The organism is Bordetella sp. (assembly GCF_051960075.1).
Taxonomy (GTDB): domain Bacteria; phylum Pseudomonadota; class Gammaproteobacteria; order Burkholderiales; family Burkholderiaceae_B; genus Bordetella.
In genome coordinates this window covers 1-55306 of record NZ_JBQCER010000073.1, presented here as the reverse complement: position 1 = coordinate 55306, position 55306 = coordinate 1, and the positions used below count along the sequence as shown (strand labels likewise).

Sequence of the window (55306 nt, the reverse complement as noted above, 5' to 3'; positions counted from 1 at the left end):
GGCCCCATCATCATCGGGCAGGCCTGCGAATTCGACTATTCCGGCGCACAGGCGTGCAAGGCGCTCAAGGCCGAGGGTTACCGCACCATTCTGGTCAACAGCAACCCCGCCACGATCATGACCGATCCGGAAACGGCCGACGTCACCTACATCGAGCCCATCACCTGGCAGGCGGTCGAAAAGATCATCGAGCGCGAAAAGCCCGACGCGCTCTTGCCCACCATGGGGGGCCAGACGGCGTTGAACTGCGCGCTCGATCTGGCCCGCCACGGCGTGCTGGCCAAGCACAAGGTCGAGCTCATCGGCGCCAACGAGCATGCCATCGAAAAGGCCGAAGACCGCCAGAAGTTCAAGCCGGCCATGACCGACATCGGTCTGGAGTCGGCCAAGTCGGGCGTCGCTCACAGCATGGACGAAGCCTGGGAAGTGCAAAAGCGCATCGCCTTGGAGACCGGCACGTCCGGTTTTCCCGCCGTGATCCGTCCCAGCTTCACCATGGGCGGCACGGGCGGCGGCATCGCCTACAACCCCGAAGAATTCGAGACCATCTGCCGCCGCGGCCTGGAAGCCTCGCCCACCAGCGAACTGCTCATCGAAGAGTCGCTGCTGGGCTGGAAAGAATTCGAAATGGAAGTGGTCCGCGACCGCGCGGACAACTGCATCATCGTCTGCTCGATCGAGAACCTCGATCCCATGGGCGTGCATACCGGCGACTCCATCACCGTCGCGCCGGCACAAACCCTGACGGACAAGGAATACCAGATCATGCGCGACGCATCCATCGCGGTGCTGCGCGAGATCGGCGTGGATACGGGCGGCTCGAACGTGCAGTTCGCGGTCAATCCCGACAACGGCCGCATGATCGTCATCGAAATGAATCCGCGCGTGTCGCGTTCGTCGGCGCTGGCTTCCAAGGCCACGGGCTTTCCCATCGCCAAGGTCGCGGCGCGCCTGGCCGTGGGCTACACGCTCGACGAGCTGCGCAACGAAATCACCGGCGGCGCCACGCCCGCCTCGTTCGAACCCACCATCGATTACGTGGTCACCAAGGTGCCGCGTTTCGCCTTCGAGAAATTCCCGCAGGCCGATGCGCGCCTGACCACCCAGATGAAGTCGGTGGGCGAAGTCATGGCCATCGGCCGCACCTTCCAGGAGTCCTTCCAGAAAGCCCTGCGCGGCCTGGAAGTGGGCGTGGACGGCCTCAATCAAAAAACCACCGATCGCGAGAAGCTGCAGCTCGAGCTGGGAGAGCCCGGTCCCGAACGCATCTGGTATGTGGGCGACGCCTTCGCCCAGGGCTTCACGCTCGACGAGGTGTTCTCGCTCACCAAGATCGACCCCTGGTTCTTGGCGCAGATCAAGGAAATCGTCGACATCGAGCTCGCGCTCGAACAAAAGACATTGGCCGATCTGGACCAGCCCACGGTCTGGGAACTCAAGCGCCGCGGTTTCTCCGACCGGCGCCTGGCCTACCTGCTCGATTCGTCCGAAGCCGAGGTGCGCAAACTGCGCCACCAATTCAACGTGCGTCCGGTCTACAAGCGCGTGGACACCTGCGCGGCCGAGTTCGCCACGCGCACGGCCTATATGTACTCGACCTACGAGGAAGAGTGCGAGTCCGCGCCCACCGACCGCAAGAAGATCATCGTGCTGGGCGGCGGTCCCAACCGCATCGGCCAGGGCATCGAGTTTGACTATTGCTGCGTGCACGCCGCGCTGGCCCTGCGCGAAGACGGTTTCGAGACCATCATGGTCAACTGCAATCCCGAAACCGTCTCCACCGACTACGACACCTCCGACCGACTCTACTTCGAGCCGCTTACGCTCGAAGACGTGCTCGAGATCGTGCACAAGGAAAAGCCGGTCGGCATGATCGTGCAATACGGCGGCCAGACGCCGCTCAAGCTCGCACGCGCGCTCGAAGCCAACGGCGTTCCCATCATCGGCACCAGCCCCGAGTCCATCGACGTGGCCGAAGACCGCGAGCGTTTCCAGAAGCTGCTTAACAAGCTCGGCCTGCGCCAGCCGCCCAACCGCACGGCGCGCACCGAGAGCGAGGCCTTGGCCCACGCCGCCGACATCGGCTACCCGCTGGTGGTGCGTCCCAGCTACGTGCTGGGCGGCCGCGCCATGGAGATCGTGCACGAGCAACAGGATCTCGAACGCTATATGCGCGAGGCCGTGAAGGTCAGCAACGATTCCCCGGTGCTGCTGGACCGCTTCCTGAACGACGCCATCGAGGTCGACGTCGACTGCCTGGCCGACGGCCAGACCGTCTTCATCGGCGGTGTCATGGAGCACATCGAACAGGCCGGCGTGCACTCGGGCGACTCGGCCTGCAGCCTGCCGCCGTATTCGCTCTCGGCCGAGACCATCGCCGAGATCAAGCGCCAGACGGCCGTCATGGCCCGCGCGCTGAACGTGAGCGGCCTCATGAACGTGCAGTTCGCCATTCAGAGCGGCGACGTCTATGTGCTCGAGGTCAATCCGCGCGCGTCGCGCACCGTACCCTACGTCTCCAAGGCCACCGGCCTGCAGTTGGCCAAGATCGCCGCGCGCGCCATGGCCGGCCGCACGTTGGCCGAGCAGGGCGTCACCGCCGAGGTCGTGCCCGCTTACTTCTCGGTGAAAGAAGCGGTGTTCCCTTTCGTCAAGTTCCCGGGCGTGGACACCATTCTCGGCCCCGAGATGAAGTCCACCGGCGAGGTCATGGGCGTGGGCCAGAGCTTCGGCGAGGCTTTCGTCAAATCGCAGCTGGCTGCCGGCGTGCGCCTGCCTGAATCCGGCACCGCGTTCATCAGCGTGAAAAACCAGGACAAAGCCAAGGCCGTCGACGTGGCCCGCGGCCTGCATCAACTGGGCTTCAAGCTGACCGCCACGCGCGGCACCGCGGCCCAGATCGAGGCGGCCGGCATCCCCGTGCTGGTGGTGAACAAGGTGGCAGAGGGCCGGCCCAATATCGTCGACATGGTCAAGAACGGCGAAGTCGCGCTGGTCATCAACACCGTCGAAGAACGCCGCAACGCCATTGCCGACTCGCGCGCCATCCGCACCCAGTCGCTGATGAATCGCGTCACGCTGTTCACCACGATCGCCGGCGCCCGCGCTGCGGTCGAGGGCATGCAATATCTGCGTCAAGGTCACGGCCTGCAGGTCTACTCCCTGCAGGAACTGCACGCCTAGCATCGAAGGTTATCGAGTCATGATCAAGTGGTTCATCCTTGCCCTCTTCGTCGTCACAGCCGCGTATGTGCACTATCGCGGCCGTGTGCGGCACAAGTTCTTCCGGCAGGCTCTGGATCATTCCACCTTTTTCGCGCCGCTCAACACGTTCATGTATGCGTTTTCGGCCGTGCCGAACACGCCCTACATCGATCTGGCACAGTTTCCCCAGCTGCAGGTGCTGCAAGACCGCTGGCAGGAAATCCGCGCGGAAGCCGTCGCACTGTTCGGCGACGGCAAGATCAAGCCCTCGGCGCAATACAACGACGCAGGCTTCAACTCGTTCTTCAAGACGGGCTGGGGGCGTTTCTATCTGAAGTGGTACGACGAGCCGCAGCCTTCGGCGCTCGAATTTTGCCCCTACACCACGCAGCTGGTGAAAGACATTCCCGGCGTGAAGGCCGTCATGTTCGCCTCGCTGCCGCCCGGCGCGCGGTTGCCGCGCCATCGCGATCCCTACAGCGGATCGCTGCGGTTCCATATGGGCCTGATCACGCCCAACGACCCGGCCTGCTTCATCGACGTGGACGGCGAGCGCTATCACTGGCGCGACGGCGAAGCGGTGATGTTCGACGAAACTTTCATTCATTACGCCGAAAACGCCACTGAAGAAAATCGCATCATTCTGTTTGCCGACATCGAGCGCCCCATGAAGTACCGCTGGGCGCAAGCGGTCAACCGATTCTTCGGTACGCTGCTGCTGCGCTCGGCCGCCTCTCCCAACGAGGCGGGCGACCGCACCGGGGGCATCAATCGCATCTTCGGCGCGGTTTACGCCGTGCGCAAGATCGGCAAGCGGCTCAAGCAATACAACAAGACCCTCTATTACATCGTCAAGTGGGCCATCGTCGCGGCTATCCTGGCCTGGATCTTCCTGTAAGCCGGCTTCTGGCCGGTACACGGCCGGCCCCCCGGCTTTCTCTAAGCGGCTTGTTTTCATGAAGCGTGTGTTTATCACCGGCGCCAGCAGCGGTCTCGGTCTGGCCTTGGCCAGGCGTTACGCGGCCGACGGCGCAAGCCTGGGGCTGGTCGGGCGCCGCGGTCACGTGCTGCGCGAACTGGCCGATGCGCTTCCCGGGCAACATCGCTGCTACGCGCTGGATGTGCGCGACCGGGAAATCCTGCACGCGGCTGCGCACGACTTCATTGCGCGCAGCGAGGGCCGGGTCGACGCGGTGATCGCCAGCGCCGGCATCAGCGTCGGCACCGTGACCGGCGAAGCCGGCGACTATGCAGTGTTTCAGTCCGTCGTCGAAACCAATCTGCTGGCCACGGTCGCCACCTTCGAACCTTTCATCGAGCCTATGCGCTCGGCGGGGGCCGGGCGGCTGGTGGGGCTGGCCAGCGTGGCCGGCGTGCGCGGCCTGCCGGGTGCAGGGGCCTACAGCGCTTCCAAGGCCGCAGTGGCGGTCTATTGCGAAAGCCTGCGACTGGAGCTCGCGCAAAGCGGCGTGCGCGTGGTGACGATCGCGCCGGGTTATATCGATACGCCGATGACGCAGCACAATCCTTATCGCATGCCTTTTCTGATGCCGGTCGATGCGTTCGCCGACAAGGCTCATTCGGCGATCGAGCGCGGCGTGTCATACACGGTGATTCCCTGGCAGATGGGGCTGGTGGCCAAGATCATGCGGCTGCTGCCCGATGCCCTCTACGACCGTCTGGCGCGCAATGCACCGCGCAAGCCTCGGAGCTTCCGCGGCCCTGGCGACGCTGCTTGAAGACCCCAAAACCTAGACGACGTCGTCGCGCGCAGGTTCCGCAATGTGGCGGTCGTCGCTCCAGTCCAGCAGGTGCCAGCCCTGGTCGTCGATGCGCACGCGGTTGATGGCGGCGTTGAGCATTTTGGTGTGACGCGGCTCGCTCAGCGCGATGCCGTTGGCTCGACGCCAGATAAGATCCAGCACGCCGCCGTGAGTCACCACCAGCACGCGATGCGCGGTATGGCGGCGGGCCAGTTCTTCGACGGTGTACAGAACGCGGGCATTGAATCCGCCCAGCGTTTCGCCGCCTTTCAACGGACGATCGGGATCGCGGCTGCGCCAGGCGGCGGCCGCTTCGGGGGCGGTCTCGTCCAGCGTGTCGTATTGCAGGCCTTCGAGCACGCCGAAATTGCGCTCGCGTATGCCGTGCTCGATATGCACGGGCAGGCCGGTGGCGGCGCCTACGGCCTGCGCCGTGGCGTGCGCGCGTCGCAGATCGCTGCTGTAGAGCGCGGCGAAAGGCACGTGGGCCGCGTCGTCGCGCAGCCGCTGGGCCAGGCGGGCGGCCTGAACCAGACCCGTGTCGTTCAAGGGGATGTCCCGCCAGCCCTGCAGGCGTCGCGCGAGATTCCAGTCGGTTTCGCCGTGGCGGATGAACCAGAACTCAGACATCGACGATACAGGCGGAACGAGCGGTCATCAGGCGGTTGCGGAACCCGTGCCCGATTGCGATTGCAGCGTCTGGATCTGGGATTCGAGCCCGGTCTCCTGGGAGGAGAGCGCCGCGACCTGGCCGGCCGTGGAACTGCTGCTGGTGGTCGACGTGCTGCTGTTCGATTGCAGGGCCTGGATCTGGGCCATGATGGCCTGCAGCTCGGCCTCGAGCTGCTGCAGTTCGGAACCGGCGCCGCTCGAAGAGCCGCTACCGTCGCCGTTCTTGCCGGTCTTGGTGGTGCTGCCGCCGCTGGACGCGCTATCTGTGGCGCCGGACACCGCATTGGCGCTCGATGCGCCGTTGGCTAGCGCGTCGCTGCTCAGCTGGATGCCTTGTTGCACGGGCACCGCAGTCGCCGTGTTGGTCTGTCCGGCCGATTCGAGCGCGCCGACTTTCTTTTGCGTGTGGTCGAACATGCCGGCAACGCTGGAGAGCACGGACATTGCGGCGGAGATCGGCGAGAGGGACATGGACATGATGAAGGCTCCGTGGGCGCAAGTGCCCCTGCGTCTGGACGCCAAATGCGGTCAGACGCGCAATGGCTGTATTGTTGCCCCGGTTTTAGCCCACGTCTACACTTGAAATAACTATTTCACATGAGTGAGTCGTATGTCGAATCGTGCCACGTATTTCCCCGCCTGGCGCCGCGTCGAGGCAGTCGCCTCGAACGCCGTTGTTGCGCCTGACGAGAAGCTGTCCGGCGGCCGCACCCTGGTCATGGGCGCCCAGCATGTGGTCGCCATGTTCGGCTCCACGGTGCTGGCGCCGCTCCTCATGGGATTCGACCCCAGTCTGTGCATCCTCATGTCGGGCGTGGGCACGCTGATCTTCTTTCTCTTTGTCGGCGGACGAGTGCCCAGCTACCTGGGATCGAGCTTCGGTTTCATCGGCGGAGTCATCGTCGTCACAGGCTACACGGGCAGCGGGCCCAATCCCAACATCGGCGTGGCGCTCGGGGGCATCATGGCCTGCGGGCTGGCGTACGTGCTCATCGGCTTGATCGTCTGGGCCGCCGACGCGCGCTCGAACAACGGTTCAGGCTGGATCGAGGCCCTGATGCCGCCCGTGGTAACCGGGGCCGTGGTGGCGGTGATCGGCCTGAATCTCGCGCCGCTGGCGGCCAGGAACGCCATGGGGCACGGCGGCTTCGACACGGCCATGGCGCTGGTCACCATACTCTGCGTGGGCGGGGTGGCGGTGTTCACCCGCGGCATGGCCCAGCGCCTGCTGATCCTGCTCGGTCTTATCGTGGCGTGCGTCATCTATGTGGTGTGCGCCAACGTCATGGGGCTGGGCAAGCCCATGGACTTCTCCCATCTGGCCAGCGCGGCCTGGTTCGGCCTGCCTGTATTCGCCAGGCCGGTGTTCCATGCCGGCGCCATGGGCCTGATCGTTCCGGTGGTGGTCATTCTGGTGGCGGAAAACCTCGGCCATGTGAAAGCGGTCAGCGCCATGACCGGGCAAAACCTCGACCCCTACCTGGGCCGGGCCTTCGTGGGAGACGGCGTGGCCACCATCGTATCGGCCGCGATGGGCGGCACGGGCGTCACCACGTATGCCGAGAACATCGGCGTCATGGCGGCCACCCGCGTCTATTCCACCCTGATATTCGTGGTGGCGGCGCTGATCGCCGTGGTGCTGGGTTTTTCGCCCAAATTCGGCGCCCTGATCCAGGCCATACCCGGCCCGGTGCTCGGCGGCATGTCGGTCGTGGTGTTCGGGCTGATCGCCGTCACGGGCGCGCGCATCTGGGTGGTCAATCGCGTCGACTTTTCCGATAACCGCAATCTCATGGTGGCTGCGGTCACGCTGGTGTTCGGCGCGGGCGATTTCACCGTCAAGCTGGGCAGCTTCGTGCTGGGCGGCATCGGCACGGCAACGTTCGGCGCCATTCTGCTGCATGCCTTTCTGCGCCTGCGCAAAAAAGCCTAAGTCCTTGCAATTCCCGGCGTTTTTGAACACAATACGCCTAATGAAAGCCCCGGCTCATGCCCGAGCCGGGGTTTTATTTTTGCCCGCGCTTTTGCCGCGCCCTTGAGCGTATGCATGCGCACACCCATTATTTTGATTATCGAAAGTCCGGAACCATCATCATGGCTGCCATTCCTTTGACCTCGCGTGGCGTCGAGCGCCTGAACCAAGAATTGCATAGACTCAAGACCGTCGAACGCCCCTCGGTCATCAACGCCATCGCCGAAGCGCGCGCTCAGGGCGACCTGTCGGAAAACGCCGAATACGAAGCCGCTCGCGAACGGCAGGGTTTTATCGAGGGCCGCATTGCCGAACTCGAGGGTACGCTGTCCAATGCCCAGGTCATCGACCCCACCGCGCTCAATACCGACGGCCGCGTCGTCTTCGGCGCCACGGTCGAGATCGAGGACCTCGAATCGGGCGACCGTCTTGCCTACCAGATCGTGGGCGACGCCGAGTCCGACATCAAATCCAATCTGATCTCGGTTTCCAGCCCCGTCGCTCGCGCGCTCATCGGCAAGTCCGAAGGCGACGTGGTCGAAGTTCGGGCGCCCTCCGGCGTACGCGAATACGAAGTCATCGGCGTTCGCTACATATAAAAAAGCGAGGGCAGGGCCCTCGCTCAGGTTTTGCGAAAAGCGCGCCGATCAACGGCGCGCTTTATCGATTCGGGTGCAAACCCATCAAGATTTCTTGAAAGCCCGCACCGTCTTCTGGCCGGCGGACGAGCCGCGGCGAGTGCCGGCGCGCAGGCTCAGCGCGCTGCCCGAACGGCGCGGAACGCCATGCGCGGTGGAAGACGCCGTCTTGCGTGTGCTGGGCCGCTGCGGCTTGTCGGCTTGCTGCAAGGCGCGGGAAGACCGTGCGGGCTCTTGCGCCTCGGGTTCGGCGGGCTTGCGGCGCGGCGCCTTGGAGAGCTTCTTGCCCTCGGCGGCCATCTTTTTGGGCGTGTGCGGTTCCGATGCCTTGCGCTTGGCGGGCTTGGCGGCTTGATCCGCGTGCTCCGTGGGCGAGGGCTTGTTTGCCGAAGGGCGGTAAAGAATGAACAGTTTGCCCAGATGATGCACCGGAGCGCAGGACAGCGCTTCGCAGATGTCGGTCAGCAGGGTTTCGCGGGTTTCGCGGTCTTCGCCGCCGGCGCGCACCTTGATCAGGCCGTGGGCGGTGAGCGCCAGGTCGATTTCCTTGAGCACGGCGCTCGACAGCCCCTTGTCGCCGATCAGCACGACGGGTTTGAGGGGGTGCGCCGCCGAACGCAGGTCGCTGCGTTCGCGAGAGGTGAGTTCTAATATAGGCATTGCCGAATTGTACGCATAATGGCCAAGAATAAATTCTCCAAAGAGTGGATCCAGCAGCACATCAACGACCCCTACGTGAAGATGGCCCAGCAAAAGGGCTATCGGGCGCGGGCGGCCTTCAAGCTGATCGAGATCCTCGACGTCGAAAAACTGATGCGCCGCGGCGACCTGGTGGTCGATCTGGGCTCGGCGCCCGGCAGCTGGTCTCAGGTGGCGCGTGAACGTCTGGCCGGGCCGGGCGGCGTGGTGGACGGCCGCATCATCGCCCTGGATCTTCTGCCCATGGAACCCGTGGCGGGCGTCGAATTCATTCAGGGCGACTTCCGCGACGACGATGTGCTGCGTCAGCTCGAAGAAAAAGTCGGCTCGCAAGCGGTAGACCTTGTAATTTCCGACATGGCCCCCAACCTGTCAGGTGTGGGGGTGGCCGATTCCGCCCGGATACAGCATGTCTGTGATCTGGCCCTGGAATTTTCCTGCGCCCACTTGAAGCCCGAAGGCGCCCTGATCGTCAAGGCCTTCCACGGCAGCGGGTTCTCGCAGATCGTCGAGTCCTTCAAGCAGCGTTTTCGCCGGGTGGTGGAACGCAAGCCCAAGGCCTCGCGCGACCGGTCTGCGGAAACCTTTCTCGTGGGCAGGACCTTGAAGTAACAGGCGGCAATCCGGGTATGCGGCAGTGAAAAACGCGATCCGTTCCGACAGAGTAGAATGGGTCGTTTCGATACATCATTTAAGTCGTTGTTAAGCTCATCGGCGCAACGACCGATCGGTACAACGATAATACGCTGGGCTCGCGTCGCATCCGGGGCGGGCCGCGCAGGAGATAGGCCTTGAACAATTCGTTTTCCAAAGTCGCGATCTGGATGGTGATCGCCCTGGTTCTGTTCACGGTGTTCAAGCAGTTCGACGGCCATGCACAGACGCAGAGCAGCGTCACCTACACCCAGTTCATGGACGACGCCAAGGCCGGCCGCATCCGCAAGGTCGACGTGCAGGGCGATGTGCTCTACGTCTCGCCCGACGGGGGCCGTCCTTACACGATCACCTCGCCCGGCGACCTCTGGATGGTCTCCGACCTGCTCAAGTACGGCGTGCAGGTGTCGGGCAAGGCGCGTGAAGAGCCTTCGCTGCTGATGAGCATCTTCGTGTCGTGGTTTCCCATGCTGCTGCTGATCGGCGTGTGGGTCTTCTTCATGCGACAGATGCAGGGCGGCGGGCGCGGCGGCGCGTTCAGCTTCGGCAAGTCGCGCGCGCGCATGCTCGACGAAAACACCAATCAGGTCACCTTCGTCGACGTCGCCGGCTGCGACGAGGCCAAGGAAGACGTGCAGGAACTGGTCGATTTCCTGCGCGACCCCAGCAAGTTCCAGAAACTGGGCGGACGCATTCCGCGCGGCGTGCTCATGGTGGGTTCGCCCGGCACCGGCAAGACGCTGCTGGCCAAGGCCATCGCCGGCGAAGCCAAGGTGCCGTTCTTCAGCATCTCGGGCTCCGACTTCGTCGAAATGTTCGTGGGCGTGGGCGCGGCCCGCGTGCGCGACATGTTCGAGAACGCCAAGAAGCATGCGCCCTGCATCATCTTCATCGACGAAATCGACGCGGTCGGCCGCCAGCGCGGCGCCGGCCTGGGCGGCGGCAACGACGAACGCGAGCAGACCCTCAACCAGATGCTGGTCGAAATGGACGGCTTCGAATCCGGCCAGGGCGTGATCGTCATCGCCGCCACCAACCGCCCCGACGTGCTCGATCCGGCACTGCTGCGTCCGGGCCGCTTCGACCGTCAGGTCGTGGTGCCGCTGCCCGACATCCGCGGCCGCGAGCAGATCCTCAAGGTGCACATGCGCAAGGTGCCGCTGGCCACCAACGTCGACGCCTCCATCCTGGCGCGCGGCACGCCCGGCTTCTCGGGCGCCGACCTGGCCAACCTGGTCAACGAAGCGGCGCTCTTCGCGGCGCGCCGCAACGGCCGCACCGTAGACATGTCCGACTTCGAGAAAGCCAAGGACAAGATCATCATGGGCGCCGAGCGCCGCTCCATCGTCATGCCCGAGGAAGAGCGCAAGAACACGGCCTACCATGAGTCCGGCCACGCCATCGTGGCGCGCATGCTGCCCAAGACCGACCCGGTGCACAAGGTCACCATCATCCCGCGCGGCCGCGCGCTGGGCGTGACCATGCAGCTGCCCGAGACCGACCGCTACAGCATGGACAAGACGCGCCTGCTGTCCACCATCGCGGTGCTGTTCGGTGGCCGCATCGCCGAAGAGCTCTTCATGGATCAGATGACCACAGGCGCCTCGAACGACTTCGAACGCGTCACGGCCATCGCTCGCGACATCGTCACGCGTTACGGCATGACCGATTCGCTCGGCCCCATGGTCTATGCCGAGAACGAAGGCGAGGTCTTCCTGGGGCGCAGCGTCACCAAGACTACGCACATGTCCGAAGCGACCATGCAAAAGGTCGATGCCGAAATTCGCAGCATCATCGACGAACAGTACGGCGTCGCGCGCAAGATCCTCGAAGACAATCGCGACAAGGTCGAGGCCATGACGGCCGCGCTGCTCGAATGGGAAACCATCGACTCCGACCAGATCAACGACATCATCGATGGCCGTCCGCCCCGTCCGCCCAAGACGCCGCAAGGTCCGGCCGATTCTTCCGACGCTTCGACCTCGTCGGGCCTGACCGCGGGCGGTACCACCGCCGTCGCCTGATTGGCTGCATATTCGTCCTTGCTTTGCGGGCGCTTCGAGCTGATGCTCGAGCGCCCGCTTGTCATGGGCATCGTCAACCTCACGCCGGATTCTTTTTCCGACGGCGGAGCGCATGACGCGCCGGACGCGGCAATTGCCCACGCGCGCCGACTGCTGTCCGAGGGAGCCGACATTCTCGATCTGGGCGGCGAATCCACGCGTCCCGGTTCGCGGGCCGTGGATGCCGATGAAGAACTGCGCCGCCTGCTTCCGGTGATCGAGGCGCTGCGCGATTGCGGCGCTCCCTTGTCCGTCGACACCTGCAAGGCCGAGGTCATGCAGGCCGTGCTCGACGCCGGCGCCGACATGATCAACGACATCTACGGCTTTACTCAGCCGCAAGCCATCGAGGCCGTGGTCGGATCGAACTGCGGGCTTTGCGCGATGCATATGCAGGGCGAACCGCGCACCATGCAGGATGCGCCGCATTACGATGATCTGCTGGGCGAGGTGGGGGGCTTTCTGGGCAGGCAGGCCCGGCGCCTGCGCGAGGCGGGCGTGGACGCGCGGCGCATCGTGCTCGATCCGGGCTTCGGTTTCGGCAAGACGCAAAACCAGAATTACGAACTATTGCGCAGGCTGCACGAACTGGACGCCCATGGGTATCCTCTGCTCGTCGGCCTGTCGCGCAAGTCCATGATAGGCGCGGCCACGGGCCGGCCGGTGCATGAACGTCTGGCGGGCAGCCTGGCGGGTGCGCTGGCCTGCGCGGCGCGCGGCGCCGCCATCGTGCGGGTGCACGATGTGGCGGCAACGGTAGACGCGCTCAAGGTATGGCGCGCAGTAGAAAAAGGATTATCCGCATGAGTCAGCAACGCAAATATTTCGGCACCGACGGGGTGCGCGGCGAGGTCGGGGGCCCTGTGATCAACGCCGGCTTTGCGCTGCGCCTGGGCTATGCCGCCGGCCGCGTGCTGGCCGTTGCACACGGCAATCGCTCGGGGCGCGCAAAGGTGCTCATCGGCAAGGACACGCGCATCTCCGGCTACATGATCGAGTCGGCGCTGGAAGCGGGCCTGGCCGCCGCGGGCGTGGACATCGTGCTGGCCGGCCCCATTCCTACGCCGGCTGTGGCCTATCTGACCCGCGCGCTGCGACTGACGGCAGGCATCGTCATCAGCGCCTCGCACAACCCCTACCACGACAACGGCATCAAAGTCTTCTCGTCCGAAGGCATGAAACTGCCGGACGAGGTCGAGCTGCGCATCGAAGCCGAGCTCGACAACCCGCTGGGCTGCGTGAGCTCCGGCGAGCTGGGGCGCGCGCGCCGGCTGGACGACGCCCAGGGCCGCTACATCGAATTTTGCAAGAGCACGTTTCCCAATGACCTGGACCTGTCCGGTATGCGCCTGGTGGTCGACGCGGCCCACGGCGCAGCCTACAACACGGCACCCCACGTGTTCCGGGAATTGGGCGCCGAAGTGCACGTCATCGGCGCCTCGCCCGACGGGTTCAACATCAACAAAGACGTGGGCGCGATGCACCCGCAGGCCTTGGTGCAAGAGGTTGTCAGGCAGCGCGCCGACCTGGGCATCGCCCTGGACGGCGATGCCGACCGTCTGGTGATGGTCGACGGCGCGGGGCGTGTTTACGACGGCGACGAACTGCTCTACGCCATCGTGCGCTCGCGCATGGCGGCGGGTCCGGTGGCCGGCGTGGCCGGCACCCTGATGACCAACTACGGCCTGGAGCTGCGCCTGAAAGAGCTGGGCGTTCCTTTTGCGCGCGCCAAGGTGGGCGATCGCTACGTGCTCGAAATGCTGAACGAGCGCGGCTGGCTCTACGGCGGCGAAAACTCGGGTCATCTGCTCTGCCTGGACCAGCACACCACGGGCGACGGCACCATCGCTGCGCTGCAGGTGCTGACAGCCTTGCGCCGCGGCGGCATGCCGCTGGCTCAATGGGTGGGCGATCTGCGCATGTTCCCGCAGGTCATGATCAACGTGCCGCTCAAGCCCGGCCAGGATTGGCAATCGCATGCCGGGCTGGCCGCCGCCCGCGACGCGGTCGAGGCCGAGCTGGCCGGCAGGGGGCGGGTGCTGATCCGGGCTTCAGGCACCGAGCCCAAGCTGCGCCTCATGGTCGAGGCGCAGGACGAGGCCTTGGCCCAATCCAGCGCGCGCCGTTTGGCTGACGCCTTGTCCGCTTAAAGCAAAGCAAAACCCCGAGTATTGAACGCAGAATTCACTGCCTTGTAATGAATCAGTCAGATGACTGACATGACGCGCTTGCAAACTGGCGTCCATGAGAGGAGTTCTGCCCAATGCTCGAGTTTGCTCGCATCGATACCCCGGCCGAAGGCAATCAAGCCTGGGCCAACGCCAATACGCGCGGTCTGGCGGTAGGCCTGGCGCTTACGCAGGAAGAAGTCGAACAGATTCAGCGCCTGCGCTACAGCGTGTTCACCGAGGACATGGGCGCGGTCTTCCCGGGTTCGGAAGACGGCCTGGACCAGGATCGCTTCGATCCATGGTGCGAGCACCTGATGGTGCGCGAGCTGGACACCAAGCGCGTGGTCGGCACTTACCGCATCCTCACCCCCGAAAACGCGCGCAAAGCGGGCGGTTATTACTCGGAATCGGAATTCGATCTTTCCGCGCTGGGCGGTTTGCGCAGGCAACTGGTCGAAGTGGGGCGCTCATGCACACACGCCGACTACCGCGGCGGGGCGGCCATCATGCTGCTGTGGTCGGGCCTGGCCGAGTTTCTGCGCCGCGGCGGCTATCGCCACCTGCTGGGTTGCGCCAGCGTCAGCTTGCGCGACGGCGGCGTGACCGCGGCCGAGGTCTGGCGCACGGTATCCGGGCACCTGCGGGATCCGGGCGTGCCTCGCGTCCAGCCGCTGCATCGTTATCCCGTCGAACATCTGGACAGCATGCTGCCTGCGCGCGTGCCGCCGCTCATCAAGGGCTATCTCAAGCTGGGGGCGAGAGTATGCGGCGAACCGGCCTGGGACCCCGACTTCAACGCGGCGGATTTTCCTGTGCTGTTGTCCACCGACCGCATGGACAGCCGTTATCGCCGCCACTTCGGCCTGGAACGCGCGTAGGCGCTGCACGGCCTGCCTGCGGCGCGGCGGGCCGGCCGCGCCGATCAGTTTTCGATCAGGTCGAACGCAAAGCCGACCTTGCGCCATTCCGAGTCTTCTGCGCGCAAGGTGAAGTCGCTCAGCGGATGGCCGGCCAGCCACCTGGCTTGCACCTTTACCACGATGGACGCGCCCTTGACCGATACCGAGAGCGGCAATTGCGGCATGTCCTGTCGTCGGCGCAGCAGCAGCACGGCCAGGCGCAGGCTGAGTATGGCCAGCCATTGCGCGCGGCCGCGCACCAGTCCCTCGACCTTGCCCAGCTTGCCCTGGTGCGCAAGAGCGAGCAGGGCGATCAGCTGCTGATCCGCGCGCGAGAAACCGGGCATGTCGGCGTTCTGCAGCACATAGGCCGTGTGGCGGTGATAGCCGTTGTGGGTGATGGTCAGGCCGACCTCGTGCAGATCGGCCGCCCAGCCCAGTGCGCGGCGCAAATCGGCGTTCTCTTCCTTGTCGCCGGGCAGGACGGAGTCGAAGAAGGCCAGCGCCGTTTCACGTACGCGGCGTGCCTGGCGCGCGTCGACGTGATAGCGCTTCATGAACTGCTGCACCGTTTCGTCGCGCTTGTCGTGCCGGTCGTGGCGGCCCAGCAGGTCGTAGAGCACGCCCAGCCGCAGGGCGCCGTCGCCTGTCTGCATGACGTCGATGTTCAGTTCGTCGAAGAGCGCGATCATGATGGCCAGGCCGCCGGGCAGCACGTCGGAGCGGTCCGGCTTGATGCCGGGCAGTTCTTCGGGAATCACGCGGCCTGCGCGGATGATGCGCTCTTTGAGCTTGTTCATGCCGGTGCGGGTGATGCCGCCCGAAGAAAATGCGCACTCGCCGAGAATGGCGTAAAGCGCCTTGGCCGTGCCGGAGGAGCCATAGGCAGCCTTCCAGCCCATCTTGCGGTACTGTTTGGAGATCACTTCGATCTCGCGGCGCGCCGCCATCTCGGCCTGCTTCATGCGGTGGGCGTCCACCAGCCCGTCGCCGAAGAATTGCCGGCTATAGCTCACGCAGCCCATGTAGAGCGAGTTCAGCAAGCTGGGCTCGAAGCCGCGGCCGATGATGACCTCGGTGGAGCCGCCGCCGATATCGATTACCAGCCGGCGATCGTCCGACGGCGGCAGGGTGTGCATCACGCCCAGGTAGATGAGGCGGGCCTCTTCGCGGCCGGCGATCACGTCGACGGGAAAGCCCAGGGCCGCTTCGGCATCGGGCAGGAAGTCGGCGGTGTTGCGCGCCACGCGGAAGGTATTGGTGGCCACGGCCCGCACCCGGTCGGGCGCGAAACTGCGCAGCCGCTCGCCGAAACGCTCGAGCACGGCGATGGCGCGTTCGATGGCGGGGCCGTCGAGCTGCTTGTCCGGCCGCAGGCCCGCGGCCAGGCGCACGGTCTCCTTGAGTCGGTCGATCTGGTAGATCTGTTCGACGCCGTTTTGCTGGACGACGCGTCCGATAGAGAGGCGAAAGCTGTTGGACCCCAGGTCCACGGCAGCCAGAAGATGATCCATGTGGCGTATCGGCAATGATGAGTGTCGGACGCGATTATAGAGAGCCGGCTCCGACTGGCGGCTTGGTGTGTGCTTGGTTATCCTCATAAATCATGAAACAACGCGAACTCGAAAAAACCATGCAGGAATCGGCAACCATGGCACGAGCCGGGGTCGAACCCCGGTTGTTCAACCGCGAACTGTCGTTGCTCAAGTTCAACGAGCGGGTCCTGTCCATGGCCGAGCACCCCGAGGTGCCGCTTCTGGAACGCCTGCGCTATGTCTGCATCGTCAGCGCCAATCTGGACGAATTCTTCGAGATTCGCATCTCCAGCCTCAAAGAGCAGCAGCGCCTGACGCCGGGCGCGGTCGGCCCGGACGGCATGACGCCCGACGAAGCCTTCGACCGAGTGCAGGCCAAGGCCCATGCTCTGGTCGAACATCAGTACCGCGTCCTCAACGAGCAGATTCTGCCGGGCCTGCAGGCCGAAGGCATCGTTCTGCACCATGCCTCCGAATGGAACGAGGCGCAGCAGCAGTGGGCGCACGAGGTGTTCACGCGTGAAGTCATGCCGCTGCTCACGCCCATCGGGCTCGATCCGGCGCATCCGTTTCCGCGCGTCTACAACAAAAGCCTGAACTTCATCGTGTCTTTGTCGGGAGCCGATGCGTTCGGGCGGGCGGCCTCGATCGCCGTGGTGCAGGCGCCGCGCGCGTTGCCGCGGCTGATCCGCATGCCGCCCGAGCTGTCGGGCCACCCCGAAGGCTACATTCTGCTCACCTCGTTCCTGCGGGCTTTCGTGGGCGATCTTTTTCCCGGCCTGACGATCCACGGCTGCTATCAATGGCGCGTGACGCGCAACAGCGACCTGTTCGTCGACGAGGAAGAAGTCACCAATTTGCGGCTGGCCCTGCAGGGGGAGCTGTCGCAGCGCAATTTCGGTTCGGCCGTGAGGCTGGAGCTGGACTGGGTCATGCCGGCCGAACTCGAGCAGTACCTGCAGCGCGAGTTTTCGCTGACGCAGGCCGACACCTATCACATGCCGGGCCCGGTAAACCTGTCGCGCCTGATGCAGCTGTGCAACACCAACACGCGGCCCGACCTGTTGTTCCCGACTTATCACGCGCCGGTGCCCCCGCCTTTCGACAAGACGCAGGGCAAGCCGGCCGAGCTTTTCGCCGCCATCGCCGAACGCGACCGCCTGTTGCATCACCCCTATCAGTCCTTCCAGCCGGTCATCGACTTTCTCACGGCGGCGGCGGTCGACCCCGACGTCATGGCCATCAAGCAGACCATCTACCGCACCGGCGAGGATTCCGAGCTGATGCAGATCCTGCTGGCCGCAGCCCGCGCCGGCAAAGAGGTGACGGTGGTGGTGGAGCTGATGGCGCGCTTTGACGAACAAACCAATATGAACTGGGCGGCGCGCCTGGAAGAAGTGGGGGCGCACGTGGTCTACGGCGTGGTTGCGCACAAGACCCATGCCAAGATGGCCCTGGTGCTGCGCCGCGAAGACGGGCGGCTGCGCCGCTACGCGCACCTGGGCACCGGCAACTACCACCCCCGCACGGCGCGTCTTTACACCGATTTCGGTCTGCTGACGGCCGATCCGCGCCTGTGCGAAGACATGGACAAGGTGTTCGCGCAGCTTACCGGCCTGGGCGCGCGGCGCGAGCTCAAGTCTTTGCTGCAGTCGCCGTTCACGCTGCATGCCGGCATGATCGAGCTGATCCGCGCCGAAGCGCAGGCTGCGCGGGCCGGCCGCAAGGCCCATATCATGGCCAAGATGAACTCTCTGCTCGAAGAGCAGATTATCGAAGAGCTCTATCTGGCCAGCCAGGCGGGCGTGACGGTCGACCTCATCGTGCGCGGCGTGTGTGCGCTGCGCGCGGGGGTCAAGGGTCTGTCCGAGAACATCAGGGTCCGCTCCATCGTCGGGCGCTTTCTGGAGCACTCGCGGGTCTTCTACTTTCACGCCGACGGCGAGGAAACGGTCTATTTGTCCTCGGCCGACTGGATGGACCGCAATTTCTTCCGCCGGGTCGAGGTGGCCTTTCCCGTGTACGACAAGACGCTCAAGCGACGGGTCATCGCCGAAGCCTTCACCTACGCCCTGCGAGACAACCAGCGCGCCTGGCGGCTGCAGCCGGACGGCGCCTACGTTCGCGCCGTCAACCAGCGCCAACCTTTCGGCTTACATGACTGCCTGATTGAAAAACTAGGGCAAGGCAAGGCTTAAATATTTCTTAAATTTCAATGGGTTAAAGAGAGATTCCCGGGTGTTTTCCCCGGGTTTTTTCTTTTGTGACTGTCATATTCTTGTCACTCGGGGCTTCTAAGATGCCTAGGCTTTCAGCGGAATCGAACTGCCCGCATCCTTCCAACTTATAAGGAATCCACGATGTTCACGCGTGTTTTCAAGCAAGTCACCCTCGGCGTTGCCCTGAGCGCCGCCGTTTTCTCGGCCCAGGCTACCGACATCACCGGCGCCGGCTCCTCCTTTGCCTACCCCGTTTACGCCAAGTGGGCTGTCGGCTTCAAGGCCGCTACCGGCTCCGCCGTGAACTATCAATCGATCGGTTCGGGCGCCGGCATCAAGCAGATCGAATCCAAGACCGTGGATTTCGGTGCGTCGGACATGGCCCTGAGCGGTGCCGAACTCGACAAGAACAACCTGATCCAGTTCCCCGGCGTGGTCGGCGGCATTGTGCCCGTCGTCAACCTGCCCGGCATCAAGCCGGCTGAACTGAAGTTCACCGGCGCCGTGCTTGCCGACATCTACATGGGCAAGATCACCTCGTGGGACGACAAGGCGATTGCCGCGCTGAACCCCGGCGTCAAGCTGCCCCACCAGGACATTCTGCCCATCTACCGTTCCGACGCTTCGGGCACCTCGTTCAACTACACGAGCTACCTGTCCGACGTTTCGGCCGACTGGAAGAGCAAGATCGGCTTCGGCACCGACGTGAAGTGGCCCGTGGGTCAGGGCGGCAAGGGCAATGAAGGCGTGTCCAACCTGGTCAAGCAGTTCCAGGGCGCCATCGGCTATGTCGAAATCGCCTACTCCACCACCAACCACCTGACCTACGGTCTGGTCGCGAACAAGGCCGGCAAGTATGTCCAGCCGACGCTGGAGACCTTCACGGCCGCCGCTGCGAACGCCAACTGGGATGCCGAGCCGGGCATGGGCGTGGTGCTGGTTGACGAGCCGGGCGACAACTCCTGGCCCCTGACCGTGGCCACCTACGTGCTGGTGCAGAAGGTGCAGGACAAGCCCGCCAATGGCGCCGAAGTCCTGAAGTTCTTCGACTACGGCTACACCAAGGGCAAGAAGGACGCCGAGTCCCTCATCTACGTGCCGCTGCCCGACAGCGTGGTCGCCAAGATCCACAAGTCGTGGGAACAGATCAAGGACACCTCGGGCAAACCCGTCTACACCGCCAAGTAATTGCGGATCGTGGAATGTCTTGAGTAAACGGCGCGGGGGCGGGCCATCGGTCCGCCCTTGTGCCGTCTAGCGAAAGGGAAGCTGATGAGTGCGGTACTTGATAATATGCCGGGCGGAACGCGGGTAAATCTTCCCGCGGATGTCACCGTCGGGAAATCTCCCCCCATGAAAAAGCCCAAGTATGCGTTCGCAGATACGCTGTTTCGCAACGCGACGCGCTTCTTTGCCTTCGCCGTGTTCTGCCTGCTGCTGGCGATCCTGATCTCGCTGGCTCTCGGCAGCACGACCACTCTGCACAAATACGGCCTGTCTTTTCTCTGGACCAACGACTGGGATCCGGTGAACAGCCAGTTCGGCGCCCTGGTGCCCATCTACGGCACGCTGGCCACCTCCATCGTCGCGCTCGTCATCGCCGTGCCCGTCTCGTTCGGCATCGCCATGTTCCTCACCGAACTGTCGCCGACCTGGCTGCGCCGCCCGCTGGGCATTGCGATCGAGATGCTGGCCGCCATTCCCTCCATCATTTACGGCATGTGGGGCCTGTTCATTTTCGCCCCGCTGTTCCAGCGCTACGTCGAGCCCTATCTCATCCATGCGCTGAGCCCCATTCCCGGCATCGGCTTCATGTTCAAGGGGCCGGCCTTCGGCATCGGCGTGTTCACGGCAGGCGGCATTCTTTCGGTGATGATCATTCCCTTCATCACCGCCGTCATGCGCGACGTGTTCGAACTCGTGCCCTCCCTGCTGAAAGAGTCCGCCTACGGGCTGGGCGGAACGACCTGGGAGGTCATGTACAAGGTGGTGCTGCCCTACACGCGCATCGGCGTGATCGGCGGCATCATGCTGGGCCTGGGCCGCGCGCTGGGCGAAACCATGGCGGTCACTTTCGTCATCGGCAACGCCTTCCGGCTCGGTTCCCTGTTCCAGCCCGGCAACTCGATCGCCTCGGCACTGGCCAACCAGTTCGCCGAAGCCAGCAATGCCACGCACCGGTCGGCGCTGATCGAGCTCGGCCTGATCCTGTTCCTCATCACCACCATCGTCCTGGCCCTGTCCAAGCTGCTGTTGCTGCGCCTGGCCAAGGGTGAAGGCACGCGGAGCTGAGCATGTCCACTCTCGGCATGAATAACCCCATCTACCGGCGCCGCAGGCGGGTCAACAAGGTCATGCTGACCCTGTCGTTCCTGGCGGTTCTGTTCGGCCTGTTCTGGCTGTTCTGGATCATTGCCACGCTGCTGTACAAGGGCGGCGGCCAGCTCTCCTACACGCTGTTCACGCAAGTGACCCCGCCGCCGGGCTCGCCGGGCGGTCTGATCAACGCGATCGTGGGCAGCGGCTTGATGGCGGGAGTGGGCACGCTCATCGGCACGCCCGTGGGCATCATGGCCGGCACCTACCTGGCGGAATACGGCCGGCGCGGCTGGCTCGCTCCCGCCACGCGTTTCATCAACGACGTGCTGCTGTCGGCGCCGTCCATTGTCGTGGGCCTGTTCATCTACACCGTCTACGTGGCCCAGGCCAAGCACTTCTCCGGCTGGGCCGGAGCGGTGGTTCTGTCGGTGCTGGTGGTTCCGGTGGTGGTGCGCACCACCGACGACATGCTCAAGCTCGTGCCCAACAGCCTGCGCGAAGCCTGCGCGGCCCTGGGCTGCCCCGAGTGGAAGATGATCACCTTGGTGTGCTATCGAGCGGCCCGCTCGGGCATCGTGACCGGCGTGCTCCTGGCCATCGCCCGCATCGTCGGCGAAACCGCGCCGCTGGTGTTCACTGCGCTCAATAGCCAGTTCATGACCTGGAACATGAACGCGCCCATGGCCAACCTACCCATGACCATCTATCAATACGCCATGAGTCCGTACGACGATTGGCAGCGCCTGGCCTGGGCCGGCGCCTTGTTGATCACGCTGCTGGTGCTGGTGGTCAACATTGTGGCCCGCGCCCTGTTCAGCAGACCGAACGTCTGAGGCATCCGGCCCCCGTCGCCCGTTGCTCCTCTTTTCCGGAATCGAAATGGAACATCCCAGTTCAAGCCAAGCCCCCTCCAAGCTGGAAGTCAAGAATCTGAACTTCTACTACGGCAATTTCCACGCGATCCGCAATGTGAACATGTCGATACGCGAGAACAAGGTCACGGCCTTTATCGGCCCGTCGGGCTGCGGAAAATCGACGCTGTTGCGCACCTTCAACCGCATGTTCGAGCTCTATCCCGGTCAGCGCGCCGAGGGCGAAATCATGCTCGACGGCGAGAACCTGCTCACCACCAGCACCGATATCGCGCTGATCCGCGCCAAGGTCGGCATGGTGTTCCAGAAGCCCACGCCGTTTCCCATGAGCATCTACGACAACATCGCATTCGGCGTGCGCCTGTTCGAGAAGCTCAGCAAGGGCGAGATGGAAGAGCGCGTCGAATGGGCGCTGACCAAAGCCGCGCTGTGGAACGAAGTGAAGGACAAGCTGCATCAAAGCGGCAGCGGCCTGTCGGGCGGCCAGCAGCAGCGTCTGTGCATCGCGCGCGGCGTGGCGATCAAGCCCGAAGTGCTGCTTCTGGACGAACCCTGCTCGGCGCTGGATCCGATCTCCACCGCCAAGATCGAGGAGCTCATCGCCGAGCTCAAGGGCGAGTACACCGTGGTTATCGTGACTCACAACATGCAGCAGGCCGCGCGCTGCTCGGACTACACGGCCTATATGTACATGGGCGAGCTGATGGAGTTCGGCGCCACTGACCAGATCTTCGTCAAGCCCAAGCGCAAGGAAACCGAAGACTACATCACGGGTCGTTTCGGGTGATTTGTTTTTTGTTGCGCCGGTTGTTTTTTTGAGTACTTAAAACGCCGGCGACAGGACTGCGGGAATTCCGATGCTCGCCCGGTGGGCGGCCAACCGCGGCCGCGCAAGCGGCGAGCATCGGATTTGCGCAGGGCAGCCTCGGCGGCTTAAGAACCCGAACCAGCAGCGTCGCCGGCTTGAGCCGCGGTAGAAGAGGCGACCGTCATCTCAGCCGCCTCAGGAGCCTGGGCCGAAGAATCCGCGACGGGTGCGGCGGCGTCAGTCGTTGCGGCATCTTGCGGCACAGCCGGCGTTTCCGCTTTCGCCGCAGCCTGCGCCTTCTTGCGCTGCTGGCGCGCCAGGAAGCTGGCATGGCCGGCCTCGGCGGCCGTCACGGTGCCGGCAGGCTCGCCGTTCAGGTCGACCCGCACCGCGTCCTTGCTCAGCGCGGCCCAGTAGCGGCCCACGCTGCACCAGGTGGCGATGGCGGCCTTGATCTCTTCTTCGCTCAGGTGCAGCTTGGCTGCGTGGGCGTAGAGATCTTCCACGATGCCCAGTTTGAGCGCCACGCGCGGAGCCGGTTTCTTGGGGAAGGCCTTGGGGAAGGCGTGCTGCAGGCGGCCGATGGCCACCAGCAAAGGATCGCGCGGCGTTTCCGGCTGCTGCGGCTTGCCTTGCGGCGCAGGGCGCTTGTGACCTTGCGGCTTCTTGCGCGCCTCGTCCTGCGCGCGTCGCGGCTTGCCTTCGGACCGGTCGTCCTTGCGGGCTTGAGCCGGTTTGTCGGCGCGTGGTTTGTCGGCGTCGTTCTTGCCGGTCTTGGCCGGCCTGTCTTGCGTATTCTTGCCGTGGCCATCGCGCGCGGCGCGCTCGGCCGCAAGCTGATCGCGCAGGGCGGCGAGTTGTTCGAATCCCATGAGTGTTTCGCTTCGGTGGAAAATGCCGCCCGGCAGGCGGCCGGGTCGTTCTTGTAGAAGTGCGCCTATTGTATGCGCGTCGGCGCCTGCTCGGATCGATAGCCCAGCCGAGCCGAGACGGCGGCGCCGGCGCGCTTGAGCATTTCGATGTAGAGCGTTCTGGTGTCCGCGCCGCATCGTATGGAAGGGAACGAGATCGACAGTCCCGCGGCGACGAAGCCCAGGCGGTCGAAAATAGGTACGGCCAGGCAGCGCAGGCCTTCTTCCTGCTCCTCGTCGTCTTCGCCGTAACCCTGCTGGCGCACGCTGGGCAGAATGCTAAGCACCGCGTCGGCCGAGGTCAGCGTTCTTGCGGTCAGTTTCTTGAATTCGACGTGCGAGAGAATGTCGCGCGCCTGCTCGGGGCTGCGCCAGGCCAGCAGCACCTTGCCGATCGCCGTGCTGTAGAGCGGATTGCGCCGGCCTATGCGCGACTGCATGCGCAGGCCGTAATCGGCGTCGATCTTGTGGATGTAGATGATGCTGTCTTCGTCGAAGGCGCCCAGGTGCACGGTTTCGCGGGTCTGCTGTGCGATCTGGCGCATGTCTTTGTCCGCTTCGCGCACCAGGTCGACGTTTTCCAGGGCCTGCGCGCCGAGCTCGAACAGCCTGATGGTCAGGCGATAGCGTTCGGTGTCACTTTCCTGCTCCACGTAGCCCAGTCCCCGCAGTGTCTGCAGCAGCCGGTGCACTGTGGTCTTGGACATGTTCAGCCGCTGCGCCAGATCGCTGATGCCGACTGGGCCGCTCTGGCCTATTGCGTCCAGAATGGCGAAAGTCTTGCCGACCGACGCCACGGAATCTGCACCCGTGCCGGCCTGATCTGAATGTTTGGAAGGCGTACCCATGGTGCGCATTGTAGGGTCATGTTCAGCGGGCCAGCCAGCCGCCGTCCACTGCCAGCGTGTGGCCGTGCAAATAATCGGACGCGGCCGAAGCCAGGAACACGGCAGGCCCCGCGAGATCGCCCGGCACGCCCCAGCGGCCTGCCGGAATGCGTTCGAGTATGTCCCGGTTGCGGCGCGCGTCCTCGCGCAGCGCGGCGGTGTTGTTCGTCTCGATATAGCCCGGCGCAATGGCATTGACATTGATGCCGCGCGCGGCCCACTCGTTGGCCAGCAGGCGCGTCAGGCCCAGCACGCCGCTTTTGGCGGCGGTATAAGAGGGCACCCGGATGCCGCCCTGGAACGACAGCATCGAGGCGATGTTGATGATCTTGCCGGGGCCGTCCTGCGCGATGAACTGTCGCGCCACGGCCTGCGAAAGAAAGAACACGCTCTTGAGGTTGACGTCCAGCACCGCGTCCCAGTCCTCTTCGGTGAAGTCCAGGGCGTCGTTGCGGCGGATGATGCCGGCGTTGTTGACCAGAATGTCGATGCGTCCGTATGCCTGCACCGTGTCGCGCACGATGCCGGGAATGGGCGCCGTGCTCGAGAGGTCGGCGCGCAGGTCGAGATAGCGTCGCCCGGCGGCCCGCACCTGCGCGCCTGTCTTGTCCGGCGCGCTGCGGTTGACGCCGGCGACGTCGCAGCCGGCCCGCGCCAGCGCCAGGGCAATGGCCGCGCCCAGGCCGGTATTGCAGCCGGTGACCACCGCGACCTTGCCGTTCAGATCGAATAGGCTTGCGTTCATGGTGTCTGCTCGGCGCCTCGTCAGCGCAGGTCCGCGGTCGCGATGTGGTCCATGTCGCTGTATGTCTGGTTTTCGCCGACCATGCCCCAGATGAAGGTGTAGGCGTGGGTGCCCACGCCGGAGTGGATGGACCAGCTCGGCGTGATCACCGCCTGTTCATTGTGGACCAGGATGTGCCGCGTTTCGGTGGGTTCGCCGACCATATGGAAGACGGCGGCATCGGCGGGCAGATTGAAATAGAAATACACCTCCATGCGGCGCTCGTGCGTATGGCAGGGCATGGTGTTCCACAGATTGCCGGGCTCGAGCCGCGTCATGCCCATGGAGAGCTGGCAGGTGGGCAGCACTTCGGGGACAAAGAATTTGTGGATCGTGCGGCGGTTGCTGTGGGCAGCGGCGCCCAGCGTGTCGGAGACGGCCTGCTCCAGCGTGACGACGCGGGTCGGATAGGCGGTGTGCGCCGGCGCGCAGTTCAGGTAGAACTTGGCGGGGCGCGACGGGTCTGCGCTGCCGAAGGTCACCGAGCGGGCGCCCTGGCCGATATAGATGGCCTGCTCGCTGCCCACGGCGTGGCGGGCGCCGTCCACCTCGACCCACCCCGGGCCGCCGATATTGATCGCGCCCAGTTCGCGGCGTTCGAGCAAATATCCGACGCCGATTTCCTTGCCCAGCGCCGGCGGGATTTCCACGGGCTGCGTTTGCGGCCATGCGCCGCCGACCATGATGCGGTCGATGTGGCTGTACGTAAAGCGCAAGCCGTCGCGGTCGAAAACCTGCTCGACCAGGAACTGCTTGCGCATGCCGGCGGTGTCGAGCGTTTTTGCGTGATCGGGATGGATATTCTGGCGGACGTCCATGCGTCTCTCCTGGTGGGGGGCGCCGATGCGCGCCGGCGTCGGGCGTTGCGTTGCGGCGATTAAATCATGTATCGCTTTTTTTCGGAACAATAGTCCGAATTCATATGTCTGCAATGTGTCGATTCGCACCATATCGGTATTTCTTGCGCTGCAGCAATGAGAAAATGAATAATCAGCCCGTATATTTTATTGGAACGATGTTCCGTAATCATGATAAATTGCCCGGCACAAGCACGCGGCAAAGACGTGCGCCACCGACATACCGGGACCTTCGCAGTCCCCCGAGGAGACAGATTCATGAACATCAAAAAGGCCGTGGACCGCATACCCGGAGGGCTGATGCTGGTCCCGCTGCTGCTGGGCGCCGTCGTGCATACCTTCGCGCCCAAGGCAGGCGCGTATTTCGGCTCTTTCACCAACGGACTGATCACGGGCACCGTGCCCATCCTGTCGGTCTGGTTCTTCTGCATGGGCGCCACCATCGATTTGCGCGCGACGGGCACGGTGTTGCGCAAGTCGGGCACCATCGTGGCCACCAAGGCGCTGGTTGCCTGGCTGGTCACGCTGGTCTGCACGTATTTCATTCCTGACGAAGGCATCAAGACGGGGCTGTTCGCCGGCATGTCCATCCTGGCCATCACTGCGGCCATGGACATGACCAACGGCGGCCTCTATGCCGCCGTGATGCAGCAATACGGCACGAAGGAAGAAGCCGGCGCCTTCGTGCTCACGTCGATCGAATCCGGGCCGCTCATCAGCATGCTCATTCTGGGCGCCACTGGCGTGGCCAGCTTCGACGGCCGTCTGTTCATCGGCGCGGTGCTGCCTTTCGTCATCGGCTTCGTGCTCGGCAACCTGGACAAGCAGCTGCGCGAGTTGTTCGGCAGCTGCGTGGTCGCCCTGATCCCCTTCTTCGGCTTCGCGCTGGGCTGCGGCATCGATCTGGCCGTGGTGTTCAAGAGCGGCCTGCCCGGTGTGTTCCTGGGCCTGGCGGTGATCGTCGTCACCGGCATCCCGCTCATCCTGGCCGACAAGTGGATCGGCGGCGGCAATGGCGCGGCGGGCCTGGCGGCCTCGTCCACGGCCGGCGCGGCGGTCGCCAACCCGGCGATCATCGGCGAGATGATTCCCAAGTTCAAACCTCTGGTGCCTGCCGCCACGGCCCTGGTCGCCACGTCCTGCCTGATCACCGCGATCCTCGTGCCCATTCTTACCGCCATGTGGGCGCGCCGTTTCGGCGGCTACCGTTCGCCGCAGCAAGACATGGCCACGACCACGCCCGCGGTCGTGCATCACTGAGGTCCGTACCCGCCTTCGATTCAACGCTACACAGGAAGCAAGCATCATGTCGCAACGATTGGCCGGCAAGACGGCCGTGATCACCGCGGCGGGCCAAGGCATCGGCCGGGCCTGCGCCGAGCGGTTCGCCAGCGAGGGCGCCCGCGTCATCGCCACAGACCTGCGCATCGACGCGCTCGCCGGCCTGCCGGTCCAGGCGCGCACGCTGGACGTGCGCGACGCCGCCGCCATCGCGGCGCTGGCCGCGGAGCTGGGGCCGGTCGACGTGCTGTTCAATTGCGCCGGATTCGTGCATGCCGGCTCCGTTCTGCAAGCCAGCGACGAAGACTGGGACTTCGCCTTCGACCTGAACGTCAAGGCCATGTACCGCACCATCCGCGCCTTTCTGCCGGGCATGCTGGCCAAGGGCGGCGGCTCCATCATCAACATGTCCTCGGCGGCATCGAGCATCAAGGGCGTGCCCAACCGGTTCGTGTACAGTGCCTCCAAGGCCGCCGTGATCGGCCTGACTAAGTCGGTCGCGGCCGATTTCGTCGCGCAAAAGGTGCGCTGCAACGCCATCTGCCCGGGCACGGTCGCCTCGCCCTCGCTGGAGCAGCGCATCGTCGAGCAGGCCGCTGCGCAGGGCACCAGCGTCGAAGCCGCCCGCGCCGCGTTCGTCGCCCGCCAGCCCAGGGGCCGGCTGGGCGAGCCGCACGAGATCGCCGCGCTGGCCCTGTACCTGGCCAGCGACGAATCCGCGTTCACGACCGGCCAGACGCACGTCATCGACGGCGGCTGGGCCAACTGATTTCGAGCCGCGCGCGCTGCGCGTTCGCAACTCATAGTCTGCAAGAAGGAAAAGCAAAGATGAAATTGATGCGCTACGGGCCCAAAGGCCAAGAAAAACCCGGCCTGCTCGATGCTCAAGGCCGTATCCGTGACCTGTCCGGCGTGGTGGCCGATATCGACGGGGCCGTGCTGGACGCCGCGAGCCTGGCCCGCCTGCGTGCGCTCGATACGGCTTCGCTGCCGCTGGTCCAGGGCAATCCGCGCATCGGTCCCTGCGTGGGCAGCATCGGCAAATTCATCTGCATCGGCCTGAACTACGCCGACCATGCGGCCGAATCGAATCTGCCCGTGCCTGCCGAACCGGTCGTGTTCAACAAATGGAACAGCGCCATCAGCGGCCCCAACGACAACATCGAGATCCCGCGCGGCTCGCAAAAAACCGACTGGGAAGTCGAGTTGGGCGTGGTGATCGGCAAGCCGGCCAAATACATCACCGAAGCCCAGGCGCTGGATCACGTCGCCGGCTATTGCGTCATCAACGACGTATCCGAGCGCGAATGGCAGATCGAGCGCGGCGGCACCTGGGACAAGGGCAAGGGCTTCGACACCTTCGGCCCCATCGGTCCCTGGCTGGTCACCGTCGACGACGTGCCCGATCCGCAGAACCTGGGCCTGTGGCTCGAAGTCGACGGCCATCGCTACCAGAACGGCAATACCCGCACCATGGTGTTCACCGTCGCCAAGCTGGTGTCCTACCTGTCGCAGTGCATGAGCCTGCAGCCGGGCGATGTCATTTCAACCGGCACGCCGCCGGGGGTGGGCATGGGCGTCAAACCCAGTCCGGTGTACCTCAAGCCGGGTCAGACGGTGCGCCTGGGCATCGACGGGCTGGGCGAGCAGACGCAGAAGACGGTTGCGGCGTGATGCATCGGCGCAGGCGACATGCCTGCGCCGGCCTTAGCGCAAGCGCGCCAGAGGCAAGCCCGGGGCGGGCGCTTCGGCCTTCAGGATCGAACCCGAGACCGACTCGGTGCAGTACAAGGTGCGCCTGCCCTCGCCGCCGTAAGCAATGTTCGTCGTGGACGTGCCCTTGGGGCTGCGCCACACCACGATGGGTTCGGCGCGCGCATTGAGCAGCCACACATAGCCCAGGCCGGGATTGGCGACGACGACGTTGCCTTGCGCGTCCACGGCCAGTCCGTCCGGACCGCTGGGGCCATAAGACGTGAAAAACTGGCCGACCTTGCTGACGCTGCCATCCGGCAGCAGCGGCACGCGCCACACGCAATTGCCGCGCGTGACGGCCAGGTAGAGCACCCGTTCGTCGGGCGACAGGGCGACGCCGTTGGGGCTGGGCACGTTGTCGAGCAGCAAGTCGAGCTGCCCGTTCTTGCGCAAGCGATAGAGGCGTCCGCTGGGATCGTGCAGTCCGCTCTGGCCTTGATCCGTGAAGTACAGATTGCCCGCGCTGTCGAAGACCAGATCGTTGACGCCCTTGAAGCGTTCGCTGTTGCGGCGCTCCAGATAGGGCTCCACGCGTCCGGTAGCCACGTCCAGCAGCATCAACCCGTTCTTGTAGTCGGCGATGAGCAGCCGGCCGGCTTCCAGGAATTTCATGCCGTTCGGTTCGCCGTCGTATTCGGCCACCAGCGTCCACGCGCCGGCGGCGTCGATGCGGAATATGCGCCCCCACGGAATGTCCGTCACGTACAGATTGCCGGCATCGTCGAACACCGGTCCTTCCAGGAACGAGTCCGCCGCGATGCCGCCGCGGTTGGCGTCGGCCCAGGCGCTGCGCTGCGGCCGGCGGAAAGACTCCGGCATTTCGGAGAACACCGAGAACGCCTGGATCTGAGGCGCATTGAGCAGGAACATGAAGCGTCTCCGGTCAGCGTTTTTCGAAGCCGATCGCCTGGGCCACCTTGGACCACATGGCGCCGCTGTCGCTCAGTCTATGCGCAAAGGCCTTGGAATCGACGTAGCGGGGATCTGCGCCCATCTTCTGCGCGAACGCATGCATGTCGGGGGCGGCCATGGCCTTGGCGATCTCGCTTTGCAGGCGCTGCATGACTGCGGGCGGCGTGCCTTTGGGCGCCCAGAGCCCCGTCCAGTTGACGACGCCGTTGAAGTTTTTCACGCCTGCCTGCGCAAAGGTCGGCACCTTGGGCAGTACGGCCAGGCGCGTGTCGCCGCTGACCGCCAGGAGGCGCAGATTGCCGCCTTGCACCGGGCCCATGATGCCGGTGGTCGAAGCGAACTGAAAGTCGATGACATGGCCTAGCAGCGCCTGCGTGGCCTCGGCGGCGCCCTTGAAAGGGATGTGCATGAATTTCACGTTGGCGGCGAGCGCCAGCGCTTCGGCGGCAAAGTGGGGCGTGGTGCCGGGGCCGCCCGAGCCGAACTTCAGGGTGCCCGGCGCGGATTTGGCCTTGGCCAGCAGATCGCCCAGCGTTTTATAGGGGCTGTCGGCGTTGACCGCGAGGGCCATGGGTGCAAAGAGAAAGGCCGCCACGGGCTGCAGATCGCGGTGGGGATCGAAAGGCAGCTTCTTGAAGATATAAGGCAGCAGCGAATAGGTCGTGTCGTTGGCCACTAGCGTGTAGCCGTCAGGTTCGGACCGTGCCACCTGGCTTACGCCGATGGTGCCGGTGGCGCCGGGCTTGTTCTCGACGATGAAGCTCTGGCCGGTCTGTTCGGTCAGTTTCTGCGCGATCTTGCGCGTGGCTACATCGACCGCGCCGCCGGGTCCATAAGGAACGATGATGCGCACGGGGTGCGCAGGCCATTGCGCCTGAGCATGAGCCATGCAGGCGCTCAAGGACAGGGCCGCGGCGCCGAGCAGCGTGGCCAGTTGCTTGACAGGGTTTGCAACGATAGGGGATTTCATTGATTTGTCTCCATCAGATTATTAGACAGGTTGATCGCCGGCGCGGCTATTCGACATGCAGATTCAGATCGTGCGCCAGGCTTTTGTATTCATCGATCTCGTGGGCCAGCCGTGCCTGGAACTGATCGCCGCACGTATGCTGCGGCTGTAGTCCGAGCCGGTTGAGCGTGTCTGCCGTCTTGGGGTCCTGCGCAAAGTCGGTGGCCGCGCGGATCAAGGCCTGGCGCGCCGCGTCCGGAATGCCGGCCGGTCCTAGCACGCCGTACCAGGCTTCGGCGGTATAGCCCTGCACGCCTGCCTCGGCGAAAGTCGGCACCTGCGGCAACTGCGGCAGGCGCTGAGCCGTTGCCGCGGCCAGCGCCGTGAGCTTGCCCGATTGCAACTGGGGCAATACCGAGCCCAAGGTCGCTATCGAGCTGTCGACCTGTCCGCCCATGAGGTCGGAGATGGCCTGGGACGCGCCTTTATAGGGGATGTGCGTCATCGACGTGCCCGTCAGCCGCAGGAAGCGCTCGGTGTCGAAATGGCCGGAACTGCCGATGCCGGGTGTCGCGAACGTATGCGCACCCGGCCGTGCCTTGAGCTGCGCGATGAAATCGCCCAGGGTCTTGACTGGCATGGAAGGGCCGACCACCAGGACGGACGGGCTGCTGGCCACCGAACACAGCGGCGTAAAGGAGCGCAAGGCGTCGAACTTGATCCGGCCGCTGTAGAGCGCCGGAAGCATGGCGTGATTGGTCGCGCCGAACAGCAAGGTATAGCCGTCTGCCGGAGATTGAGCGACGAATTGGGCCGCCACGATGGTGTTGGCGCCTGGCATGTCTTCGACGATGAAGGCCTGGCCGAGCTCGTGCGAGGCATGGGCCGCGAAGGCGCGCGCCACGATGTCGGTGGGGCCGCCCGCCGAGAAGCCGACGATGATGCGCACCGGCTTCTCGGGATAGGCGGCCGTGGCGGTCTGGGCAGATAAGGCCAGGATCGCGCCTGCTAAAGCAGCGAGTATTTTCACGATGTCTCCTTTCTTTGTAGGTTTGCTTGCTGGGAATCAAACGGTGGCAATGGGGGTGGTGGGCGATCCTGCCGCGCCCGGCAGGCGCAGTGGCGGGGCAGTGAGCAGGAAGCGGTTGCGGCCGTGCGCGCGCAGCCAGCGCGCCAGCGGGGTCAGCCACCACAGCTCGCCCAGGTGAATGCCGTTCTTGAACAGGCAATGTTCATGCAGAGGCAAACGGGGGCCGCGCATGGGCTGTCCTTGTGTGCCGAACTTGACGGCCTGGAGCAGTTCGACGGCGGGGTTGTCGCTGATCAGGCAGGCCAGTCGTACGTCGACGATCCAGTCCAGCAGGCGCGCGTCGCTGCCGTCCAGACCGCTGCCGGTGGCATGCAGTCGTGCGACGTCCGGCTGCCGGTTCATGGCCATCAAGGTATCGCCGAACCCGGTATGCAGGCACACCATGTCTCCGGGCTCGACGGAGATGGCATCCGCATCGAGGATGCGCATGAGCTCGTCGTAGCCCACCGCGTGCCGTTTGCGTCCGACGTGGTGTTCCAGGTCGATCAGCACGCCGCAACCCTGTACGCCATGTTCGGCGAGGTTCTCGATACCCAGGGCGCCGGCATTCGGCCCCGGAAAGCGGGCCCAATCGGCGACGGCATCGGGGTCTTCCGCCGCGGCCCGCACGTGCTCGTCCGCGCGAAAGCCGTTGTAGAACACGGCTTCGGGTGCGCCGTCGCCGTCGGCGTCGAAGCGGCTGCCCATATGAGCCAGGCTGTCCCACTGCGTGGAGTACTGCGTGTTCATCAGCAGCACGTCGTCGCAGACCACGTCGGTCAGTGCTTCGTCCTCGCTCGCATACGACCAGCAAAAGCCTTGCGCGCCGGCGCTTTTGCCGTCGCGCAGCGTGGAAAACCGTTGCGCGGGAATCCGTCGCGGATTGAGCTGCATGCCGCCCGGCACGTCCAGCGGCAGCGACAGGCAGAACGTCAGTCCTTCGCGTACCTGGGCAACGCCTTGCAGAACCTTGCTGCGATCGACGAGATTCATGCGCCCGCGCTGATCGTCGGGGCCGAACTCCCCCCAATGGCTTTTGGGAGGCGCCTGCTTCCATCGTCGACCCGTGTTCGCCGTCATGGCCGTCTCCGCTCAACCTTGCTTGGCTGTCGACAGCACGGCCAGCGCATTCTTGGCCGCTGCGACGCCCATGTTGACGTAGGCTTCCTGCGTGACGCCACCGATGTGCGGGCTGAGGAGAATGCCGGGTTCGTTCTGGAACGGATGCCCGGCCGTCATTGGTTCGACGGCGAAGCTGTCCAGCCCCGCGGTTTTCACCTGCCCGGACCGGATCGCGTCCAGAAGCGCTGCCTCGTCGATAAGACCGCCGCGAGCGGTATTGACGATGATCACGCCGCGTTTGCATTGCGCCAGCGTTCGCGCGTCGAGCAGATTGCGATTGGCCTCGGTAAGAGGGCAGTGCAGCGAAATGGCGTCGGCTTCGCGCCAGACAGTGTCCAGATCGACCTGGCTTATATAGCTCGGAAGATCGGTCGCATAAGGGTCGTAGCCGATGACGCGCATATCTATGCCGTCGGCCATGCGCGCCATCTTGCGGCCGATGGCGCCCAGCCCGACGAGGCCTAGCGTCTTGCCGGCCAATTCGGTGCTCTTGTGCGTGGCCTTGTCCCAATGGCCGCCGTGCATGCGGGCATTGAGCGTCACGATCGACTTGGCGCAGGCCAGCAGCAGCGCCACGGCCTGTTCGGCCACGGCGGCGGCATTGGCGCCGGCCGCCGCCACGACCTCGATACCGCGTGCTGCAGCGGCGGCTTTGTCTATCGTGTCGGTGCCGCTGCCGTGCTTGGAAATGACTTTCAGCGACGGCGCCGCGTCCATGGCGGCGGCGCCCACCTTGCTGTAGCGCACGATGATCCCAACCGGGTCGTGCGTTTTGCAAAGCGAGACGATGTCCTGCTCGCTGGGAGTCTTGCCGGCATAGACGACGTCGTAATCGCTTAGCAACTGCAGCGCCTGCGGCGCCAGATCGGCGGCGGTGACAAGAATGGCGGGCTTGCCGGCGCCGGCATGCGGCGATGCGCTCACAGCGTCTCCCCCTCTTTGAGCACGCCGGCGGCGCGCAGCGCCGATCCCAGCCATTTGGCCGCAGTGTCTCCGTTCTTGATGGCGGCGATGCGCGCGGCTTCGTCCTTGACCTTCTTGTCGGCCAGGGGCAGCAGCCCGGCGATCTTCTCGCGCTCGACCACCACCACGCCGTCGTTGTCGCCGACGATGAAGTCGCCGGCATGGACGGTGACGCCGCCGACGGTCACCGCATGGCCGATGCGCCCGCCGATGTTCTTGGTGGGTCCGTTGGGATTGGTCCCGGCGGCGAACACCGGGTAGTCCATCTCGATGATTTCCAGGCTGTCGCGCGCCGCGCCGTCGATCACCACGCCGGCCAGGCCCAGCTGCTTGCACGCGGTCATCATGATGGTGCCCATCAGCGCCGAGCTGAGGTCGCCCTTGCCGTCGATGACCAGCACGTCACCGGGCTTGGCCAGCGAGATCGCGGCGTGGATCATCAGGTTGTCGCCCGGCCGCACCTCCACGGTCAATGCCGTGCCCGCCAGTTTCATGGAGGGGTGCAGCGGCCGGATGCGGCCGTGCAGCGCGCCGCGCCGGCCCGCGACATCGGCCAGAATGGCGGGCTGAAATTGCGCGGCCTGCGCGACGATGTCGGCGGGAACCCGCGCGAAGTTTTTAATAATGTCTGAGTTGCTCATATCGAATCCTGATTCGCAAATAAAAGCTGGAAGGTAAGCGTCGGAAAAATCTCGCCGACTAGGTCTTGATCCCCGCGTCGCGGATGAGCCTGCCCCATTTCTCGTAATCGGCACGGCGCAAGGCGTCGAGCGCTTGCGGCGTACCGCCCATCAACGTGATGCCGAGCTTGCCGGCCAGGTCGACGACGCTGGGAGACTTCAAGGCCTGATTGATGGCCGTGTTCAATGTCTCGATGACGGGCGCCGGCGTGGCCGCGGGCGCGAACACCGCTTGCCACTGCACCACGACGAAATCCTTGAAGCCTTCTTCGGTCATGGTGGGCGTGTCGGGCAGCTCGGGCAGCCGCTTGGCCGAGGTCACGGCCAGCGCGCGCAGCGCGCCGCTTTGCACGTGAGGCAGGGCGGCTGCGGCGGGGGCGAACATGAACTGCACCTGCTCGCTCAAGGTGTCTTGAAGCGCGGGCGTGTCGCCCTTGTAGGGCACATGGATGAAGCGGGCCCCGGTCTGCTTCTGCAGCAGCTCGCCCTGCATGTGCAGAATCGTGCCTGTGCCGCCGGATGCGAAGGCGATTCTGCCCGGCGCAGCCTTTGCCGCTGAGACCAAGTCCTTGACCGACTTGTAGGGCTGCTTCGCGCCCACGACCAGAATGTGCGGAATGGTCCCGATGGTGACGATCGGCGCGAACGATTCGACGGGGTCGTAGTTCAGCTTGCCCATCAAGTGGGGCGCGATCGCCTGCGGGCCGATGGACGTTCCCAGCAAGGTCAGGCCGTCGGGCGCGGATCGCGCGACGAACGAAGCGCCGATGGTGCCGGTGGCGCCCGGCCTGTTCTCGACGATCACCTGCATGGACGACAGCAGGCCCAGTTGCTGGGCAATGCTGCGGCCCAGCACATCGGTGCTGCCGCCGGCGGGGTAGGGAACGATCCAGGTGATGGGTTTGCCGCCGGGCCAAGCGCTCGCGGCCCGGGCGGCCATGGGCAAGGCTGCGGCGCTGATCAGGAAGCGTCGGCGTGTGAGACGAGGGAGCGAGATGCCCATGGACTTTCCTTGGAATGAGTGGACTCGGCCGTAAAGCCGTAGAGAACGTCGGGATTGGCGACCAGAATGCGTCGGAAGGCGGCGCCGTCGCCGGCCCAGTGGCGCAGCCGATCGAGCTGCAGCGCATCGTCGGGCATGGGATGCGTGCCCGCAGACGCCGTGGCGTGAGGCCAGTCGCTGCCCCACACCACGCGATCGGGGGCCGCGTCGATATAGCTGCGTGCCAGGTCGTCCAGATGCGGGTCGTCGGGCCGGCCGCTCTCGCTCAGGAGATAGCCGCCGGAGAGCTTGACCCATGCCCGGCCGTCGCGCAGCAGCGCCAGCACCGCGGCATGCGCCGGCTGGCGAAACAGCGGTTGACGAAACGCGGGATGCCGCAATGCCTGATCCGGTTTGATGCGCCCCATATGGTCGAACACCAGCGGCACGGGCAGGCGGCGCAGTCTGTCGGCGATTTGCGCGAGCAGGCTGGGAGGCATCAGCAGCTGCATGTGCCAGCCCAGGCCCTTGATGCGCCGGGTCAGGGGCTCGAGATCGTCCGGCGTGTTGATCACGCCCAACGACAGATTCACGCGAATGCCGCGTACACCCGCCTCATGCAGGGCCAGCAGTTGCGCATCGCTTTCCGTGCCGTCGATCACTGCCACGCCGCGCGCGGCCGGCCCCATTAGGGCCAGGCCTTGCAGCATGGCGCGATTGTCGTTGCCGTAGGTCGATGGCGTGACCAGCACCGCGCGCTGCAAGCCCAGACATTGCTGCAGGGCCTGATACTGCGCCGCCGATGCGTCGGGCGGCAGCAGTCTGGCGGTCGGCGCCGCCGGAAAGCGGCTGTCATAGACGTGGATATGGCAGTCGCAGGCCAGCGGCGGAACGACGGTGCGCGGAGCCGCTCGCGCGCAGGTAAAGGCTAGGGTGACCATGGCATGCGCGACTTAATCGATGTGCGCGCCGGTTTCCTTGACGAGCTGACCCCAGCGGATGCGGTCTTTGTGGATCAAGGTCGCGAACTCCTGCGGGCTGCTGATGTCCACCATGGCGCCCTGGGACGTGAATTGCTTTTCGATCTGCAGCGACTTCAACGCCTTGACCAACGCATCGTTCAGGGTCTTGACCACGCCGGCCGGCAGATTCGCCGGGCCGAGCGGGCCGAACCAGGTAATCCCCTCGAAGCCCGGATAGCCCGACTCGGCGAGCGTGGGTACGTCTGGAATGTTGTCGGAGCGCTTCAGCGACGTCACGGCCAGCGCATGCACCATGCCGCTGCGGATCGGGCCGATCAAGGTCGGCACCGACGACATATACATATCGACGCGGCCGCTGATGACGTCGGTCAGGCCCTGCTCGGCGCCCTTGTAGGGAACGTGCGTGACCTTGATGCCGGCGTTCTTCTGCAGTTCCACGGTCGTCAGATGGGCCACCGTGCCGACGCCGGAGGTCGCCACGGTGAGCGAGCCCGGCTTGGCCTTGGCCGCCTTGACCATGTCGGCCAGTGTCTTGATGGGAGACTTGGCGCCGGTGACCAGAACCAGCGGCGCCTGGGCCACCAGGCCGATCGGCGTCAGGCTCTTCTCGGGGTCGTAAGGCAGGTGGGTGTACAGCGTGGCATTGATGGCCAGGTTGCTGGTCTGACCCAGAACGATGGTGTAGCCGTCCGGGGTGGCCTGGGCGGCCATGTTGACGCCGATGTTGCCGCCGGCGCCCGGGTGGTTCTCGACCACGAAGCTCCACCCGGTATCGGCGCCGATCTTGGTGGCGACTTCACGCGCCAACGCATCGGTGCCGCCGCCGGGCGGGAAGGGCACGATCAGACGGATGGGCTTGTCGGGGTAAGCGGCCTGAGCGCTCAAAGGCAAGACAGCGCAGGCCAGCGCAGCGGCGGCCAGGATATGACGGAAGAATTTCAAGGTTGTCTCCGAGTTTTTTTGAATGTGCGGGCATTGTGTCTGTATGTTCTGCACAATACAATGACGTTTCATAAGACGAGACATGTTCTATCAGATGAAAGAAAAAGACGACTCAAACGACGCAGAACTGGCGCCCGAAGACGGCGTGGTCGCGGTGCGGCGCGCCATGCGCGTGCTGGAAGCATTCGGCGGAGAAAACGCCTATCTGTCGCTGGCGGAATTGAGCCGTCGCACGGGCTACCACCGTTCAACCGTGCTGCGTCTTGCGCGCACCCTGGCGCTGGACGACTACCTGGCCCAGCAGCCTGACGGCACCTGGCGGCTCGCGCACGCTGCAGGCTGGCTCGGCGCGTGCTATCAGGCCACGTTCAACGTGCACGACGTGGTCGAGCCCGTGCTGCGGGATCTGTCCACCGCCACCGGCGAAAGCGCGACGTTCTACGTGCGCGAAGGCAATCACCGCATCTGCGTGGCGCGCATCGAGGGCTCGAAATCCATCCGCCATCATGTCCGTGTGGGCCTGACTCTGCCGCTCGAGCTCGGCAGCCCCGGGCGCGTGCTGCTGGCGTTTTCCGGCGAGCCCGGCGAACCGTACGAATCGATACGCCGCGCGGGCTATGCGACGTCCCTGGGGGAACGGGATCCCGAGGTATCGAGCATCTCGGCTCCCGTGTACGGCATTCAATGGAAACTGGTGGGGGCGATCGGCATTTCAGGGCCGATGTCGCGCCTGACTAGCCAGGTGCTGGCGCGGCACAAAGAGGCCGTCCTGTCCGCAGCCAGCGGCATGTCGCGGGCAATGATGGGGATGAGGCAGGGTGAGCATCATCGCAGGCCCGGCAAATCGTGATCCGGCGCGTTCGAGCGCCGCCTGAGATACCTTGCCGCGGGGGCAGATGGTTTCTCGAGTACAATCGCGCCGCTTTAAACAGCACATCGGGGCGTAGCGCAGCCTGGTAGCGCATCTGCTTTGGGAGCAGAGGGTCGCGAGTTCGAATCCCGCCGCCCCGACCAATAAATGAGAGCCTACAGTTTTTCAGCTGTAGGCTCTTTTCTTTTTTCAGAATTTTGCCGGGTTCGATGAGATGACTGAATCGATCAGATTTTCCCCAGTCATTTCCAGATCAGGCCGAAAGCAGGCGCCCATTGCAAAGATCCTTCACGGTCCTGAAGGTCAATATACCCAGCGCGACGGTCAGGAAGGCCAGCAGCAACATGGACAACAACCGCAAGGGCAAGGTCGGATAGGCCGCTGCATACCTCAAGGCCGCGTTGACCAGCGCCGCTACCGGAAACCCGATCGCCCACCATGTGGCCCCGAAGCGAACGCCGGGGCGAAGTATCTTCGGGGTGACTACGAGGAACATGAAAAGGCCGAAATAAAACAGCAGCGCAGCGAATCGATCGACAGTTCCGACCACATTCACGTAAGCCAGAAACCCTACCTCGAACGGTGCGATCAGGATCATTAGCGAAGGCGTCATCGACGGCCCCAGAGGTTGATGCTGGATCATCCGCGTGCCGATTAATGTAAACATGACCAGGGCCAGCACCGCGCCGATCGCGGTTGCGAACAGGACGAACTGGCCGGCCCAGGCCATGGGCATGTGGCTACCGGTCACCGCGATGTCCAGCGTCGACACGCCCGGGATAAGCCAGGCCGGTACCGCGTGCTTGGCGTCCACACCGCCGCGCAGCAATTTGCCGAAGGCAACATAGCCGAGCGAAACCGTCACCACGCATCCCGCGACCCACACAGCCTTGCCCAGATCCGCGCTGTAAGGATCGACGACGGCCGACAGCATGAGCAGCGATATGGAGACTGTTCCAAAAAACGCTCCGACGATGGGGTGGTCAAACTCCGCCTTTACCGCAGCGGGATGGCGGACGGCCTTGGCAAGGTACCCCAGCGCCATGACCAGGAAAGCGCCGATTGCAAGCCAACTGGCGATGGCCGCGGGCAAGTTTCCGACCCCGAATTGCGTCTGCACGGTGCGCCATGCGAGCGCAAGGCCCGACAGGCCCATTACCGAGGCGAACAAATTGACGGGAAGACGTTCCAGGGGCCTGGCGGTCGACAGGCTCCGGACAGGCATGGTGGCGGTTTGCGACATGGCGGGCTCCTTGGCAGGATTTATCTTGTCAGTTATTTTCAGCCAGAATAGAATTGGCTTCAATTGTATTGTTCAGGCGTTTTCAGCCAATTTGCAACGAGATTCAGCCATGCTTGTCGCCTTGCTTGCCAGCCCTCGCGTCCAACTACTCGACGTCACGGGGCCGGCGGATGTCTTCGCCGAAGCGTCGCGCCAGCTCGGCGATCCCCAGGCCTATCGAGTACGGGTGATCAGCACGGGGGAACGGGTGATCACCAGCAGCTGCGGGCTGCGGCTCATGGCCGATGCAACCGTCGTGTCGCATCGGGGCGCCATCGACACGCTGCTCGTGGCGGGTAGTCCCGACGTCGATGCAATCGTCGGCGACACACGGACCGAGGAGTGGCTGCGCAAGCAGGCCGGCCGGGTGCGTCGCATGGGCTCGGTCTGCAGCGGCGCATTCATGCTGGCCGCTGCCGGATTGCTCGACGGCAAATGCGTGACGACGCATTGGAACTTCGCGGCCCGGTTGAGCGCGCAGTTTCCGCAACTTCAGGTTCAAGCCGACGCGATCCATCTGCGCGATGGCAAGCTCTACACCTCGGCCGGCGTCACTGCGGGCATGGACCTCGCGCTGGCGCTGGTCGAGGAGGATCACGGCCGCGATCTAGCGTTGCGGGTGGCCCGCGAACTGGTGATGTTCCTCAAGCGGCCAGGCGGGCAGTCGCAGTACAGCGTCCACCTTGCCGCGCAGATGGCCGAGCGCACATCCATCCGGAACGTGCAGGAGGGCATCCTTGGCCGCCTGAACGCCGACTTGAGCGTCCCAGCTCTGGCCGCCTCCGTTGGGATGAGCGAGCGCAATTTTGCCCGCGTCTTTCGTGCGCAGGCCGGTGTCACGCCGGCCGAGTTCGTCGAAGCGGCGCGCATCGATGCTGCGCGCCGCCTGCTCGAGGAGACGGACGATGCGCTCAAACGCATCGCCGAAGCGGTGGGCTATGCCAATGTCGACGGCTTTCGTCGAGCCTTTCAGCGGTGTATCGGGGTGCCTCCCGCGGAATATCGCCGCCGTTTTCCCCGATAGGTTCCGCTTTGGGTTTTCATGCGTAGGCGCTCATGCATTGATATGATTCGGCCCCCGGTCTGGCTGGGCACGTGGCGCTGCCTGGTTCCAGTAAGCCTGGTCGCTCCAATCGAAGCGCTTTAAACCGACTTCATCGCCTGCAGCAAACGCCGCACCGCCCCCCGTGCCGCCTCCGCGCTGCCTAAATTGGCAAAGCCCAACAGCAAGCCCTGGTCGGCTTGCCCCTTCATCTTCCACGTGCTCAAGGCATGTATCGCCAGCCCTTGCGCATGAGCCGCTTGCGCCGCGGCGCGATCGCTCTGCTCGCCCTTCCAATAGCCCAGCACATGCAGCCCGCCGGCTCTATCGGGTATCTGCAGTGCATCCCCCAAGGCCTGCTTCAACGCCGCGACGAGATAGCCGCGGCGCTCGCCATACAGCGCCCGCATCTTCTTGAGGTGCCGCGAGAAGTGCCCCTGCTCCATGAAATCGGCCACCGTGGCCTGCTGCAGGGCTGGGCTGTCCATGCGCAGCAGCGAGGCCGTGGCTTCGAATTTGGGCACGCAATCGTCGGGCACGACGAGATAGGCGAGCCGCAAGCCGGGATACAGGACCTTGCTGAAGGTGCCCGCGTAGAGCACGCTGCCGTATCGGTCCAGGCTCTTGAGCGGCGGAAGCGGGCGGCCGTGATAGCGAAATTCGCTGTCGTAGTCGTCCTCGACGATCCAGGACCGGTTCTCCCTGGCCCATTCCAGCAGGGCCAGGCGCCGCGGCAGGGAAAGCGCCACCCCCAGCGGGCTTTGATGGGTCGGCGTCACCACGGCAAAGCGCACATTCGTCGATGCCCGTCGCCCCGCCTGAACGCGCAGGCCCTCGTCGTCGACGGGCATGTAGACGAGCCGCATGCCCGCCTGCTCCAGAAATCGCCGGGCGTAGGGATAGCCGGGGTCTTCGAACCATCCCTTGTCCCCGGCGGACAGCACCGTATGGCGTATTAGATTCAAGCTGTCCAGATATCCCGTCGTGACGAAGACTTGCTCCGGCGCGCAGGCGATGCCGCGCGAGACGCCTAGGTAGGCGGCGATGGCCCTACGCAAGGGCAGGTAGCCGCCCGGGGCCTGGTAGTCCATGTCCGCGTCGCCCATACCGCGCAGCCTGCGGCCGGCCAGGCGCACCCAGGTTTTGCGCGGAAAGGCGTCCAGGGCGGGCAGGCCCAGCTGAAACGGCCGCGGCGCCGCTTTCGCGACGCCGGCCGGGCGCGGCGTACTGGCCGGCATGCGCGTGGCGTCGAGCCCATGGCGCCCGTCCAGTTGCGGCGACACCACCGTTCCGGCGGGGCCGCGGGCGACGAGATAACCCTCGCTGATCAGTATCTGGTAGGCCGATTCCACCGTTCCCCGCGCCAGGTTCAATTCGCTGGCCAGGCTCCTGACGGCAGGCACACGGTCGCCGGCAGACAGCCGGCCGTCGGCAATGGCGTCGCGAAATCGCAGATACAGCTGCAGATAGATCGGGGTCGTCGACCGCCGTTGCGGTTTCAGGGTGCGGATGTCCATGTCATGTCCTACTCATTTTTGCAATTCTTGCACCTATTGCCTGTTCCATCCATTCGATACATTGGCAGTCAGGCATAGCAAATCAAGGAAACGGCGATGGAGCCCATTCGTTTACAGCGCGTCGAAAGCGCTCAGGCCTGCTCGGCGTGTTTCGACCTGATGCGCGAGCTGCGCCCGCATCTGCAAAGCGCGCAGGCGTTTCATGAGCAGCTCGGACGCCAGGCGGCTCAGGCCTACCGCTTGTTGGCAGCGTGGGATGGCGAGCAGGCCGTGGCGTTGGCCGGCTACCGCCCCCAAGAGAACTTGATATACGGGCGCTTCGTCTATATCGACGACCTGGTGGTGGCGTCCCGGGCTCGCAGCCGCGGTTTGGGCAAGCAGATGATCGATGCGGTGCGCGAGGAGGCCCGGCAGCTCGGGTGCGCGTACCTGATCCTGGATACGGGCCTGGCCAATTCGCTCGCGCAGCGCTTTTATTTTCGCCAGGGAATGCTGTCCAAGGGACTGCACTTTTCCCAGGCGCTGTAGAAACTCACGAAACTCATAAGGAGCAATGACATGAAGACACTCAGACTCGAATACTCGACACTCTCGCCCGAGGCTTATGCGGGCTTTATCGCGACCAAGAAGGCGCTGGACAAGAGCAGCCTGGGCAAGCAGCTCATCGAGCTGGTCAATCTGCGTATTTCACAGATCAACGGCTGCGCCTTTTGCCTGGAGATGCATGCCCGGTCGTCTCGGGAAGGCGGCGTTTCCCATGCCAAGCTCGATAGCGTGGCCGGCTGGCGCGTCAGCGCGCACTTCACCGAACGCGAGCGCGCCGCGCTGCATTGGGCCGAGTCACTCGTGCACGTGGACCAGACGCATGCGCCGGACGACGCCTACGAGCCCTTGAAAGCGCACTTCAGCGATGCCGAGATCTCGGATCTGACGTTTGCCGTCGCGTTGATGAGCGCGTTCAATCGTATGGCCATCGGCATGCGCCAATGAGGTACTGTCTCGATATTGCATCGAGACAGTCATGAGCACGCCCACCTTCCGCACCGCCACCCCGGCAGACGTTTCCCGCTGCTTCCAGATCGAGACCTCGGCCTATGAAGGCGAAGAAGCGGCAACCCGCGAAAAGATCGCGCTGCGCATCGATCAGTACCCGCAAGGCTTCCTGATCTTGGAGCTGGATGGCGAAATCCTCGGTTTTATCAACGGCGGCTGCGCGCACGAGGTGGTCATGTCCGACGAGGCGTTCAAAGAACTGATCGGTCACGATCCTCTGGCGCCCAATGTGGTCATCATGTCCGTGGTGATCGACCCGGCGCATCAGGGCAAGGGCTATGCCTCGCTGATGATGCGCGCTTTCGTCGAGCGCATGCGGGCCATGGGCAAGCGCACCATACATCTCATGTGCAAAGCCCGCCACGTGCCGCTGTATGCCCGCATGGGCTACCGCTATGTCAAACCGTCGGCGTCCGATCACGGCGGCATGGCATGGCACGAGATGATCATGGACGATTTGCAGGGCGCCGTTCGCACCGCTTGATGCAGATCAAGCTTGCCGGCCGCGCAGGCGCCGAACGGCGTATCTGGCCGGATATCATGACCGATATTTCCAGCGGATAGCTGAAGGGGTTCGGCCCACGAGCCCCCATCCCGCTCATGTGTATCTTCGGCAGAGCCACCTATGCGCCTCAATCTTCCCGTCACCCAGAACGTCTACCGCTTCCCGGCCGACCAGACGCTGATCTCCATCACCGATCTGAAAGGCCGCATCACCTATTGCAATGCCAATTTCATCGCAGTCAGCGGCTACGCGAAGGACGAACTGCTGGGCCAGCCCCACAATCTGATCCGCCACCCCGACATGCCCGCCGAGGCATACCGCGATCTGTGGGACACCGTTCAGACGGGGCTGCCCTGGACTGCCCTGGTCAAGAACCGGCGCAAGAACGGCGACTACTACTGGGTGCGCGCCAACGCCACCCCCATGCGCCATGGCGGCAAGATCGTCGGCTATCTGTCAGTTCGCACTCATGTCTCGGATGACGACGTCGCCGCGGCCGAGAAACTCTATGCCGTCATGCGCCGCGAAGCCGACGACGGCAAACGCGTTCATGCGCTGCACCGCGGAGAGCTGATCACCAACACGCTGCTTGGCCGGACCCGGCGCGCGCTGGCCATCGGCCCGCGCGGCAAGCTTTGCCTGGCGACCCTGATCGCGACGGCCGTCCCGACCGTCATGGCCTGGAAAGCGTTCCCCGCGTGGGCTTATGCCGGAGCGGGACTTTTCGCCGCGCTGGCCATGTCCGCAGCGCAGGTGCGCATGATCGCGCGCCCCCTGCGCAGCATTCTCGATACGGCCAATCAACTGGCCGCCGGCGATCTGTCCAATCGCATCGAGGTCGATGCAACGGGTTCCTTTGCCCGGATCCAGCTTGCGCTCGCGCAGATGGCATTGTCCATACGCACCGCCGTGCGTGACGTCCAGGACGAAGTGGAGAACCTGCACCAAGGCACGCGGGAGATAGCCGCCGGTAATCAAGACATGTCCTCACGCACGGAGGCGCAGGCCAGCAGCCTGGAAGAAACCGCCGCCGCCATGGACCAGATCAACGGCACGGTGCAGAACACGGCCGCTCTGGCCGAAGAGGGCGCCAGCCTGGCGCGCGAAACCAACGTGGTGGTGGGGCGCGGCAACGAGGCCGTGGAAAACGTCGTGCAGACCATGAAGCGCATCAACGATGCCTCTCATCGTATCGGCGACATCATCCAGGTGATCGAAGGCGTGGCGTTCCAGACCAATATTCTGGCCTTGAACGCGGCGGTGGAGGCCGCGCGCGCGGGCGAACAGGGCAAGGGGTTTGCCGTGGTCGCCAGCGAAGTGCGCGCCCTGGCGCAGCGCACCACGCAGGCTGCCAAAGAAATCAAGGCATTGATCGAAGAATCCGCCCAGTGGGTGGCGACCGGCGATCAGCGCACCGAAGAAGCCCGGCAACGCATGAGCGAAGTCACGGAGTCGGTCGAACAAGTCATGAGCCTGCTCGACCAGATCAATTCGGCATGCAAGGAGCAGTCCACGGGCGTTGCGCAGGTCAACATCGCCGTGACGCAGCTCGACAGCATCACGCAACAGAACGCCGCCATGGTCGAGCAATTGGCCGCCGCGGCCAGCTCTCTGGACGGTCAGGCAAACCAGGTGCACAGCGCCATCCGCGTCTTCCATCTGAGCGATCAGGAAACCGGCCTGGCGCAATTGGATGCGGTGCAACTGCGCCGCGATGCAAAACGCAATATTCCCCTGTTGACGGCATGAGTCCTGCGCGCCCGCACTTTCATTTGAACCGGAAAATTCGCGAAGCGCACATCCAGACCGTCAAATGTCTCAGCGCGGCCGCCGGATACAAAGACGACGAGCCGGACCTGCACGCCACCCGAACGGGCCACTATGCCCGCGCCCTGGCGCTTGCCGCCGGGGACGGCGCGGCGGCGGCCGACGATCTTTTTCTGATCGCGCCGCTGCACGATCTGGGCAAGATAGGTATTTCCGACGCGATCCTGCGCAAGCCCGGATCCCTCACCTCGTCGGAGCGCGTCGCCATGCAGCGGCATACCGTCATCGGGGCCCATATCATCGGCGAACATGCCGACGGTCTGCTGCGCATGGCCTCGACCATCGCGCTGAGCCATCACGAGAAATGGGATGGAACCGGCTATCCGCAGGGCCTGTCCGGCCATGCAATACCCCGCGAAGCCCGACTCGTCGCAGTGGTCGATGTGTTCGATGCGCTGACCAACGCGCGTCCCTACAAGCACGCCTGGCCGGCCGAAGACGCCATCGCCTTCATCGAAGGGGCAGGCGGCACCCATTTCGATCCCGAACTGGTCGCGGCCTTCATGGACTGCGTGCCGCAGGTCCTGCGCCTGTTTTCCGAGTTCGCGCAGCCTGATTTTCAGGGCGTGAATCGGCCGCGCCCTTGCTCGACTCATGGCGAATCGGGTACAACACGGAGCGATCAAAACAAACGAGGAGCCGCGCTATGAAGTTTTCCAAGATCCTGCTTGCAGGCGTGTTGTCGATGTCCGCCTTGAGCCTGACCGCCACGGCGGCCCATGCCGAAGATCTGCTGGATTCGGTGAAACAGGCCGGCGTGCTCAAGATCGGCCTGGAGGGCACCTATCCCCCGTTCGACTCGAAAGACAGCAAGGGCGAACTCGTGGGCTTCGACGTGGACGTCGCCAAGGCGCTGTGCGCCAAGCTGGGTGTCAAGCCCCAATTCATTCCTACGGAATGGAGCGGCATCATCGCCGGCCTGCAAGCCGGTAAATTCGACGTGATCATCAACCAGGTCACCATCACGCCGCAGCGCCAACAGGCGCTGGACTTCAGCCAACCCTACACGTATTCGGCCGCCCAGCTCATTCAGCGCGCCGACGACAAGCGCGACATCAAATCGCTGAACGAGTTCAAGGGCAAGCTCAAGTTGGGCGTGACGCTCGGCACCAACTACGATCAGATGGCCAAGGCAGTTCCCGGCATCAACGTGCAAACCTACGCCGGCGCGCCTGAAAAGCTGGCCGACCTGATGGCGCACCGCATCGACGCCACGATCGACGACAGGCTCATGCTGCCCTACATCATCAAGACGTCCAACCTGCCGCTGCGTCCGGGCGAAATCCTGCCGGGCGCCAACCAGGAAATGGGCATTCCCTTCCGCAAGGGCAATCCCAAGTTCGAGAAGGCCATCAACGACGCGCTGACCGCCATGAAAAAAGACGGCACGCTCAAGAAGATCTCGATGCACTGGTTCAATACCGACGTGACCCAACCCATCTCGCACTGATTCCTCGTTTCATCGCGCGCCGCGCCGCCGTAGCAACGGCCGGCGCGGCGCGGTTTTTCCGGATTGCCGCACATGGCGCATCTCGATCTCGTTTGGCAGTCCTTGCCCGTGTTGTTTCTCGGCGCGGCAATCACCTTGAAATTCGCGCTGGCTTCGGCGGTGCTGGGCTTATGCGTCGGCGCCGTCGTGGCGGTCATGGGTATCGGCCACAACCGGTTTTTTCAGCGCATCGCGCGGGGCTATGTCAGCCTGATGCGCGGCACGCCTCTGCTGGTGCAGATTTTCGTCGTGTATTACGGGTTGCCGGACGTCGGCATTACGCTGGATCCGACGTCGGCGGGCATCCTGGCCCTGACCGCCAACGCGGGCGCCTATCTGTCCGAGAGCATGCGCGGCGCGATCCTGGGCGTCGGCCACGGGCAGTGGGACGCCGCCCGCAGCCTGGGTCTGGGCTATATGCAGATACTGCGCTACGTCATAGGCCCGCAGGCGCTGCGGCTTGCGGTTCCCAGCCTGGGCAATACGCTGATCAGCCTCATCAAAGACACCTCGCTCGTCTCGGTGATCACCGTGACCGAACTGCTGCGTTCGGCCCAGGAAGTCATCGCGGCGACCTTCCAGCCCTTGCCGCTGTATCTGGCCGCCGCTGCGATCTATTGGCTGCTGAGCACCGGCATGTCGGCGGTGCAGCGCTACGTCGAAGCCCGCTTGGCCAAGTCGTTGATGCGCTGAGGCGAACGCTGCGCGGGCTACGACGGCCCGCGCGTATTCATCCTGATCCGCTCGACGCGCCGCATCGGGGCTTGTATGTCCAGGTCTTGAACGGAAAGTGCAGCGCGTGACCCGTGAAGGCGGGAAACTCGTGAAAGTCGGCACGCAGCGCATCGCGCACCGGCGTCTGCATGGCCGCCGTCATGGCTTCGGGCGAGTCGAAGACGACCTTGTTGCGTTGCATGCAGGGCCGCACGGGCAGCGGCAGGTCGCAGATGGCCACCGCCGGCGTGTAGATGTCGATGGCGCGTATGCCCGGAAACTTCGCCAGCAGATAGGGGTGGTGGGCGACGTAGAAAACGTGCCACGCGTTCTCGTCTTCGGCCGGGCCGGCGTATTCCACCCAATAGCTCAGGCTGCTGCCGTCGTCCGAGGCGATGCGGTCGTCTGCCACGGCATAGCGGCGCGCAAGCATGGCCTGCTGCGCAGCCGGCACGCCTTTGAGGCTGGGCAGAAACTTGGGCTCGGCCAGCACCGACAGAGGCGCGCCGGGATGCAGCAGCGTTTCCAGCGACAGCACGTCGGCGAAATCCAGCTGCAGAATGAGCGCAGGCTGGGCCTGTTCCTGTTCGCCGGCGTAGTGCGGATCATGCGCCTGGGCCGGCGTGAGCACGTGCCCGGCCAACAGGCCGGGGCAGCCGCGCACGAGCGTCTTGAGCGCGTTCAGATCGTATTGATCGATGCGGGCGCCGGCGGTCTCGTCTTTGCCTTGCCAGACACAGAACCAGGTAATGGCCATGATGGTTGCGGACCTTGCGAATGAAAAGAAAAGGGATCAGAGCGCGAGCGCGGCAGCGACGCTGGAGCCGCCGCAGACGAAGAGGTTCTGGCCCGTGATCCAGTCGTTGGCGGGTTCCAGGAAGAAGGCGATGGCTCGGGCCACGTCTTGCGCGGTGCCCAGGCGCTTGAGCGGTATCGACGCTGCCAGCGCGTCGCGCTTGGGGTCGCCCTCGGGCAGGCCGGCGTTGAGCATGGGCGTGCCGATGGGGCCGGGCGAAACCGTGTTGACGGTGATGCCGTAGGGCGCGAGTTCCAGCGCCCAGGTGCGGTCCATGGACACGATGGCGGCCTTGGACGCCGAATAGACCGTACGCCCGGCCAGGCCGACGATGGCGCGCGTGGACAGGTTGACGATGCGCCCGTAGCGGCGCAGCTTCATGCCGGGCACGACGGCCTGGGTAAGCAGTATGGCCGCGCGCACGTGCAGATTCATCAGGTCGTCGTAGTCCTGGTCGGTGACGTCTTCGAGCGGCTTGTGAATGACGCGCCCGGCGTTGTTGACCAGAATGTCGTAGTTGCCCTCTTGGGCGATCTGCGCGGCTGCGGTCTTTACGGCGGCGGGGTCGCTCAGGTCGACGGTGCGCTGAACCAGCCTGGGGTGGCTGAACCCGGTGCGGTTCGAGCGCGACAGCGACACCACGTCGGCGCCCAGCTCCAGGAGCAGGTCGCACAGCGCCGCGCCGATGCCGGTGCTGCCGCCGGTGATGAGGGCTCGCTGGCCATGCAGGGGCGCGTGGGAAGTGCTCATGTCGGTCCTTCGAGTGGAGTTGTCCGAGAGCTATATAGTTTAAGCTTAAAGCTTTAAATTTCAAGCATGGCGGACGACGGGCCGGGGCCGGCCCAAGGATTGCGGGTTCAGTGGCCGCCGGCCGGGGCGGGCGAGGCGCCGGCCACGCTGTTGCCGCCGTCCACCGGCATGCGCCGCGTGATCAGGATCGACGCGACCGAGAACAGGCCCACGATCAGGAAGGCGGGCCAGAAGTCGGTCCAGACCAGTTGCGGCTGGCCGTGCACCGCCTGCGACAGATGCAGCAATATGCCGGCAATGGTCACGCCCAGGCCCAGCGACATCTGCTGAATGACGCTGGCCACGCTGGTGGAGCGGCCGACGTCGCGCGTTTCGATGTCGGCGTAGGCCAGGGAGTTGAGGCTGGTGAATTGCAGCGCAGGGAAAATGCCGCCCAGGGTCACGATGAACCAGATGGTCAGCCAGGACATGCCCGGATGCAGAATGCCGCAGATGGCCACGGCCATGCCGCACAGCACGGCATTGACGATGAGCACGTTGCGAAAGCCCCAGCGCTTGAGGATCTTGATGGCGATGGTCTTGGTGCAGAAGCTGCCGATGGCCGAGCAGCAGGTGATGATGCCACCCTCGAAGGCCGTCATGCCCAGGCCGTCCTGCAGCAGCAGCGGCAGCAGAAAGGGCAGGGCACCCAGGCCGATGCGAAACAGCGAGCCGCCCAGCACGCTGCAATTGAACGTGGGAATGCGCAGAAAGCTCAGGTCCAGCAGCGGATTTTCCACGCGCTGCGAGTAGACCCAGTACAGGCCCAGGAACAGGGCGCCGATCAGGACCAGGCCCACGGCCGTGCTTTCCAGGATCAGGCCGCTGCCGATCGTCGACATGCCCAGCATGAAGAGCGACGCGCCCAGACCCGTCAGCACGAAACCCGTCCAGTCCAGCTTGCCGGGGTGCTCTTCGTGGCTGTTCTCGATATAGCGGTTGGTGAGGTAGATGCCCAGAATGCCGATCGGCACGTTGATGAAGAACATCAGGCGCCAGTTCAGGTAGGTGGTGATAAAGCCGCCCAGCAGCGGCCCGAGCACCGGCCCGGCCTGCGCCGGTATGGTCAGGTAGGTGACGGCGCGGATGAATTCCGACTTGGGCACGGCGCGGAACATCAGGATGCGCCCCACCGGCACCATCATCGCGCCGCCCACGCCCTGGATGAAACGGGCCAGAACCAGGGTGGTCAGCGATGTGGCGGCCGCGCACAGCAGCGATCCCGTGACGAAGACGACGATGGCGGTGCGAAAAACCGTGCGCGCGCCGAAGCGGTCGGCCACCCAGCCGCAGATGGGAATGAACACGCCCAGGCCCACGACATAGCTGGTGACGGCCAGCTTGAGCGTGATCGGGCTATGGCCCAGATCGCGCGCCAGCACGGGGATGGCCGTGACCAGGATGGTGGAATCCACGTTCTCCATGAGCAGCGCGCAAGCCACGATGAGTGGGACGATGAGCGGGCCGAAGCGGGATGACGTCAGAGGCATGGCGGAGTGCGGGAAGGGATGCCGAGGCATTATGACATCGAAGGGTGGGGAAATTTGAGGCGTGCGTCGAGTATTCTTGATCGAGTGCGGTCGCCGCGGCCGCACCGAAAGGAGCAAAGGGATGGAGACGGATTTTTGGCTGGAGCGCTGGCGTCAGGGGCAAACCGGGTTTCACATGAAAAAGACCACGCCCCTGCTGGCCAAGTACTGGCCGACGCTTGGCTTGCCGCAGGGCGGTCGGGTGCTGGTGCCTCTTTGCGGCAAGTCGCTGGACATGGTCTGGCTGGCCGAACAGGGCCATCGCGTTCTGGGCGTGGAGCTTTCGTCGTTGGCCGTCGAACAATTTTTCGCTGAAAACCGGCTGACGTCCAAGGTGAGCGCGGTGCCGGCCGGCACCCTGCACAGCGCGGGCGACATTGAAATTCTGTGCGGCGACATCTTCGCGCTCGGCGAGGCCGACTTCGCCGATTGTGTCGGCGCCTATGATCGCGCCGCGCTGATTGCCCTGCCTGCGCCCATGCGGGAACGCTATGTGCGGCACGTCTACGGACAGCTGCCGGCCGCGTGCCGGGCCTTGCTGCTTACGCTCGAATACGACCAGAACGAGATGGCCGGCCCTCCCTTTGCAGTTCTTGAAAAAGAAGTGCGGACTTTGTATGCGTCCTGGACTAGTGTTGCGTTATTGGATCGGCGCGGCATCCTGGACAAAGAGCCGTCGTTCGCCGCGCGCGGCCTCACCCGGCTCGATACGGCGGTCTACGAATTGCGGCGAACCGGGGCCTGACAGCGGGCGGGGTCGGCGGCGCTCTGTTACCATAGTTAACATATTTAGATACATCACCAAAACACCATCGCTACGCGGTCCCAATGGGCCGCGCAGTATCCCGGAGAGCGCTTGTGTTGAAGTCCTGGCTGCGCAAATTGCACGCTGCGACGCTTGCCAGGGGGGCGTTACGGGCCGATGCCTCGGCCCTGATGGACGACCAGCCCGAATCGATCGGCAAGCAGCTCGAAATCGTGCATTTGCTGCGCTCGGTGCGCGACGAACAGGCCTTGGCGATCCTCTCCCTGGACGGCCAGGTTGAAACCGGCGTCACGACCTTGCTGGAAGTCGTGCAGCAGGCCAAGGCTCTGGTTTTCGCGGGTTTGTCCGATGCCGGCCTGACCGAGCGGTTGCTGGCGGCCCGCGGCCCGCTCATGGTCTCGACCTCGTGCGATCAGGTCTATCTGATGTTCGAGGTCGAAGGGCTGGAGAAAACGGACTATTTCGGCCGGCCGGCGCTCAAGGCCCGTCTGCCCAAGACCATCACCTACATGCAGCGGCGCGACGCTTTTCGCACCAATGTTCCGCCCGACAAGGACGTGAGCTGCACGATTCTGCAGAACGCCGCCATACATCCGACGGCAGGCAGGCTGATCGTGCGCGACCTGAGCGTGACGGGCCTGGCCCTGGCTGATCCGGCCCGCGTGCTCGACACCGAATACGGCAAGGTCTATGCGGCCCGGCTCGATATTCCCCGCACGGGCGCCTTCGAGGTGAATCTGAGCGTCATCCACGTCAGCGACGAGGAGCCCGCCTTCAAAGGCGCGGCCAAGGTGCGCCGGGTGGGCTGCTCTTTCGTCGACATGCCGCGCAGCGTGCGCATCCGCGTCCAGAGCTTTGTCAGCGATTTGCAGCGCGAAGAAATCATGCGCCAACGCGGCTTGCTGGGCCACGGTAAAATACCGCCTTCCGCGTGACGGCGGACACGGCATCATCCTGCCGCCCTTAGCTCAGTTGGATAGAGCACTCGCCTTCTAAGCGAGCGGTCACACGTTCGAATCGTGTAGGGCGGGCCACTGGCTCTTTCAAGAGCGTCCGAAGAAATCCAAAAATCCCAACTAATTCATTGATTAGTATGGGATTTATTATTTTTATCATTCATCTGTCGCCATAGCAACACACTCGCGAGTAATCCACATACCTCGGCCTGAAGGGCTGCCAGCCGATGTACCTATTGAACAGCCGGGCCTTGACGGAGATTGATAAGGCCTGGCGTTTATTCCTTCGCCAGCAGCTCTTTAAGCTGTGTTTCGTCCCACGCCTTGAACACCAATACCCGACGGTCGGACGGGCAGATGCGCGATACGGAGCGGCCAACGTGATAGGGGTCTCCGCGCATGACGGCTATGCGACCGGGTTTGGGCATGACGCCACCGGTGATTTCGCCTGCATCGTCGAAAAACAGCGTTTCGCCGGCCCATGTGACATCCCATTTCGGGCTGCAGTAGACCAGGATGGTGTAATGCGCGGGCACTACCTTGCGATTGCGGAAATCGAAATGCGGATTACCTTCGGTGTCGAAGGTATTGGCGCTGACCGTGCATTCATAGACACCTAGCTCGACGCCGATCCTCTCGCGGATTTCCTTCCAGGTTTCGCGAATGACATCCAATGGGTCTTCTAGCTTTTCCAATTGGTCTGCAACGCGGCCATGCAAAGATTCATCGGTGACCGCGACGGGGTAATACCAATGGATATCCAGTTCATGGGTCTCGAATCGGCTTGTGCGATTCAGGAAATACATGGGCATCCAGTTGGCGGCTTCGATAAGCCGCTCAAGCAACGGCCCTTCAAGCCAATGATCGTGTACTTTGACTTCTACCGGTAGCTGCATGAATTCACCTGATGTGCGAATGGCCGGCACGCCGGCAGAGAATCAAGGAAAGGGATGGGTGTTGATTCATTTTCAAAACTGAGCCAATAACGGTTCGGCAGCACGTCTAAAACTGAGCCACGTTAATCGCTACCCTGCTTATTTTTTGAGCAGCGGGGTGGCCGGAGTGATTGACGTGGGAACGACGTCCCCCCGTTTTCAGTAGCACTGGGCTTTAGAGTCCGGGGGTTAATTTAACTGCTTTGGGATAAGTGTCCTGGCATAGGCCGCTGGGGTCAGGCCGCCGAGGGATTTCTTGGGCCGCTCCTCGTTGTATTCCCGGCGCCAGGATTCAACGACAACACGGGCATGCTGCAAGCTGGTGAACCAGTGCTCGTTCAGGCATTCATCGCGGAACCGTCCGTTGAAGGATTCAATGTAAGCGTTCTGGTTAGGCTTGCCGGGTTCGATCAAAAATAGCTGAACACCCCTGGCATGCGCCCAGGTGAGCATGGCCCGGCCACAGAACTCTTTACCGTTATCGGTTCTTATTGCTTTGGGCAAACCGCGGGTGATGGCCAACTGTTCAAGGACGTGCACCAGTTGGTTGCCGCCCATCGCCCGCTGCGTCACGATGGCCACGGCCTCGTGAGTGGCGTCATCGACGATCGTCAGGTTCTTGATACTGCGCCCTTCGGCGGTGCGGTCAAACACGAAGTCCATCGACCAGACCTGATTGGCTGCCGTGGGCCGTTGCAACGGATGGCGATCGGCCTGCGCAATCTTCTTGCGCTTGCGCTTTTTCACCTGCAATCCCGCCTCAGTGTAGAGGCGGTCTACGCGCTTGTGGTTCACGATCTCGCCCGCCTGGCGCAGCTTCAAATAGATCATGCCAGCCCCATAGCGGCGATGGCGCTGCGCCAAGGCAATGATCTTCTCCTTGAGCGCTGCGTTGCGCTCTGGAGCGGGTTCGTAACGGTAGGCGCTCGGACTCATGCGTGCGATGTGCTGCGCACGCCGTTCGCTCAGCCCTTGATCGACCATATAGCGCACCAGCTCACGTCGGGCCGGTGCGCTCACCACTTTTTTCTCAACGCCTCTTTCGTGACCTCGTTCTCGAGCATCGACTCGGCCAACAAGCGCTTGAGGCGGTTGTTTTCGGCTTCCAGTTCCTTTAGGCGCTTGGCATCGGATACGTTCATGCCGCCAAACTTGCTGCGCCACAGGTAGTAGCTCGCCTCCGAGAAACCGTGGCGCCGGCACAGCTCTGCCACCGGTAAGCCCGTTTCGGCTTCCCGCAGAAAGCCAATGATCTGTTCTTCCGTAAATCGCTTCTTCACGTCCAATCTCCTGTTACATGGGATTGGACTCCAGAGTCAGCTGCTACTCAATTCCGGGGGGACGTCGGGAACACTAAGCAAATTACGACGGCTGGTACTGCGCGAGCAGGTCAGTCAGCGCGAAGCGGCCCGGATGCTGGGGTTGTCGCGCAATACGGTCAAGAAGTACCTGGAGCAGCCCGAGATCCGCGAGCCTCGGTATGCCAAGCGCCAGGCCGGCCCCAGCGTTCTGGATCCCTACAAGGAGCGGCTGGCGACCTGGCTCAAGGCCGACAGCCTGCGCGGCAAACGCGATCGGCGCAGCGACCTGGCGCTGTTTGAGGCCATCAGGGCATTGGGATACCCTGGCAGCCGGGGCCCGGTACAGGTGTTCTGCAAGGCCTGGCGAGC

At 64.2% G+C, this 55306-nt stretch carries 53 protein-coding genes, 2 tRNA genes and 1 pseudogene (1 of these 56 cut by a window edge); 32 read left to right on the top strand and 24 right to left on the bottom strand.

Annotation, left to right across the window (positions count from 1 at the left end; translation table 11 throughout):
- The 3 genes in view from carB to ACTHJ1_RS12315 are tightly spaced (at most 58 nt apart) and all read left to right on the top strand, a layout consistent with a single transcriptional unit that may run on beyond the window.
- Positions 1-3183: the 3' portion of a carbamoyl-phosphate synthase large subunit gene (gene carB, locus ACTHJ1_RS12325; RefSeq protein WP_440192745.1), read on the top strand. 45 nt of this gene lie to the left of the window's left edge; only the last 3183 of its 3228 coding nucleotides appear in the window; its start codon lies off the left edge, out of view; its stop codon occupies positions 3181-3183.
- Between the two features lie 22 nt (positions 3184-3205).
- On the top strand, positions 3206-4102 hold the full coding sequence (gene lpxO / locus ACTHJ1_RS12320) for a lipid A hydroxylase LpxO (RefSeq protein ID WP_440192793.1): 897 nt from the start codon (positions 3206-3208) through the stop codon (positions 4100-4102).
- Between the two features lie 58 nt (positions 4103-4160).
- Entirely contained in the window at positions 4161-4943 is a 783-nt protein-coding gene (locus ACTHJ1_RS12315) for an SDR family oxidoreductase (protein WP_440192742.1), read from the top strand.
- A 12-nt stretch (positions 4944-4955) separates the two neighbouring features.
- On the opposite strand, the gene ACTHJ1_RS12310 is transcribed toward ACTHJ1_RS12315, so the two are convergent.
- Together ACTHJ1_RS12310 and ACTHJ1_RS12305 are read right to left on the bottom strand one after the other, a co-directional pair.
- Positions 4956-5597: a histidine phosphatase family protein gene (locus ACTHJ1_RS12310; RefSeq protein ID WP_440192739.1), complete on the bottom strand. Its 642-nt coding sequence runs from the start codon at positions 5595-5597 to the stop codon at positions 4956-4958.
- A 27-nt stretch (positions 5598-5624) separates the two neighbouring features.
- Positions 5625-6116: a hypothetical protein gene (locus tag ACTHJ1_RS12305; RefSeq protein ID WP_440192736.1), complete on the bottom strand. Its 492-nt coding sequence runs from the start codon at positions 6114-6116 to the stop codon at positions 5625-5627.
- 133 nt (positions 6117-6249) lie between these two features.
- Between ACTHJ1_RS12305 and ACTHJ1_RS12300 the strand changes: the two genes are divergently transcribed.
- Positions 6250-7572, top strand: a complete 1323-nt coding sequence (locus ACTHJ1_RS12300; RefSeq protein WP_440192734.1) for a solute carrier family 23 protein — start codon at positions 6250-6252, stop codon at positions 7570-7572.
- Between the two features lie 161 nt (positions 7573-7733).
- Positions 7734-8210, top strand: coding sequence for a transcription elongation factor GreA (gene greA, locus ACTHJ1_RS12295; RefSeq protein ID WP_440192731.1), 477 nt, complete (start codon positions 7734-7736; stop codon positions 8208-8210).
- Between the two features lie 84 nt (positions 8211-8294).
- Here the strand turns inward: greA and ACTHJ1_RS12290 are convergent, their stop codons facing one another.
- Positions 8295-8909, bottom strand: a complete 615-nt coding sequence (locus tag ACTHJ1_RS12290) for a YhbY family RNA-binding protein (RefSeq protein WP_440192728.1) — start codon at positions 8907-8909, stop codon at positions 8295-8297.
- Positions 8910-8927: 18 nt separating this feature from the next.
- Here ACTHJ1_RS12290 and ACTHJ1_RS12285 point away from each other — a divergent pair, with 18 nt between their 5' ends.
- From ACTHJ1_RS12285 to ACTHJ1_RS12265, 5 genes are all read left to right on the top strand, one after another.
- The gene (locus ACTHJ1_RS12285; RefSeq protein ID WP_440192725.1) at positions 8928-9560 is read left to right on the top strand and encodes an RlmE family RNA methyltransferase; all 633 of its coding nucleotides are present in this window, start codon (positions 8928-8930) and stop codon (positions 9558-9560) included.
- Positions 9561-9739: 179 nt separating this feature from the next.
- Positions 9740-11626 (top strand): ATP-dependent zinc metalloprotease FtsH, encoded by a 1887-nt coding sequence (gene ftsH / locus ACTHJ1_RS12280; RefSeq protein ID WP_440192722.1) that lies wholly within the window; start codon positions 9740-9742, stop codon positions 11624-11626.
- Between the two features lie 42 nt (positions 11627-11668).
- Positions 11669-12472: a dihydropteroate synthase gene (folP, locus tag ACTHJ1_RS12275; RefSeq protein ID WP_440192792.1), complete on the top strand. Its 804-nt coding sequence runs from the start codon at positions 11669-11671 to the stop codon at positions 12470-12472.
- Positions 12469-13815, top strand: coding sequence for a phosphoglucosamine mutase (gene glmM / locus ACTHJ1_RS12270; RefSeq protein ID WP_440192719.1), 1347 nt, complete (start codon positions 12469-12471; stop codon positions 13813-13815). Before folP ends, glmM begins: the two co-directional genes overlap by 4 nt.
- A gap of 113 nt (positions 13816-13928) precedes the next feature.
- On the top strand, positions 13929-14714 hold the full coding sequence (locus ACTHJ1_RS12265) for a GNAT family N-acetyltransferase (RefSeq protein WP_440192716.1): 786 nt from the start codon (positions 13929-13931) through the stop codon (positions 14712-14714).
- Positions 14715-14758: 44 nt separating this feature from the next.
- Here the strand turns inward: ACTHJ1_RS12265 and ppx are convergent, their stop codons facing one another.
- Positions 14759-16249, bottom strand: a complete 1491-nt coding sequence (ppx, locus tag ACTHJ1_RS12260; RefSeq protein ID WP_440192714.1) for an exopolyphosphatase — start codon at positions 16247-16249, stop codon at positions 14759-14761.
- Between the two features lie 119 nt (positions 16250-16368).
- On the opposite strand from ppx, the gene ppk1 reads away from it, so the two are divergent.
- From ppk1 to pstB, 5 genes are all read left to right on the top strand, one after another.
- Entirely contained in the window at positions 16369-18468 is a 2100-nt protein-coding gene (gene ppk1, locus ACTHJ1_RS12255; RefSeq protein ID WP_440192790.1) for a polyphosphate kinase 1, read from the top strand.
- A gap of 162 nt (positions 18469-18630) precedes the next feature.
- Positions 18631-19677 (top strand): phosphate ABC transporter substrate-binding protein PstS, encoded by a 1047-nt coding sequence (pstS, locus tag ACTHJ1_RS12250; protein ID WP_440192711.1) that lies wholly within the window; start codon positions 18631-18633, stop codon positions 19675-19677.
- An 84-nt stretch (positions 19678-19761) separates the two neighbouring features.
- A complete protein-coding gene (gene pstC / locus ACTHJ1_RS12245) occupies positions 19762-20781 on the top strand; it encodes a phosphate ABC transporter permease subunit PstC (protein ID WP_440192708.1) in 1020 nt (339 codons plus the stop codon).
- 2 nt (positions 20782-20783) lie between these two features.
- The gene (pstA, locus tag ACTHJ1_RS12240) at positions 20784-21641 is read left to right on the top strand and encodes a phosphate ABC transporter permease PstA (RefSeq protein WP_440192705.1); all 858 of its coding nucleotides are present in this window, start codon (positions 20784-20786) and stop codon (positions 21639-21641) included.
- Positions 21642-21687: 46 nt separating this feature from the next.
- Complete coding sequence (gene pstB / locus ACTHJ1_RS12235) at positions 21688-22467, top strand: phosphate ABC transporter ATP-binding protein PstB (protein ID WP_440192702.1); 780 nt, start codon at positions 21688-21690, stop codon at positions 22465-22467.
- A gap of 146 nt (positions 22468-22613) precedes the next feature.
- Here the strand turns inward: pstB and ACTHJ1_RS12230 are convergent, their stop codons facing one another.
- The 4 genes from ACTHJ1_RS12230 to kduI all read right to left on the bottom strand — a co-directional run bounded on the left by ACTHJ1_RS12230 (position 22614) and on the right by kduI (position 25888).
- A complete protein-coding gene (locus ACTHJ1_RS12230) occupies positions 22614-23360 on the bottom strand; it encodes a ProQ/FinO family protein (RefSeq protein WP_440192699.1) in 747 nt (248 codons plus the stop codon).
- Positions 23361-23425: 65 nt separating this feature from the next.
- Entirely contained in the window at positions 23426-24247 is an 822-nt protein-coding gene (gene kdgR / locus ACTHJ1_RS12225; protein ID WP_440192696.1) for a DNA-binding transcriptional regulator KdgR, read from the bottom strand.
- A 22-nt stretch (positions 24248-24269) separates the two neighbouring features.
- Complete coding sequence (kduD, locus tag ACTHJ1_RS12220) at positions 24270-25031, bottom strand: 2-dehydro-3-deoxy-D-gluconate 5-dehydrogenase KduD (protein ID WP_440192693.1); 762 nt, start codon at positions 25029-25031, stop codon at positions 24270-24272.
- A gap of 20 nt (positions 25032-25051) precedes the next feature.
- Positions 25052-25888, bottom strand: a complete 837-nt coding sequence (gene kduI / locus ACTHJ1_RS12215) for a 5-dehydro-4-deoxy-D-glucuronate isomerase (RefSeq protein WP_440192690.1) — start codon at positions 25886-25888, stop codon at positions 25052-25054.
- A 297-nt stretch (positions 25889-26185) separates the two neighbouring features.
- Between kduI and kdgT the strand changes: the two genes are divergently transcribed.
- The 3 genes from kdgT to ACTHJ1_RS12200 are packed head-to-tail and all read left to right on the top strand — an operon-like array spanning position 26186 to position 28882.
- A complete protein-coding gene (gene kdgT / locus ACTHJ1_RS12210; protein ID WP_440192687.1) occupies positions 26186-27187 on the top strand; it encodes a 2-keto-3-deoxygluconate transporter in 1002 nt (333 codons plus the stop codon).
- A 46-nt stretch (positions 27188-27233) separates the two neighbouring features.
- Positions 27234-27977, top strand: coding sequence for an SDR family oxidoreductase (locus ACTHJ1_RS12205; RefSeq protein WP_440192684.1), 744 nt, complete (start codon positions 27234-27236; stop codon positions 27975-27977).
- Between the two features lie 59 nt (positions 27978-28036).
- Positions 28037-28882: an ureidoglycolate lyase gene (locus ACTHJ1_RS12200; RefSeq protein WP_440192681.1), complete on the top strand. Its 846-nt coding sequence runs from the start codon at positions 28037-28039 to the stop codon at positions 28880-28882.
- Between the two features lie 33 nt (positions 28883-28915).
- Here the strand turns inward: ACTHJ1_RS12200 and ACTHJ1_RS12195 are convergent, their stop codons facing one another.
- From ACTHJ1_RS12195 to ACTHJ1_RS12155, 9 genes are read right to left on the bottom strand one after another with little or no spacing between them, the layout of a single operon-like run.
- Complete coding sequence (locus tag ACTHJ1_RS12195) at positions 28916-29833, bottom strand: SMP-30/gluconolactonase/LRE family protein (RefSeq protein ID WP_440192678.1); 918 nt, start codon at positions 29831-29833, stop codon at positions 28916-28918.
- 13 nt (positions 29834-29846) lie between these two features.
- The gene (locus ACTHJ1_RS12190; RefSeq protein WP_440192675.1) at positions 29847-30845 is read right to left on the bottom strand and encodes a Bug family tripartite tricarboxylate transporter substrate binding protein; all 999 of its coding nucleotides are present in this window, start codon (positions 30843-30845) and stop codon (positions 29847-29849) included.
- A gap of 46 nt (positions 30846-30891) precedes the next feature.
- On the bottom strand, positions 30892-31854 hold the full coding sequence (locus ACTHJ1_RS12185; protein ID WP_440192673.1) for a Bug family tripartite tricarboxylate transporter substrate binding protein: 963 nt from the start codon (positions 31852-31854) through the stop codon (positions 30892-30894).
- Between the two features lie 36 nt (positions 31855-31890).
- A complete protein-coding gene (locus ACTHJ1_RS12180; protein ID WP_440192670.1) occupies positions 31891-32973 on the bottom strand; it encodes a cyclase family protein in 1083 nt (360 codons plus the stop codon).
- A 12-nt stretch (positions 32974-32985) separates the two neighbouring features.
- The gene (locus tag ACTHJ1_RS12175; protein WP_440192666.1) at positions 32986-33939 is read right to left on the bottom strand and encodes a hydroxyacid dehydrogenase; all 954 of its coding nucleotides are present in this window, start codon (positions 33937-33939) and stop codon (positions 32986-32988) included.
- Complete coding sequence (locus tag ACTHJ1_RS12170; protein ID WP_440192663.1) at positions 33936-34619, bottom strand: RraA family protein; 684 nt, start codon at positions 34617-34619, stop codon at positions 33936-33938. The genes ACTHJ1_RS12175 and ACTHJ1_RS12170 overlap by 4 nt, the downstream gene beginning before the upstream one ends.
- A 58-nt stretch (positions 34620-34677) precedes the next feature.
- Entirely contained in the window at positions 34678-35661 is a 984-nt protein-coding gene (locus ACTHJ1_RS12165; protein ID WP_440192660.1) for a Bug family tripartite tricarboxylate transporter substrate binding protein, read from the bottom strand.
- Entirely contained in the window at positions 35619-36581 is a 963-nt protein-coding gene (locus tag ACTHJ1_RS12160; RefSeq protein WP_440192657.1) for an amidohydrolase family protein, read from the bottom strand. The genes ACTHJ1_RS12165 and ACTHJ1_RS12160 overlap by 43 nt, the downstream gene beginning before the upstream one ends.
- Positions 36582-36593: 12 nt before the next feature.
- Complete coding sequence (locus tag ACTHJ1_RS12155; RefSeq protein WP_440192654.1) at positions 36594-37565, bottom strand: Bug family tripartite tricarboxylate transporter substrate binding protein; 972 nt, start codon at positions 37563-37565, stop codon at positions 36594-36596.
- Between the two features lie 94 nt (positions 37566-37659).
- Between ACTHJ1_RS12155 and ACTHJ1_RS12150 the strand changes: the two genes are divergently transcribed.
- Together ACTHJ1_RS12150 and ACTHJ1_RS12145 are read left to right on the top strand one after the other, a co-directional pair.
- Positions 37660-38415: an IclR family transcriptional regulator gene (locus ACTHJ1_RS12150; protein WP_440192788.1), complete on the top strand. Its 756-nt coding sequence runs from the start codon at positions 37660-37662 to the stop codon at positions 38413-38415.
- An 87-nt stretch (positions 38416-38502) separates the two neighbouring features.
- A tRNA-Pro gene (locus tag ACTHJ1_RS12145) sits at positions 38503-38579 on the top strand.
- A 110-nt stretch (positions 38580-38689) separates the two neighbouring features.
- Here the strand turns inward: ACTHJ1_RS12145 and ACTHJ1_RS12140 are convergent.
- Positions 38690-39679 (bottom strand): SLAC1 anion channel family protein, encoded by a 990-nt coding sequence (locus tag ACTHJ1_RS12140; protein WP_440192651.1) that lies wholly within the window; start codon positions 39677-39679, stop codon positions 38690-38692.
- 109 nt (positions 39680-39788) lie between these two features.
- On the opposite strand from ACTHJ1_RS12140, the gene ACTHJ1_RS12135 reads away from it, so the two are divergent.
- A complete protein-coding gene (locus ACTHJ1_RS12135) occupies positions 39789-40742 on the top strand; it encodes a GlxA family transcriptional regulator (RefSeq protein ID WP_440192648.1) in 954 nt (317 codons plus the stop codon).
- Positions 40743-40861: 119 nt separating this feature from the next.
- On the opposite strand, the gene pdxR is transcribed toward ACTHJ1_RS12135, so the two are convergent.
- Positions 40862-42277, bottom strand: a complete 1416-nt coding sequence (pdxR, locus tag ACTHJ1_RS12130; protein WP_440192645.1) for a MocR-like pyridoxine biosynthesis transcription factor PdxR — start codon at positions 42275-42277, stop codon at positions 40862-40864.
- A 96-nt stretch (positions 42278-42373) separates the two neighbouring features.
- Here pdxR and ACTHJ1_RS12125 point away from each other — a divergent pair, with 96 nt between their 5' ends.
- The 7 genes from ACTHJ1_RS12125 to ACTHJ1_RS12095 all read left to right on the top strand — a co-directional run bounded on the left by ACTHJ1_RS12125 (position 42374) and on the right by ACTHJ1_RS12095 (position 47844).
- Positions 42374-42805 (top strand): GNAT family N-acetyltransferase, encoded by a 432-nt coding sequence (locus tag ACTHJ1_RS12125; protein ID WP_440192642.1) that lies wholly within the window; start codon positions 42374-42376, stop codon positions 42803-42805.
- A gap of 30 nt (positions 42806-42835) precedes the next feature.
- A complete protein-coding gene (locus ACTHJ1_RS12120) occupies positions 42836-43267 on the top strand; it encodes a carboxymuconolactone decarboxylase family protein (protein WP_440192639.1) in 432 nt (143 codons plus the stop codon).
- 31 nt (positions 43268-43298) lie between these two features.
- Positions 43299-43814 carry a GNAT family N-acetyltransferase gene (locus tag ACTHJ1_RS12115; RefSeq protein WP_440192636.1) on the top strand — a complete coding sequence of 172 codons (516 nt, stop codon included), beginning with the start codon at positions 43299-43301 and terminating at the stop codon, positions 43812-43814.
- Positions 43815-43955: 141 nt separating this feature from the next.
- Positions 43956-45584 carry a methyl-accepting chemotaxis protein gene (locus tag ACTHJ1_RS12110; protein WP_440192633.1) on the top strand — a complete coding sequence of 543 codons (1629 nt, stop codon included), beginning with the start codon at positions 43956-43958 and terminating at the stop codon, positions 45582-45584.
- A 23-nt stretch (positions 45585-45607) separates the two neighbouring features.
- Positions 45608-46312, top strand: a complete 705-nt coding sequence (locus tag ACTHJ1_RS12105) for an HD-GYP domain-containing protein (RefSeq protein WP_440192630.1) — start codon at positions 45608-45610, stop codon at positions 46310-46312.
- Positions 46309-47112: a transporter substrate-binding domain-containing protein gene (locus tag ACTHJ1_RS12100; RefSeq protein ID WP_440192628.1), complete on the top strand. Its 804-nt coding sequence runs from the start codon at positions 46309-46311 to the stop codon at positions 47110-47112. Before ACTHJ1_RS12105 ends, ACTHJ1_RS12100 begins: the two co-directional genes overlap by 4 nt.
- A 72-nt stretch (positions 47113-47184) precedes the next feature.
- On the top strand, positions 47185-47844 hold the full coding sequence (locus tag ACTHJ1_RS12095) for an amino acid ABC transporter permease (protein WP_440192625.1): 660 nt from the start codon (positions 47185-47187) through the stop codon (positions 47842-47844).
- A 37-nt stretch (positions 47845-47881) separates the two neighbouring features.
- Here ACTHJ1_RS12095 and ACTHJ1_RS12090 read toward each other — a convergent pair whose 3' ends face one another.
- From ACTHJ1_RS12090 to ACTHJ1_RS12080, 3 genes are all read right to left on the bottom strand, one after another.
- Positions 47882-48622 (bottom strand): hypothetical protein, encoded by a 741-nt coding sequence (locus ACTHJ1_RS12090; RefSeq protein ID WP_440192622.1) that lies wholly within the window; start codon positions 48620-48622, stop codon positions 47882-47884.
- Positions 48623-48658: 36 nt separating this feature from the next.
- A complete protein-coding gene (locus ACTHJ1_RS12085; protein ID WP_440192619.1) occupies positions 48659-49411 on the bottom strand; it encodes an SDR family NAD(P)-dependent oxidoreductase in 753 nt (250 codons plus the stop codon).
- Positions 49412-49518: 107 nt separating this feature from the next.
- A complete protein-coding gene (locus ACTHJ1_RS12080; protein ID WP_440192616.1) occupies positions 49519-50940 on the bottom strand; it encodes an MFS transporter in 1422 nt (473 codons plus the stop codon).
- 121 nt (positions 50941-51061) lie between these two features.
- Here ACTHJ1_RS12080 and ACTHJ1_RS12075 point away from each other — a divergent pair, with 121 nt between their 5' ends.
- The 3 genes from ACTHJ1_RS12075 to ACTHJ1_RS12065 all read left to right on the top strand — a co-directional run bounded on the left by ACTHJ1_RS12075 (position 51062) and on the right by ACTHJ1_RS12065 (position 52779).
- Positions 51062-51724 carry a thiopurine S-methyltransferase gene (locus ACTHJ1_RS12075; RefSeq protein WP_440192613.1) on the top strand — a complete coding sequence of 221 codons (663 nt, stop codon included), beginning with the start codon at positions 51062-51064 and terminating at the stop codon, positions 51722-51724.
- Positions 51725-51837: 113 nt separating this feature from the next.
- A complete protein-coding gene (locus tag ACTHJ1_RS12070) occupies positions 51838-52680 on the top strand; it encodes a flagellar brake protein (protein ID WP_440192610.1) in 843 nt (280 codons plus the stop codon).
- Between the two features lie 22 nt (positions 52681-52702).
- Positions 52703-52779, top strand: a tRNA-Arg gene (locus ACTHJ1_RS12065).
- Between the two features lie 200 nt (positions 52780-52979).
- Here the strand turns inward: ACTHJ1_RS12065 and ACTHJ1_RS12060 are convergent.
- Positions 52980-53597, bottom strand: a complete 618-nt coding sequence (locus tag ACTHJ1_RS12060; protein ID WP_440192607.1) for a hypothetical protein — start codon at positions 53595-53597, stop codon at positions 52980-52982.
- A 228-nt stretch (positions 53598-53825) separates the two neighbouring features.
- Positions 53826-54916, bottom strand: a protein-coding gene (locus ACTHJ1_RS12055; RefSeq protein WP_440192604.1) for an IS3 family transposase whose coding sequence is annotated in 2 segments (ribosomal slippage) — positions 53826-54658 and positions 54658-54916 — 1092 coding nt in all. Because the reading frame shifts where the segments join, the coding sequence is not laid out codon by codon here.
- 40 nt (positions 54917-54956) lie between these two features.
- Between ACTHJ1_RS12055 and ACTHJ1_RS12050 the strand changes: the two are divergent.
- Positions 54957-55306 (top strand): annotated as a pseudogene (locus tag ACTHJ1_RS12050) (IS21 family transposase); the annotation flags it as partial.

What these genes read in the sequence shown, in the direction of transcription:
- ACTHJ1_RS12195 (WP_440192678.1), bottom strand. Translation starts at nt 29,833, where the DNA reads ATGTTCCTGCTCAATGCGCCTCAGATCCAGGCGTTCTCGGTGTTCTCC.
- pstC (WP_440192708.1), top strand. Translation starts at nt 19,762, where the DNA reads ATGAGTGCGGTACTTGATAATATGCCGGGCGGAACGCGGGTAAATCTT.
- ACTHJ1_RS12315 (WP_440192742.1), top strand. Translation starts at nt 4,161, where the DNA reads ATGAAGCGTGTGTTTATCACCGGCGCCAGCAGCGGTCTCGGTCTGGCC.
- ACTHJ1_RS12135 (WP_440192648.1), top strand. Translation starts at nt 39,789, where the DNA reads ATGCTTGTCGCCTTGCTTGCCAGCCCTCGCGTCCAACTACTCGACGTC.
- ACTHJ1_RS12180 (WP_440192670.1), bottom strand. Translation starts at nt 32,973, where the DNA reads ATGACGGCGAACACGGGTCGACGATGGAAGCAGGCGCCTCCCAAAAGC.
- ACTHJ1_RS12265 (WP_440192716.1), top strand. Translation starts at nt 13,929, where the DNA reads ATGCTCGAGTTTGCTCGCATCGATACCCCGGCCGAAGGCAATCAAGCC.
- pstS (WP_440192711.1), top strand. Translation starts at nt 18,631, where the DNA reads ATGTTCACGCGTGTTTTCAAGCAAGTCACCCTCGGCGTTGCCCTGAGC.
- ACTHJ1_RS12090 (WP_440192622.1), bottom strand. Translation starts at nt 48,622, where the DNA reads ATGGCCATTACCTGGTTCTGTGTCTGGCAAGGCAAAGACGAGACCGCC.
- ACTHJ1_RS12310 (WP_440192739.1), bottom strand. Translation starts at nt 5,597, where the DNA reads ATGTCTGAGTTCTGGTTCATCCGCCACGGCGAAACCGACTGGAATCTC.
- ppk1 (WP_440192790.1), top strand. Translation starts at nt 16,369, where the DNA reads ATGCAGGAATCGGCAACCATGGCACGAGCCGGGGTCGAACCCCGGTTG.
- ACTHJ1_RS12200 (WP_440192681.1), top strand. Translation starts at nt 28,037, where the DNA reads ATGAAATTGATGCGCTACGGGCCCAAAGGCCAAGAAAAACCCGGCCTG.
- kduD (WP_440192693.1), bottom strand. Translation starts at nt 25,031, where the DNA reads ATGAACGCAAGCCTATTCGATCTGAACGGCAAGGTCGCGGTGGTCACC.
- ACTHJ1_RS12190 (WP_440192675.1), bottom strand. Translation starts at nt 30,845, where the DNA reads ATGAAATCCCCTATCGTTGCAAACCCTGTCAAGCAACTGGCCACGCTG.
- ACTHJ1_RS12230 (WP_440192699.1), bottom strand. Translation starts at nt 23,360, where the DNA reads ATGGGATTCGAACAACTCGCCGCCCTGCGCGATCAGCTTGCGGCCGAG.
- ACTHJ1_RS12170 (WP_440192663.1), bottom strand. Translation starts at nt 34,619, where the DNA reads ATGAGCAACTCAGACATTATTAAAAACTTCGCGCGGGTTCCCGCCGAC.
- kduI (WP_440192690.1), bottom strand. Translation starts at nt 25,888, where the DNA reads ATGGACGTCCGCCAGAATATCCATCCCGATCACGCAAAAACGCTCGAC.
- glmM (WP_440192719.1), top strand. Translation starts at nt 12,469, where the DNA reads ATGAGTCAGCAACGCAAATATTTCGGCACCGACGGGGTGCGCGGCGAG.
- ACTHJ1_RS12165 (WP_440192660.1), bottom strand. Translation starts at nt 35,661, where the DNA reads ATGGGCATCTCGCTCCCTCGTCTCACACGCCGACGCTTCCTGATCAGC.
- pstB (WP_440192702.1), top strand. Translation starts at nt 21,688, where the DNA reads ATGGAACATCCCAGTTCAAGCCAAGCCCCCTCCAAGCTGGAAGTCAAG.
- pstA (WP_440192705.1), top strand. Translation starts at nt 20,784, where the DNA reads ATGTCCACTCTCGGCATGAATAACCCCATCTACCGGCGCCGCAGGCGG.
- ACTHJ1_RS12060 (WP_440192607.1), bottom strand. Translation starts at nt 53,597, where the DNA reads ATGCAGCTACCGGTAGAAGTCAAAGTACACGATCATTGGCTTGAAGGG.
- greA (WP_440192731.1), top strand. Translation starts at nt 7,734, where the DNA reads ATGGCTGCCATTCCTTTGACCTCGCGTGGCGTCGAGCGCCTGAACCAA.
- folP (WP_440192792.1), top strand. Translation starts at nt 11,669, where the DNA reads ATGCTCGAGCGCCCGCTTGTCATGGGCATCGTCAACCTCACGCCGGAT.
- kdgT (WP_440192687.1), top strand. Translation starts at nt 26,186, where the DNA reads ATGAACATCAAAAAGGCCGTGGACCGCATACCCGGAGGGCTGATGCTG.
- ppx (WP_440192714.1), bottom strand. Translation starts at nt 16,249, where the DNA reads ATGGATCATCTTCTGGCTGCCGTGGACCTGGGGTCCAACAGCTTTCGC.
- ACTHJ1_RS12305 (WP_440192736.1), bottom strand. Translation starts at nt 6,116, where the DNA reads ATGTCCATGTCCCTCTCGCCGATCTCCGCCGCAATGTCCGTGCTCTCC.
- ACTHJ1_RS12100 (WP_440192628.1), top strand. Translation starts at nt 46,309, where the DNA reads ATGAAGTTTTCCAAGATCCTGCTTGCAGGCGTGTTGTCGATGTCCGCC.
- ACTHJ1_RS12140 (WP_440192651.1), bottom strand. Translation starts at nt 39,679, where the DNA reads ATGTCGCAAACCGCCACCATGCCTGTCCGGAGCCTGTCGACCGCCAGG.
- ACTHJ1_RS12125 (WP_440192642.1), top strand. Translation starts at nt 42,374, where the DNA reads ATGGAGCCCATTCGTTTACAGCGCGTCGAAAGCGCTCAGGCCTGCTCG.
- ACTHJ1_RS12150 (WP_440192788.1), top strand. Translation starts at nt 37,660, where the DNA reads ATGAAAGAAAAAGACGACTCAAACGACGCAGAACTGGCGCCCGAAGAC.
- kdgR (WP_440192696.1), bottom strand. Translation starts at nt 24,247, where the DNA reads ATGGGTACGCCTTCCAAACATTCAGATCAGGCCGGCACGGGTGCAGAT.
- ACTHJ1_RS12110 (WP_440192633.1), top strand. Translation starts at nt 43,956, where the DNA reads ATGCGCCTCAATCTTCCCGTCACCCAGAACGTCTACCGCTTCCCGGCC.
- ACTHJ1_RS12115 (WP_440192636.1), top strand. Translation starts at nt 43,299, where the DNA reads ATGAGCACGCCCACCTTCCGCACCGCCACCCCGGCAGACGTTTCCCGC.
- ACTHJ1_RS12095 (WP_440192625.1), top strand. Translation starts at nt 47,185, where the DNA reads ATGGCGCATCTCGATCTCGTTTGGCAGTCCTTGCCCGTGTTGTTTCTC.
- ACTHJ1_RS12290 (WP_440192728.1), bottom strand. Translation starts at nt 8,909, where the DNA reads ATGCCTATATTAGAACTCACCTCTCGCGAACGCAGCGACCTGCGTTCG.
- ACTHJ1_RS12080 (WP_440192616.1), bottom strand. Translation starts at nt 50,940, where the DNA reads ATGCCTCTGACGTCATCCCGCTTCGGCCCGCTCATCGTCCCACTCATC.
- ACTHJ1_RS12205 (WP_440192684.1), top strand. Translation starts at nt 27,234, where the DNA reads ATGTCGCAACGATTGGCCGGCAAGACGGCCGTGATCACCGCGGCGGGC.
- pdxR (WP_440192645.1), bottom strand. Translation starts at nt 42,277, where the DNA reads ATGGACATCCGCACCCTGAAACCGCAACGGCGGTCGACGACCCCGATC.
- ACTHJ1_RS12300 (WP_440192734.1), top strand. Translation starts at nt 6,250, where the DNA reads ATGTCGAATCGTGCCACGTATTTCCCCGCCTGGCGCCGCGTCGAGGCA.
- ACTHJ1_RS12085 (WP_440192619.1), bottom strand. Translation starts at nt 49,411, where the DNA reads ATGAGCACTTCCCACGCGCCCCTGCATGGCCAGCGAGCCCTCATCACC.
- ACTHJ1_RS12285 (WP_440192725.1), top strand. Translation starts at nt 8,928, where the DNA reads ATGGCCAAGAATAAATTCTCCAAAGAGTGGATCCAGCAGCACATCAAC.
- ACTHJ1_RS12075 (WP_440192613.1), top strand. Translation starts at nt 51,062, where the DNA reads ATGGAGACGGATTTTTGGCTGGAGCGCTGGCGTCAGGGGCAAACCGGG.
- ACTHJ1_RS12160 (WP_440192657.1), bottom strand. Translation starts at nt 36,581, where the DNA reads ATGGTCACCCTAGCCTTTACCTGCGCGCGAGCGGCTCCGCGCACCGTC.
- ACTHJ1_RS12120 (WP_440192639.1), top strand. Translation starts at nt 42,836, where the DNA reads ATGAAGACACTCAGACTCGAATACTCGACACTCTCGCCCGAGGCTTAT.